The following is a 44,386-nucleotide window of genomic DNA, read 5'->3' on the forward strand; positions in this document are numbered from 1 at the left end:
AGGCGCTTGCGCAGCCCGTTGAGCAGCACCGGCGGCGCATCGGCGCGTGCCTCGGCCGGTCGGCCCGAGCGCAGCGCGACCTGATCCTGCGGCGACGCCATGACGGCGCGGATACGCACCGGAATGGTGCCGGGCTTGTCATAGCCGAGCTGGCGCGCGGCGCCGGGCGACAGATCGATCGCGTTGTCCGATCGGCCGGTGCCGGTGACAAGCACCAGGATCGTGCGCCCATTGTCGAGCGAGGTCACTTCGACATAGCTGTTCGCGGGCAAGGTCGGATGGATCGCGACCACCGCTTCGTCGCGCGGACCGCCGCCGGCGACGCTGCGCACGCCGGCATAGCCGACCTCGTCATAGCGATGCTCGTTCGGACCGGGTTGCGAGGAACCGCGCGGGCCGGTGGCGCCAGCCGCAGAGTCGTCATATCCCGCGCTGGGCACGAGACGGGGCGGTTCCGGAGCCGCCTGCGATGCGAGCGGTTCGGGGCGATAAGCGCTCCCCTGCCCTCCGCCGCATCCGGCGAGGAGGAAAAGGCTGGCGGCGGCGAGGCTAGCTTTCGACTTCATCGGCAAGCAGACCTACCGACAAAGCGTAAAAATTCGAGCAATTATAATCGAGGATCACGCGGTAATTGCCGGTGAGCAGATAGGCGGTCTTGCCGGGACCGTCCGGCTCCAGCAGCGTCGCCTGCACGCTGTCCCCCGGCCAGGCGCGCTTGAGCGGCACGATCCCCAGCGCGCGCCACTCCGCCATCGTCTTCCAGCGGGTGTGGCGCTCATGGACGCGCGGGCATCGGGGGCTGACTGCGCGGCTCCCGAGCGTGCCACGGTTGAGCCCCGCCGGCACGCTCACCGCGAATCCCCAGGGCTGGCCGGGGCGCCAGCCGGCGTTGGTGAAGTAATTGGCGATCGAAGCGAGCGTGTCCGCCTCGCTGCTCCAGATATCGGCTATGCCGTCGCCGTCGCCGTCCCGCGCAAGGCGGAGATAGATCGAAGGCAGGAATTGCGGGCCGCCGAACGCGCCCGCCCAGCTCCCGACCAGCTTCCCACGCGGAACGCCGCGGTCGATCATCTTGAGCGTGGCGATGAATTCGCTGGAGAACAGATCGCGCCGCCGCCCCTCATAAGCAAGCGTGGCCAGCGCGCGCGGCAGATCGAACCCGCCCATCACCTTGCCGTAACTGGTCTCGTGCCCCCAGATCGCGACCATGATCGATTCGGGCACCCCCGTCTCGCGCTCGATCGCGGCGAGGCGCGAGCGCTGGCGCTGATAGGCGGCACGGCCCTGGGCGATCAGCGCGGCGCTGAGATGCTGGCGCCGATAGGGCTCGAAGGCCGGAATCGGCGCGTTCGGCCGGGTCTCGGGCTGCTGCCGGTCGAGCTCGATCACGCGGGGGTTTAGCGTGAGCGTGGGAACTACCATATCGACCGTGCGGCGCGTCACGCCCTGCGCCAGCGCCTCGCGTCCAAGCGTGTCGAGATAGGTCCGGAAACCGGCTTCGTCCTGCGCCGCCGCCGGCGTGCCCCCGGGCACCGCCACGATCACCGCGCCCGCGATCATCGTCGCCTTGCCGAATACTCGATGCAAACCCCGCATTGCCGTTTTGTGGCACAGCCGGCGCGCCGCATGAAGCCCCGCCGCCTGCTTTCGCAAGGAATTTACATCGGTCCGTCGTACCGGCCTCCCGGCTGACCACCGAATGCAGTGCGAAAGTCCGGATTGATCCATCCGCAGACAGGCGATAGCGGGAACCGACGCGGAGAGGTGGCCGAGTGGTTTAAGGCAGCGGTCTTGAAAACCGCCGTGGGTGCAAGCTCACCGTGGGTTCGAATCCCACCCTCTCCGCCAATCGCCCCGGCTTTTGCGATTGAAACATGCATGTTTCGCCCTGAGAATTCTCCCATATCCGCGATGGAGGCGTGAATGGGGATGATTCGCATTGTCCGTGCGGCCGCCGCGCTGGCGCTGCTGGTACCGGTGAGCGCGCAGGCGCAAGGCATTTGCGAAGCCTATGCCCGCCAGTCGGCGGAGCTGAAGCCCGATTTCGACAAGGCGTTCCAGCTGATGCAAGCGCGCGACATCGCCGCGCTCAAGACGATGCTGCCCGCGTTGCAGGCACGTCTCGACAAGATCGCGCCAGCGCCGATCCCGACGCAGCGCTGTGGGGCGGAGGTGCGGGTATATGATGCCCATCAGTTCGCCACGATCATGGCGCTCCGCAAGGCCGGAAAGCCGGTGCCCGGCTTCGCGGCCGACGCCAATTTCGTCTCGACCGAGCTCAATTTTGGCAATCTCGCCTATGTCGTGGGCTGGATCCAGTATGAGTTGGGCGATTTCGAGGCCGCGCGGATCGCCTATGCCAAGGGGCTGGCGATCGCCCCTGACGAGCATAACCTCACCAAGGAATATGTCGCGGTCCTGCTCAACCAGAACAAATTCGCCGAGATCGTCGGCTTCCTCGATCGGTTCCTGGCGAGCGATACCGATCTGCAGGGCGGCGAACGCGCCGATCTGATCGCCATCAAGGGGCTGAGCCAGGCGGCTACGGGCGATCTGGCAGGCGCGCAGGCTGCCTCGGCGCAGGTCAAGGCCATCGACCCGAACAACCAATATATCGCGATGATCGATCAGGCGATCGCAAGGAAGCAGGCGAAGCCGTAACGGCGGCCTTCCGTCATCCCCTCTCCTAGCGGAGCGTTTGGGGAGTGCCTGCCCGCCACATCGCGCCCGCTACGCCGCCCCGCAGGCTGAGCGGCGGGCTCTCGTTGCGGCCGTCGATGCGGAGCACCAGCATCGCGTCGAGCGCGGAGCGCGGCGGCCCTACCCTGCGGTGATCGGCCAGCGTGTCGCCCACGGCATAGCGGGCGCCGGCGCGGGCGGTGATTTCGGAAGACCTGTCGGTGAGCTGCCACGCCGGCAGGGGCCGCGGCTCCGGAAGGGCGAAGGAAGATGCGGTCCCGGCTTCGGGACGCCCATAGCCGGCCGCGACGATCTGCGCAGTCGAGGACGGCGCACCGAGATCATAGGTCGCCCGATTGCGGGGCGGCAGGACGAAGGTGGTGATGGCACGGGCATTGACGGTGCGCGAATGCACGATTGCCGGCGCAGCCTTGCCCACAGGCACTTCACTCGCAGGAATGGAACGAACGGGAGCGACGCGCAACGGAACAGCGCGCGCCGGAATCGCCTTGATACCAGGCGGAACCACATTCCGCTCACCCGCCAGAGCGGGCACGGACGCTCCGCAGGCGACTGCGCAGCCAAGCACCATTCTCAACATCACCGTTCCCCAACCAGTGAAGCAACGAACATGCCGTAATAGGAGTTCCGGCGCAATCCGAATGATGTCATCCGGGCGCGCCACGCATTCATCGTGCCGCGAGCGCCTCCATGGCCTTGGCGCTGAGCGGCGTGCGGAACTCGATCCCGACCTCGTAATCGCGCGCCCAGACGACGCCCGGCAGCGCCAGCCAGATCATCGTGCCGCGCTGGAGTTCCGAATAGGTCTGGACGCGGGCGCCCCGCGTGGAAAAATCGAGGAAGCGGCAAAGCGCACGGCCGATGCCGGCGATGCCGAGCTCTGCGTCGAGTGCTGAAGGGGCACGCGGTTCGCGGCGGCGGCGCTGGCCGGCCGGTTCGAACTCCGCTGCGAACATGGCGCTCTCCCCTATAGGTGCAGGGAAAGGCTAGCAGCGCATGCCTAATGGCTGGTTAAACGCTTGATCCGAAAGGTGCCGGAGGCGCGGAGCGACAGCCCCGCGCCTCGAACGCTTACTTCTTGCCGAGCGAGAGGCCGCCGAAGCGCTTGTTGAAGCGCGCCACCTGGCCACCCTGATCGAGCATCTGACCGCGGCCGCCGATCCAGGCGGGGTGCGCCAGCGGATCGATTTCGAGCTGCATCAGATCGCCTTCCTTGCCCCAGGTGGAACGGGTCTCGTAGGTCGAGCCGTCCGTCATCTGCACCTTGATCATGTGGTAATCGGGGTGGGTATCTTTCTTCACGTCGAATTCCTTGCAAGTGCCGCTGGTTACCGACCAGCAGCGGACGGGCGCGCCTAGCAGAGACGCGCCCCGCGCGCAACTGGAGCGACGCTCCAGCCTCCTGATTACCGCATTTTCCGAGCCGCAGGCTGCCCCAGCCCACTCGAAAACGCTCTAGCGGCGGAGAAGCCACCAGCGCCGCGCAGCCACGAGCGACCAGATCGCCTCGACCACGCCGAACGGCCAGGCTCCCTGGAGGAAGCCATAGGCCGAACCGAGCAGGCAGGCGCCGGCAAAGGCGAGGATCCACCCGTGCGAGCGGCTCTCCAGCGCGTAGGTGACCAGCATCGCGGTCACCGCGAACAAGCCGAACCAGGTCAGCCCGTCCATCACCGCCTCACGCCTTGGGCGGATCGGCGATCATCGCGGTGAATTCGCACTCGGCGGCCAGCTCGCCGTCGATCGTCGCGCGACCGGCGAACTTGCAGACGCGGGCGCGCTTCTGGAGGAATTCCACTTCGAGGCGCAGCAGGATGCCGGGCTCGACCGGCTTCCTGAACTTCACCCCGTCGATCGCCATGAAATAGACGAGCTTGCCCGAGCCGGCGAGGCCCAGCGATTCGACCGCGAGCACGCCGGCGGCCTGCGCCAGCGCCTCGACGGTCAGCACGCCGGGCATGATCGGCCTGCCCGGGAAATGCCCCTGGAAGAACGCCTCGTTGATCGTCACCGCCTTGATCGCGACGATCGACTTGTCGAGGATCAGCTCCTCGACACGATCGACCAGCAGCATCGGATAGCGATGCGGCAACGCGGCCATGACCCGCCCGATATCGAGCGGGCCGATGTTCGTGCCGCCGGCTTCCTCGCTCACCGCGGCTCGGCGGGCTTCGCGAGCTTGGCGCCCGCAGGAGCCGGAGCGGCCGGACGGGCAGCACCGGCAGCCGCGGGGGCAGCGCCCTGCTGCTGCGCCTGGGCCTGCTGCTGATAGGCACGCATCTGGGCGAGCTGGACGAGCTGCTGCTGGATGTTCATCGTATCGCGCGACGGCTGCCAGTCGGCCGGCGGCTGGATCGACACGGTCGGCGTGGTCTTGTCGATCTCGGCAGTGATCGAGCTGCTGATGTCAGCCGAATCCGGTGCGTACATGAAGACTTCCGGCGACAGGACGACGTTGATCTTCTTGGCGGTGACGACGCGGAGCTGCGCCGCCTCATACTGGCGCAGGATCGATTCGATCGCGAACAGCTCGGCGCGCGCGGCGGGGTTGGTCAGCTTGGCGATGTCGGCGTCCGCCGCATCCTGCGCGGTCTTGATCTTGTCGAGGACCGGGTTCTTCGCAGCCTGCGCGGCTTTGATCTCGTCCTGGCTGATCTTGCCGTCCTTGTTGGTGTCGAGCTGCGTCAGCAGCGGCTCGGCTTCCTTCTGCGCGGCGGTGCGGCGTGCCTCGATCTGATCGAACGACGCCTTGTAGGTCGTCGCGATCTGCTGGCGCGCGGCGCCGAACGCCTTGGACCCGGCGACGACTGTGGTGGGGTTGGCATAGGCGATGCCCGCAACCTGGGCATTGGCCGGAGCAGCGAAGGCTAGCGCCGCCGGAGCAGCGAGAAGCGCCGCGAGAATCCTCGTCTTAGTCATCAGAACTGAGTCCCTACGTTGAATGTGATGAGTTTGGTGTCGTCGCCCTTTTCGTGGAGCAGCGCCTTGGCGACGTCGATGCGCAGCGGCCCGAAGGGCGAATTCCAGTTGACGCCGAAGCCGACCGAAATGCGCGGCCGGGCGGAATCGCCGACGAACTGCTCGAAGAAGGGCGGGGTCGGATTGTTGGCGATGGGGTTGATCGTGGTGCCGACGCAGGCGGTCGGCGTCGCGCCGGTACCGACCCGGCAGGGCGTGGCAGACTGTACCCCGGTCGACGGATCAGTGTAGAAATAGAGCTGGTTGCCGCTCGCATCCTTGAGGAAATTATCCTTGGGCAGCAGCGTGGGCGAGCCGTCGGCATTGAACAGCAGGGTGTCGCCATTCTTGGCCTGCTGGAACTCGATCGTCCTGCCGGGACTGGTGATGCCGAACAGGCCGCCCATCTGGACGAAGATCGAGGGGCGCAGACCCATCTCGGCGGCGCCCGCGCCCAGCGGGATCTCGAGCTCGGCCTTGGTCAGATAATAGGCCGTGGCGCCCAGCGCGTCGTCGATGATCTGGTCCTTGTCGGTGATCAGCAACTGCGTTCCGGCAAGCGGATCGCCGGTATAGCCGATCCGCTGGACGCGCGGACCGACACCGCGGATGTCGAAGCCGCGGAACTGCGGTTCACCCAGATAGAAGCGATCGGTGATGCGCACCGCGTCGACGCCCGGGCCGTTCGCCTTCTCCAGGCTCTTGATATAGCCGCCTTCGCCCGAGAGCGAGAAGATGAAGCCGCTGCCGACGTTCCAATATTTGTCGGCATTCACGCGTCCGCGCAGATAGCGGACGTCGCCGCCCAGGCCGGCGAAATCGCCGCCGACCGACAGCCGCGTGCCGCGCGTCGGCCGCAGGCGGCTGTTGAGGCTGTCATAGATCAGCGACAGGCCAAGCAGCGAGGTCAGGCGATTGCCCACCGCCTCGCAATAATAGCGGCCGGCCTTGAGCGGATCGCAGGTGTCGAGGGTGCCGTCGCCGTTGGTGTCCGAATAGAAGCTGCCCCGATCGAGCGAGACATCATCCTTGGACAATTGGTAGCGGCCCGACAGCGTCCAATATTCGGTGAGCGGCACGCCCATGACGAGCTGGAAGCCGGTCGAAATCTGGCTGTAGGTCGTCGAGCGATCGTCGCCGATATAGTTGAACGCGTTATAGTCGCGGCGGAAGATCGTGCCGCCCAGCGCGATGTTCTGGTCGAACAGATAGGGCTCGGTGAAGCCCAGCTCGACCGACTTGGAATAGCTCGAATAATCGACCGAGGCGCTGACCGTCTGGCCCTTGCCGCGGAAATTGCGCTGGCGGATCGACGCCTGGAGGATGAAGCGTTCGAGGCTGGAGAAACCCGCGGAGAGCGTCAGCTCGCCGTTCGGCTTTTCCTCGACGTTCGCGGCGAGCACGATGCGGTCCGGGGCCGAGCCGTCCTTGCGCTCGATCTCGAACTTGTCCTGGAAATAGCCGAGCGAATTGATGCGGTCCTGCGAACGCTTGACCAGAAAGGTGTTGAAGGCATCGCCCTCGGCCACGCGCATTTCGCGGCGGATGACCTTGTCCTGGGTCTGGCGGTTACCGGTGATGTCGATGCGCTCGATATAGGTGCGGTTCGCCTCGCCGATGTGGAAGTTCATCGACATGGTCAGCGCGTCCTTGTCGCGCTGGAACTCGGGGCGGACGTCGGCGAATGCGTAGCCGAACAGGCCGGCGGTCTCGCTCAACTGCTCGACCGTGTCCTCGACGGCCTTGGCGTTGTACCAGTCGCCCTTCTTGATCGAAAGATGCTCGGCCAGCTTCTTGTCGTCGAAGTCGCGGATCGCGCTGTCGACCGTGACGTCGCCGAACTTGTAGCGGGGCCCCTCCTCCACCACATAAGTGATGATGAAGTCCTTCTTGTCCGGCGTCAGCTCGGCGACGGCCGAGATCACGCGGAAATCGGCATAGCCGTTGGTCAAGTAGAATTGGCGCAGCTTCTGCTGGTCATAGGCCAGGCGATCCTGGTCGTAGCTCGTGTTCGAGCTCATCAGATGCGCCAGGCTGGCGGTCTTGGTCGCCATCTCGCCGCGCAGCTTGCCGTCGGGGAACACCTCGTTCCCGATGATGTTGATCTGGCGGACCTTGGACTTGGCGCCTTCGTGGATCTCGAAGATCACGTCGACGCGGTTCTGGTCGAGGCTGACCATCTTCGGCTCAACCGAGGCGGCGAAGCGGCCCTGGCGGCGATAGAGCTCGACGATGCGGCCGATATCGGCGCGGACCGCGGTGCGCGTGAAGATCTGGCGCGGCTTGAGCTTGATCTCCTTGTCGATCTTGTCCTGCTTCAGCCGCTTGTTGCCCTCGAAGACGACGCGGTTGATGACCGGGTTCTCGCGGATGCGGATGATGAGGTCGCCGGTCAGGCCGCCTTCGATCTGCACGTCGGCAAGCAGGTCCGAGGCGAGCAGATCCTTGATCGCCTGATCGAGAGTCTCGTTGGTATAGGAATCGCCGGAGCGCAGGCGGGTGTAGCTCAGCACCGTCTCCGGCTCGATGCGCTGCGAGCCCTCGACGCGCAGCGAGCGAATCGTGCGCGCCTGCTGCGGCGCCACGGCCGGCGCAGGCGTGTCCTGGGCTGCGGGCGCGGCCTGGGTGGCAGGCGCGGCCGGGGCAGCGGCCTGGGGCGCCGTCTGCGCGCTCGCGATCCCGGAAAGGACCGTTCCCGCGAGAAGCGTCGCAGAAGCACGCGCGCCGAATTTCGTTGCCTTGATCGCAGTCACCATCCCACCCCAGTCGGAATCCATAATAAGCCGGTCGGCACTTCGGCGTTCAACGCCCTGCCCGAACCGCATCAGCCGATCAACCCGGCCAGATTTCTCCACACGCCGAACGCGCCGAGATCGTTGAGCGTAACGAACAGCATCAGCGCCAATATCGCCAATAGCCCGCCGCGAAACGCCCATTCCATTACCTGCGGCTCGACCGGGCGACGCCGGACAGCCTCGACTGCGTAGAACAGCAGGTGTCCGCCATCCAGCACCGGGACTGGCAACAGGTTGATGAATCCGAGATTAATGGAAATCAGCGCGATCAGGCCGACGAAATCGATCGGCCCCATCGCCAGGCTCTCGCCCGAGATCTGCGCGATCTTGAGCGGCCCGCCCAGCTCGCTGACCGGGATGCGGCCCATGATGATCTGGCCGAGCCCATCGACCGTGGTCTCGACGATCTCCCAGGTCCGGCGCGCACCAACGAACGGCGCTTCCCAAAGGCTTACCGGCGTGAAGACCTGCGGTCCCGGCCCGATGCCGAGCACACCACGGCGCGACACGTTCCCGAAGCGATCCTTCTCCGCCAGGGTGCCGATCACGGCATCGGCCTGCATCGGACGTCCGGCGCGTTCGAAATCGATCTGCACCTGGGCGCCCGCGCGCATCACGGTGAAGGTCCGCAGATCGTTGAAATCGCCGATCGCGCGGCCGCCGAGCGCGGTGATCCTGTCGCCGGGCTGGAGGCCGGCGGCAGCGGCGGCGCTGGCCGGCTGGACGCTGCCGACCACTGCGGAAGTGGTATTCTGCCCATAGGCGAAGGCGAAGCCCGCCAGGATGACGATCGCGACGATGAAGTTCGAGACCGGCCCCGCCGCGACGATGATCGCGCGCTGCCACAGCGCCTTGGCCTGGAAGGTCTTCGCGCGCTCCTGCGCCGGCAGCGAGAGCCATTCGGGCGAAGGCTGGCTGGCCGGGTTCATGTCGCCGGCGAAGCGGACATAACCGCCCAGCGGCAGCCAGCCGAACTTCCAGCGCGTGCCGCGCCGATCGGTGAAGCCCGCCACCTCGCGGCCGAATCCGATCGAGAATTCCTCGGCCTTCACGCCGAACCAGCGTCCGGCGAGATAATGCCCAAGCTCATGGAGGAAGACGAGCGGCCCGATCACAAGCGCGAACGCCAATAGGGTGAGCAGGATGCCGGGGGTCTCGATCAAACGACGCAATCCTTCACACGCTCGACCGCATAGCGCCGTGCTTCCGCATCGATGGCCAGCACGGCGTCGAGCGAGTCCGGGGCGGCCGGGTCATAGCGTTCGAGCGTATCGGCAGAGATTGCGGCAATTTCAAGAAAGTTGAGGCGGCCCGAAAGGAAGGCGGCCACGGCAACCTCGTTCGCGGCGTTGAGAATCGCCGGGCGGGCGCCGCCGGCCTCCAGCGCATGGCGCGCCAAAGCGAGCGCCGGGAAGCGTTCGGGATCGGGTTCGGCGAAATCGAGCCGGCCCAGCGCGGCGAAATCGAGCGGCGCCATCGGCGTCTCCATCCGGTCCGGCCAAGCCAGCGTATGCGCGATCGGCACGCGCATGTCCGACGGACCGAGCTGCGCCAGGATCGATCCATCGACATATTCGACCATCGAGTGGATCACCGACTGGCGATGGACGATGATCTCCAACGCGGCCGGGGGCACGGGGAACAGCCGGGCGGCCTCGATCAGTTCGAGCCCCTTGTTCATCATCGTCGCCGAATCGACCGAGATCTTGGCGCCCATCGACCAATTGGGGTGCGCGACCGCCTGTTCGGGCGTGACGCCGCGCATCGCCGCCAGATCCCAGTCGCGAAATGGGCCGCCGCTGGCAGTGAGGATGACCCGCCGCACCCGCTCGGGCCGGGCGAAATCGAAGCATTGATAGATGGCGTTATGCTCGGAATCGGCGGGCAGCAGCGTCGCGCCGTGCCGCACGGCAGCGGCCAGGACGAGATCGCCGGCCGAGACCAGCGGCTCCTTGTTGGCGAGCACCACCATGCCGCCGCCTTCGAGCGCGGCCATGACGGGCGCCAGGCCCGCAAGCCCCACGATCGCCGCCATCGTCCAGTCGGCACCCATCCGGGCAGCCTCGCAGATCGCCTCGGCCCCTCCCCTCGCCTCGATGCCAGTCCCGGCGAGCGCATCGCGCAGATCGTCGAGGCAGGCGGCATCGGCCACCACCGCGCGCTTCGCATTGGTGCGGATCGCGGCGGCAGCGAGCTTGGCGACGTCGCAATTGGCGGTGAGCGCCAGCACTTCGAATCGTTCGGGCTCGCGCTCGATCAGGTCGAGCGTCGAACTGCCCACCGAACCGGTGGCGCCCAGGATCGTGACGGTCTTCATCGCGGCAGCGCCAGCACCAGCAAGGCAGCCGCCGGGGCGACCGCGACCAACCCGTCGAGCCGATCCATGATCCCGCCATGGCCGGGCAGCAGATTACCCGAATCCTTCACGCCGGCATGGCGCTTGAGATGGCTTTCGTAGAGGTCGCCGATCTGCGCCAGCACCGCCAGCAGGGGCGTGGCGAGCGCCAGCAGCACCGGAAGATCGAACAGCAGGACAAGCACGAAGGCAAAGGCGGCCGCCGCGAGCAGCCCGCCCAGGAACCCCGCCCAGGTCTTGTTGGGGCTGATCGACGGCGCCAGCTTCGGCCCGCCGATCGCACGGCCGGCAAAGAAGGCACCGCTGTCGCACGCCCAGACCAGCGCCATCGCCCAGAAGGTGAGCAGCAGCCCATGCTCCCGCTCGCGCAGCACGAGCAGCGCCAGCACTGGCAGGCCGACATAGAGCACGCCGCCGGCCAGCCGCGCGCTGCGCGTCACGGCGGCGGTGAAGAAGGCTGCCCCCGCGATCAGCCCGAGCGCCAGGAAACCCGGTCCCGCGGCCAGATGAGGCGCCATGATCGCGAGCGGCACGGAAAGCGCATATTGGGCGAGCCGCCGCTGCCGCGAGTCCACGCCCGCAAGCATCGCCCATTCGCCGATCATCAATATGCCCGCGACGCTGAGCACCAGCCAGAAGCCCAGCCCGCCCGCCCATAGCGCGACGAAGGCGAGGCCGATCAGCGCCAGGGCCACGACCAGCCGCTTTCCGAGGTCGGAATTCTTCTTCACAGGCCCCCGAAACGGCGCTGGCGGCGGCCGAACTGGCCGATCGCCTCGGCGAGCGTGTCCTCGTTGAAATCGGGCCACAAGGTGTCGACGAACAGCAATTCGGCATAGGCCGCCTGCCAGAGCAGGAAGTTCGACAGGCGCTGCTCGCCCGAGGTGCGGATCAGCAGGTCGAGCGGCGGCAGGTCTGCGGTCTCCAGCTCGGCCTCGAAGCGCGCCTCGTCGATCGATACGGGATCGAGCGTGCCGTCCCGCGCCTGCTCGGCAAGGCGGCGCGCGGCGGCGAGTATCTCGGCCTGGGCGCCGTAATTGAGCGCGATCACCAGCGTCGGGCCGGGATTGTCCACCGTCCGCGCGATCGCGGCGTCGATCATCGCGACCAGATCGCCGGAAAGCCCGCGCCAGTCGCCGATCACCCGCAGCTTCACGCCCTCGGACACCAATTCGTCGAGCTCGCTCGCCAGGAAATGGCGCAGCAGCCCCATCAGGTCGCGGACTTCCTCCTCGGGGCGGCGCCAATTCTCGGACGAGAAGGCATAGAGCGTCAGTACTTCGATGCCAAGCTTGCGGGCGGCGCGGCTGACCCGCCGCACGGCATCGACGCCCTGCTTGTGGCCGGCGATGCGCGGCAGGAAGCGCGCCTTCGCCCAGCGGCCGTTGCCGTCCATGATGATGGCGACATGGCGCGGTGGCGGGGAGCCGCCTCCACTCGGGGCGCGGGCGGGATTAGCAGCCATGACCTTGCCGCCCGAGAAGTGCCGGGCCGGAACAGCCTTGCCGTTCACCCGAGTTCCGGGCCGGCCAAGCCCCCGGCCTGGCCTGAAAAGCGCAGGCGCTTTTCCCCGTCACTTGCCCAGGATTTCCTTTTCCTTGGCCGAAGCGGCGGCATCGAGCTCGGCGATCGTCGCGTCGGTCAGCTTCTGCACCTCGGTTTCGTGACGCTTGCGCTCGTCCTCGGAAAGAACCCCCTTCTTCTCGTCGGTCTTCAGATTATCGTTGCCGTCGCGGCGGACGTTGCGAACGGCGATGCGCGCCTTTTCGGCATATTGGCCGGCGAGCTTGGCGAGTTCCTTGCGGCGCTCCTCGGTCAGGTCCGGGATCGGCAGGCGCAGCGTCTGGCCGTCGACGATCGGATTGAGGCCCAGGCCGGCCGAGCGGATCGCCTTGTCGGCGGGGCCGACGTTCGACTTGTCCCACACCTGCACCGACAGCATCCGCGGCTCGGGCGCCGAAACGGTAGCGATCGTGTTGAGCGGCATCTGCGCGCCATATACCTCGACCGTCACCGGATCGAGCAGCGTCACCGAAGCGCGGCCCGTGCGCAGGCCCTGGAGATCGTGCTTGAGCGCCTCGACCGCACCGGCCATGCGGCGCTCGAGATCTGCCTTGTCATATGCGGCCATTGCCGTTTCCTCTTATACGTATTGCTGTTCGGTCTGGACGATCGTCGAAGTGCCCTCGCCCCGCAGGACCGCGGTGAGATTGCCCTCGCCGCGAATGTTGAAGACGACGATCGGAATATTGTTGTCGCGGCACAAAGCCACCGCGGAGGCGTCCATCACCTTGAGATTGTCTGCAAGGACACGGTCGTAACTCAATGTATCGTAACGCTTCGCGGTCGGCACCTTCTTGGGATCGGCGTCATAGACGCCATCGACCGAAGTGCCCTTGAACAGCGCGTCGCAATCCATCTCGGCGGCACGCAGCGCGGCGGTGGTGTCGGTGGTGAAGAACGGCAGGCCGGTGCCTGCGGCGAAGATCACGACGCGGCCCTTCTCCATGTGCCGCTCGGCGCGGCGGCGGATATAGGGCTCGCAAACCGAGGCCATCGGGATCGCCGACTGGACGCGCGTATCGACGCCGACCTTTTCCAGCGCGTTCTGCATCGCCAGCGCGTTCATCACTGTGGCGAGCATGCCCATATAATCGGCCGAGGCGCGATCGAAGCCCTGGGCGGCGCCGGCCAGCCCGCGGAAGATGTTGCCGCCGCCGACGACCATGCAGATCTCGAGGCCGCTGTCCTTGGCCTCCTTCACTTCGAGCGCGACGCGCTCGCAGGTGGCGGGATCGATTCCGAACTGCCCCTGCCCCATCAGGACTTCGCCCGAGAGTTTCAACAGGATACGGCGGAAGCGGGAAACGGTCATGCGAACCTTTGGTTACGGCGGATACGGAAGCGGCGCGGACCTTAGAGGTGCCGCGCCGCTGGAACAAGCGGAGATGCCGGGGAGAAACCGTGCAGGTGGAACGCCCCGGCGCCTCGCCTTACTTGGTGAGGCCGGCGGTCGCAGCCACTTCGGCGGCGAAGTCGCTCTCTTCCTTCTCGATGCCTTCGCCGAGCTGGAAGCGGACATAGTCCTTCAGCACGATCGACGTGCCGGCATCCTTCGCCGCCTTGGCGACGACGTCGGCGATGGGGGTCTTGCCGTCCATCACGAAGAGCTGGCTGAGCAGTGCATTCTCCTTGGCGAACTTCTTGACCGCCCCTTCGACCATCTTGGCGATGATCTCGGCAGGCTTGCCGCTCTCGGCAGCCTTCTCGGTCGCGATCTGGCGCTCGCGCTCCAGCACGTCCTGGTCGAGGCCGCTATCGTCCAGCGCCAGCGGGAAGGCCGCCGCGATGTGCATCGCGAGCTGCTTGCCGAGTGGCTCGAGCACGTCGACGCCGGCATCCGATTCGAGCGCGACGAGCACGCCGATCTTGCCGAGGCCCTGGGCCGCCGCATTATGGACATAGGGGATCACCGCGCCCTGCGCGACTTCCACCTTCTTGGCGCGGCGGAGAACCTGGTTCTCGCCGATCGTCGAGATGTTCGCGGTCAGCACTTCCTCGATCGTGCCGCCCGGCAGCGGGGCCGCCTTCAGCGCATCGATATCGTCGCCGATCTCGAGCGCCATCGACGTGACGTCACGGACGAAGTTCTGGAAGATGTCGTTCTTGGCGACGAAGTCGGTCTGCGAATTGACCTCTACGGCAACGCCCTTGGTGCCGGCGACGGCAACGCCGACCAGGCCCTCCGCGGCGGTGCGGCTCGACTTCTTGGCGGCGGCGGCGAGGCCCTTGGCGCGCAGCCAGTCGGCGGCGGCTTCCATGTCGCCGTTCGTCTCGTTCAGCGCCTTCTTGCAATCCATCATGCCGGCGCCCGAGCGCTCGCGCAGTTCCTTGACAGAAGCGGCAGTGATCTCGGCCATTGTTCTTTTCCTCTAATCAAAAGTCGGGCGGAGCAGTGCGTATCGCCCTGCCCCGCCCCGATTACGTGTTCGTGACGGGCCGTCAGGCGTCGAGCTGGCGCTCGGCCTCGGCCGCCGCCTCGGGCTCCGCTGCGGGAGTCGCGAACTCCTCCGCCGTAATCGCGATATCGGCGGGCGTCGTATCTTCCGCAACCGAAGGCGATGCCTCGATGGTCAGCGCTTCCTCGACCGGTGGCCGCTCGGCCGCGCCGAAATCGAAGCCGCTGCGCTGCATCGCATCCTGGCCCCCACGGGTCGCGGCGATCGCCACGGCCTCGCAATAGAGACGGATCGCGCGGCTGGCGTCGTCGTTCGCCGGCACCGGGAAGGCGATGCCGTCCGGGCTGACGTTCGAATCGAGGATCGCGACAACGGGGATGCCCAGCGTATTGGCTTCCTTGATCGCCAGCTCTTCCTTGTTGGCATCGATCACGAACATGATGTCGGGCACGCCGCCCATGTCGCGGATGCCGCCGAGCGAAAGCTCGAGCTTGTCGCGCTCGCGGGTGAGCTGGAGCACTTCCTTCTTGGTGAGGCCGTGCGTGTCGCCCGAAAGCTGCTCTTCCAGGGTCTTGAGGCGCTTGATCGAGCCCGAGATGGTCTTCCAGTTGGTGAGCATGCCGCCCAGCCAGCGATGGTTGACGAAATGCTGGTTCGCGCGGCGCGCGGCCTCGGCGATCGGCTCCTGCGCCTGACGCTTGGTGCCGACGAACAGCACCTTGCCGCCGGCGGCGACGGTGGACGAGACGAATTCGAGCGCGCGCGCGAAGAGCGGTACGGTCTGCGAAAGGTCGATGATGTGGACGCCGTTGCGATCGCCGAAGATGTAGGGCTTCATCTTCGGGTTCCAGCGGTGGGTCTGGTGACCGAAGTGCGCGCCCGATTCGAGCAATTGCTGCATGGAGACGACAGGTGCCGCCATAGGGATAACTCCTTCCGGTTGAGCCTCTGGGAAGCGGGAACCGTGAAGTGTTCACGGCACCGGGTTATGATGCTTCCCATGCGGGGTTGAGGCGGCGCCCTTAATCGAAAGCGACGCGGGATGCAAGAGAACAAAAGAGAACAAACGTGCTTGACGATGGAACGTCAGAGGAACATAAAGGGATCAGAAAGCGGACTGGGAATGTCCGACGGCGCCAGTGCGGCGCATTTGGGGAGCCATATGATGAGTGGACTTGCTGTGATGCTGTTCGGCGCCGCGTTCCTGGCCGCAATCTGGACCCTGGTGGCGAGCGTCCGCCCACAATTGCCGCGGTTCGCGGCGCTGCTGCGCCCCGTCCCCGCTTCCACCCTGCCCGAGCTGCCGGCCCGGCTGAGCCGAGTCACGATAGGCGCGGTTCCGGCCCGCCTGCCGAAGCGGGCGTCGCTGCGCGCAGCCGCCTGATCCGGCGATAGCTGCGCACGCTGAATGGGATCGAGACGAGATAGAGCCCCGCGACCAGCGTGAGCGTCGGCCAGGGCGCGGATACCAGGGCCGCAACGAGCACGACGAGCACGGCGATCGCTTCGAAACGGACGTTGCGGCGCAGTCGGATGGTGGGCGCGAAGGTCGCGATGCTGGAGATCATCAGGGTGGCGATGAAGGCCGTCCAGCAGGCGATGCCGATGGGCGAGCGCAGGAACCATTCCTCGGTCCATAGCCAGAGATAGAGCGGCGCGAGCACCAGCGCCGCGCCGGCCGGGGCCGGAATCCCGGTGAGGAAGCCGGCGGATTTATGCGGCTGATGCTCCCGATCGATCTGCGCATTGAAGCGCGCGAGCCGCAGCGCGCAGAACAACGCATAGATCAGCGCGACGAGCCAGCCGAACCGCCCGAGCGCCTGAAGCGACCAGAGATAAAGGATGAGCGCGGGCGCGACCCCGAACGAGATCGCGTCGGACAGGCTGTCGAGCTCCGCGCCGAACCGGCTCTCCGCGCGGACCAGCCGGGCGATGCGCCCGTCGATTCCGTCGAGCACCGCGGCGGCGAGCACCATCAGCACCGCCGCCTCCCAATTCTCCAGGATAGCGAAACGAATCGCGGTGAGGCCCGAGCAGAGCGCCAGCGCCGTTACCGTGTTGGGAACGACGGCGCGCAATGGAATGCCCCGCTCGCGGCGCGGCCGAACGCTCATCGGCCCGACAAGCTCATTGCGCGACGCCGGCGACGTTGGGGACGCCCTTGCGTGCAAGGATCGTCTCGCCCGCGACCGAACGCTGGCCGAGCGCGACCACGCAGCCATAGTCTTCGGGCAGGAACACATCGAGGCGGCTACCGAACCGGATCAGGCCGACGCGCTGGCCCGCCACGATCATGTCGCCGGGCTTGACGAAGCTGACGATGCGCCGCGCGACGAGCCCGGCGATCTGGGTGAAGCCGATGCGCAGCCCGTTCCGGTCCTCGACCAGGATGTGCTGGCGCTCATTTTCCTCGCTTGCCTTGTCGAAATCGGCGTTCATGAACTTGCCGGAGATATAGATGACGTGGCGCACGGTGCCGGAGATCGGCGTGCGGTTCACATGCACGTCGAACACGCTCATGAAGATCGAGACGCGGATCATCGGCTGGTCGCCCAGCGCCTGCGGCCCCGAAAGCTCAGGCGGCAGCGGCACGCGCTCGATCATCGTGACGAGGCCGTCGGCGGGCGCGACGATCAGCCCCTCGCCCTGCGGCGTCACCCGCACCGGATCGCGGAAGAAGGCCGCGACGCCCAGCGTCAGGAACACCAGGGGCCAGGTGATGAAATCCCAGATGAACAGGCTGGCCAGCGCGATCGCGCCGGCGATCAGCACATATTTGCGCCCTTCGGGGTGGATGTCGGGGAAGCGCCATTTCACCGTCGAGGTGCCGAGCGGAGGCTTGTCGATCGATGCCATGCGCGCGGGTCTAGCCATGCCGCCCCGCCAACACAATCCAGCTTGGGAATTCCCGATCGTTCAGCGGAAGAAAGCCGCGCGCGCCGCGATGTGCATCACCGGTCCTTATATTGACGCGCGCTGCGATCCGGTCGTAGCCTCGTTCGGTAATCGCAGGCCGGTGCGCCGGAATCTGCGGAGGCCAGTAGCTGCGGCATTTTGCCGCGGAATTGGGGGCGACATGGTGACGTTGACCGTCAATGGGGCCGCACATGATGTCGATGTCCCCCCGGACATGCCGCTCCTCTGGGTGCTGCGCGACGTGATCGGGCTCACCGGCACCAAATTTGGCTGCGGCATCGCCCAGTGCGGGGCCTGCACGGTGCATGTCGATGGTCAGCCGCTGCGTTCCTGCCAGCTCGCCGTGGGCACGCTCGGCACGCGCGCGGTCACCACGATCGAGGCAATCGGCGCGACGACGGCGGGCGCGAAGGCGCAGCGCGCCTGGCTCGATCTCGAAGTCGTCCAATGCGGCTATTGCCAGTCCGGCCAGATCATGGCGGCCGCCGCGCTGCTCGCGACCACGCCCTCGCCCGACGATGCCGATATCGACGCCGCGATGGCGGGCAATATCTGCCGCTGCGGCACCTATGTCCGCATCCGCGAGGCGATCAAGAAAGCCGCCACAGCCGCCTGAACCTTCCTCAATTCGAGGTCCGTGCCATGTCCGTCACCACCGCCCCAGCCGGACCCGCCCTTTCCCGTCGGGCATTGCTCCAGATCGGCGCTGCCGTCGGCGGCGGGCTGCTGGTCGGGTTCGTCGTGCGGGCCGAGGCGGCGGAACAGGTCGTTTCCGGCTTCGCGCCCAATGCCTTTATCCGCATCAATCCAACCGGCGAGATCAAGCTGGTCATGCCGCAGGTCGAGATGGGCCAGGGCGTCTATACCTCGATCTGCATGATCCTGGCCGAGGAGCTCGACGCCGATTGGCACAAGGTGACGTTCGAACACGCCCCGCCGAGCGATGCACTCTACGGCAATCCGGTGTTCGGTCTCCAGGCGACCGGCAATTCCAATTCGATCCGCGCCTTCTGGACGCCGCTGCGCAAGGCCGGTGCGGGGACGCGCGCGATCCTGGTCCAGGCCGCCGCCAAGGGCTGGGGTGTCGATCCGGCAAGCTGCCGCACCGGATGGAGCGAAGTGATCCACGACGCCAGCGGCCGCCGCATCGGCTATGGCGCGCTCGCGGGGCGCGCGGCGGGGCTCAAGCCGCCCGCCGATCCGCTGCTCAAGGATCCGTCGAAATTCCGCCTGATCGGCAAGTCGCTGCGCCGGCTCGACACGCCGGACAAGGTCAACGGCACGGCCAAATACGGTATCGACGCGATGCCGCCGGGCGTGAAGTTCGCCACCTTCGCGCATGCGCCCGTGCAGGGCGGCAAGGTCGCGCATGTCGACGACGCGCGGGCGAAATCCGTGCCCGGATTCCGCCAGGTGGTGGTGCTCGACGATCTGGTCGCCGTGGTCGGCGATCATATGTGGGCGGCGCTCCAGGGCCTCGCCGCGCTGGACATCGAATGGGCGGACGGCGCCAATGCGGGCGTCGATACGGCGCAGGTCCGCGATCGGCTGGTCAAGGCGAGCAGCCGGCCCGGCGTTGTGGCGAAGACTGTCGGCGATGTCGGCAAGGCGCTTGGCGACGACGCGATCGAGGCCGCCTATGACGTGCCCTTCCTGGCGCACGCGACGATGGAGCCGATGAACTGCACCGTCCATGTCACCGCCGGCCGCTGTGAGATCTGGACCGGCATCCAGGTGATGACCCGCGCCCAGGCCGTGGCGGCGAAGGTCACCGGGCTCCCGCCCGAGCAGGTGATCGTCAACAATCACCTGCTCGGCGGCGGCTTCGGCCGGCGGCTGGAGGTCGATCAGGTCGAGACGGCGGTGCGGATCGCCCAGCATGTCACTTCGCCGGTGAAAGTGGTGTGGAGCCGCGAGGAGGATATCCGCCACGACGTCTATCGCCCCGCCTGGCACGATCGGCTGAGCGCCAGGCTCGACGGCGACAGGATCAGCGCGTGGCGGCACATCATCACCGGCTCTTCGGTGCTGGCCCGCTGGCTGCCGCCCGCCTTTGTCGACGGCAAAGATTTCGACGCGGTCGATTGCGCGGCCGACATGCCCTACGACATTCCCAACTTCGAGGTATCGCACGTCCGCGAGGAGCCGCCGGGCGTGACCACCGGCTTCTGGCGCGGGGTCGGGCCGGCGCACAATGTCTTCGTGATCGAGAGCTTCATCGACGAACTGGCGCACAGGGCCGGGATCGATCCGGTCCAGTTCCGGCTAGGCATGCTCGGCAAGGCGCCGCGGCTGCAGACGGCGCTCCGCTATGCCGCCGAGAAATCGGGCTGGGGCACGCCGCTGCCGGCCGATTGCGGGCGCGGCGTCTCGGTCCAGCCCGCCTTTGCGAGCTGGATCGCCAACGTCACCGAAGTCGAGGTCGATGGCGACGGCGAGGTCAAGCTGCGCCGTATCACCTGCGTCGTTGACACTGGTATCGCCGTCAATCCGAACACCGTGGCCGCGCAGATCCAGGGCGGACTGGTCTTCGGGCTGACCGCCGCCCTGTTCGGCGAGATCACGATCGACAAGGGCCGCGTGCAGCAGAGCAATTTCCACGACTATCGCATGCTGCGCCTGAACGAGACGCCGCCGATCGACGTCTATGTGCTCCAGAGCGGCGAGGCGCCGGGCGGGATCGGCGAGGCCGGGACGACCGCCGCCGCGCCGGCACTCGCCAATGCGATCTTCGCCGCCACCGGCAAGCGGCTGCGTCGCCTGCCGATCGATCGCGACGTGCTGGCCGGAAGGAAAGAAGCATGAGCCGCAGCCGCATCGTGCTGGGCATCGTCGCCGCGATCGTCGTGGCGGGTGCGGGCGTGTTCGCCTGGATCGCGTTCGGCCCCGGGCCGATGGATTTCGCCGGCGGCCGCGCCGTCCCGCTCGCCAAGTACAAGGCAGGATCGCCGACCGGCGTGCCGGCCGACTTCGCCTCCGCCGATCCGGTCGAGCGCGGCAAATATCTGACGATCGCCGCCGATTGCCAGGCCTGCCACACTGCCAAGGGCGGCACGCCCTTCGCCGGCGGGCTGGCGTTCAGGCTGCCCTTCGGCACGATCTGGTCGCCCAACATCACGCCCGACAAGGAAACCGGCATCGGCAACTGGACCGACGCACAGTTCCTGGCGGCGCTGCGCGAGGGCAAGGGGCCGAAAGGGCGCCTTTATCCGGCGATGCCCTATGCCTCCTACACCTATCTGACCGATGCCGACGCGCTGGCGATCCGCGCCTATCTCGCCACGCTCGCGCCGGTACGCCGGCAGACGCCCGCCCTCGCCTTTTCCTGGCCGTTCAACCAGCGCTGGCTGATGTCGATCTGGGGCGGGCTGTTCAATCCGAACCAGCGCTTCGAGCCGAACGCCGATCGCAGCCCGGCATGGAACCGCGGCGCCTATCTGGCCGAGGCGCTCGGCCATTGCGGCGAATGCCATACGCCGCGCAACCTGGCCCAGGCTCTCGACAACCGCAGCAAATATGCCGGCGCGGTCGCCGCCGGATGGCGCGCCTTCAACCTGACCGCCGACAAGGCGACCGGCGTGGGCGGCTGGAGCGATGCCGAGATCGCGCAATATCTGTCGCAGGGCCATGCGCCGGGCCGCGGCACCGCGGCGGGCCCGATGGGCGAGGCCGTGGATCTCAGCCTCAGCAAGCTCACCAAGTCCGATATCGCCGCGCTGGTGACTTATATCCGCACCGTTCCGGCCATCTCCACACCCGACCAGCCCCAGCCGAAGACTGCCCTCGCCCCGGCCACGCACGCCCTCGCCGCCGCCGATCAGCATGCACCGCTCGGCAAGAAGATCTTCGAGGGCGCCTGTATCGGCTGCCATGCCTGGAGCGGCAGCGGCACGCTGACCGGCCTGGCGACGCTGAACGGCACGCGCGCGGTCAACGATCCCGACGCGACCAATGTGGCTCAGGTCATCATCCAGGGCGCGAGCCGCAGCACGCCGCAGGGCCAGTCGGTCATGCCGGCGTTCGGGCACGCCTATAGCGACGCGGAGATCGCCGCGGTGGCGAACTATGTCACTGCACGGTTCGGCGCGAAGCCGTCGAGCGTGACAGCGGAACAGGTGGCGAAGCTGCGCAAGGCGAATTGACCCGCCGGCCGCTGGTAAAAGCCTCGGCCTAGAAGGTTCCGGAGACCGGACCTTCCATCCACATGTCCTTCATGCCGCCGCTTGCGCTGTTGCGGAAGGCCGTGACCCGATCGAGCGCGAAGGCCGGCGCCTTGGGCACGCGGATGCGCGTGAAATCGGCGTCCTGCACGTCCTCCAGCCGGAATGCCGGCCGCGGATCGGGGGCCGCCACGGCGATCTCGACATTGTTCATCTCGAGGTGGCGCGCATGGCGGACGAAGAAGCCGGTCGCGGGCAGATCGCCGAACATCGTCGCCTCGGGATAGCCGAGCTCGGCCTCGGGCGGACGGATCGCCGCCATTGCCGCCGGTGCGCCGCCGACATGGTGGAAATACACGTCCGAGATGCGCACATCCTCGATCGGATGATCGATCAGCCCGGCGATCACCGACGGCAGGAGCGTCGCGTTCGAGCTGACGATATTCTGGATCTGGATGCGCTTCATCGTGCCGATCGGGCGGCCCGCGGGCCCGCGCATCCGCTTGCCGAGCCGCAGGAACAGCGGCGCGTCGATGATTCCGCGCATCGTGATGTTGCTGACCGTGACGTCCTCGATCATCGCGCCGTCGACCGTCTCGAAAGCGAGGCCGCGGCTGTCCTCGAACACGCAATTGGTGATGGTGATGTTGCGGAAGCCGCCGTTCGTCTCGGTGCCGAACTTGATGCGGCCGTGGATCAGCGAGGCGAAATCGGGCGGCATCTTCTTCCAGGTGCCGTCGATCACCGATCCGATCTGGTAATTGCCGGTGACGAAGCAGTTCGCGATCATCACATTCTCCGTGACGCGCGGCTCGCCCAGCGCATAGCTGCTCTTCGGGCAGATCGCGTCGTCATAGGGCGAATTGACCGTGCAATTGGTCACGCGGACATTCTTGCAGCAATCGATGTCGAAGCCGTCGCGATTGGTATCGACCAGCAGGTTGTCGATCGTCAGATTGTCGACGCCGGTGGCGAGCAGCGCGAACCAGCCGCCCTCCAGGATCTTGAAGTCGCGCAGCGTCACGTTGCGGCAGCGCTTGAGCCCGATCGCCTTGTTGCCGGTGCCGGGACCGTTGGGATCCTTGAGCCAATTGTCCTTGCCGTCGCCGCGACCCAGCCCCTTGCCCCAGATCAGGCCCTGGCCGGTGATCGCGATGTCGTGAAGCCCCTCGCCCCAGATCAGGCTGTTCTTCCAATGGCTATGGCCATAATCCTGAAAGGCTTCATAGGCCGGGTCGATCGGCTCGGCCACGTCATAGCCGCCCGAAGCCGAAGGTGCAGCGGCGAGGATCACCGCGCCATTGTCGAGATGGAGCGTGATGTTGCTCTTCAGCCGGATCGTGTAGCAGGCATAGGTGCCGGCGGGGAAATAGACCGTCCCGCCGCCGCGCTCCGCCGCGTGATCGATCGCGCGATTGATCGCCGGGGTGTCGATCGCAACGCCGTCGCCCTTGGCGCCGAAATGGCGGACATTGACCCAATTGAAGTCTTCGGGGCCCGGCAATGCCGATGCGAAGCCGGGCGTGGAAGCGGCGAGGAAGGCGGCGCCGGCCGCACCTCCGAACAGGATCGAGCGGCGGTCGAGCGTCACGCGCTTCTCCAAAATCAGATGAAACGGATCGGGCGAGACGGGTCTCCCCGCCTCGCCCCTACCTATCAGAACTTCAGCGTGGCGCCGAAGAAGAACTCGGTGCCGAGCACGTCATAGGTCGCCGACCAGGTATTGGCGTTCGGCCCCTGGGTGGTGACCGGCGGCTCCTTGCCGGTGACGTTGTTGGCGCCGCCGAACAGTTCGACGCCCTTGCTCAGATCATAGTTGAACGAGACGTCGAAATAATTCTGCGCCGGCAGCTTCGGATAGGCGATGCTCGCCAGCGTCGGCACCGAAGCCGAACCCTGGCGCAGCGGCACGATATAGCGATCGGTGGTCACGCCGCCGAGATAGCGATGGCGCACGCTCAGGCTGAGATCGTCGAGGTTCCAGGTGACGCGCGTCGTGCCGCGCCAGGTCGGCAGCGGCTGGCCGCAGGTCGGGCCGAACGATCCGGCGCAATAGTTCTTGATGTCCGGCAGCGCTTCGACCGGAGTCGAAGTGAAGTCGTAGGTATAGGTGTAGTTGGTGCCGATATCGAACGAGCTGCGATCGGCGAGGCCCGGGAAACCGAAGCCCACATCGAAGTGATAGCGAGCCGCGAAGTCGACGCCCGAGGTCTGCAGCGCGCCGGAGTTCGCGTTGCGGATCTGCGCGACATAGGGATCGTTGATCTCGCCCGTGGTCGGGTTGCGGCGGATCGCCTGGCAGAACTCGCTGTTGGCGTCCTGGAGGATGTTATAGCACAGGTTGAGCGTGCCCTGCACGCCGCCGCCGAGCTGCGAGACCGCACCGTTCAGCTTGATGTTGAAATAATCGACGCTGACGTAGAGGCGCGGCGCGAAGCGCGGCGTGAACACCACGCCGGCGGTATAGGTGTTGGACTTTTCCGCACCGAGATTGGGGTTGCCGCCCAGATCCGCCGGGAAGATGTCGTTGGGCTGGACGTCGTGCTGGAACACCTGCGCGCCCGGAACGCCGGTCGCGATGCAGACGGCCCTCAGCGCATCCGAACGCTGCGCGAGCGGGGTACGATCCGAACACGGATCGACCGCGGCGCCGGTCTGGCGATTGGTGCCGCCGAACAGTTCGTTGACGTTCGGCGCACGGATCGCGCGCTGATATTGCGCGCGGAACGCGATATCCGGGCTCACGCGCCAGTCGACGCCGCCCAGATAGGTCCACTGGCCGCCGATGCCGTCCAGATTATAGTCCGAATAGCGGAAACCGCCATTGACGGTCAGGTCGTCGATGAAGCGCGTGTTGTGGATCAGCGGCACGCGGACTTCGCCGAAGAGCTCCTTCACCGTCACGCTGCCCTGGGTCGGCAGGCCGGGGTTGAAGCCGGCGACGTCGCCCGATGCCAGGAACGAATCCGGCGTGAAGGTCGCGCTGGTCTTGCGCCATTCGGTGCCGAACGAGAAGCCCACCGGGCCAGCCGGCAGCTTGAACAGGTCACCGGTGACGCTGGCCTGCGCCACTTCCTGCGTGGCGACCGTGCTGTTGGTCGCGCTGATCGAGATCGCCTTGACGCAGGCGTCCGAAATATTCTGGCCGAAGATGTTGCAGACCGGCGCGGCGCCGCCGACCGAGAGCAGGTTCGCCTGGAGGCGGCTGCGCGAGATCGCATTCTGCAGCAGCAGCGTGTCTTCGCTGCGCGAATAGGTGTAATAGGCGTCGAACTTCAGATTGCTCAGGAAGTTATCCGAAAGGCTGCCGATGTTGCCGCGCAGGCCCCAGGCGCCGCGGAACACGTTGCGGCGCTCGCTCGCCAGACGGGCACCGACCTCGACGTAGCGGCGGCCGGCGGTGATGACGGCCAGGCCGTCGCCCGGCGTGGTGGTGAGCGTGGAAGTGCCGGCGGTGACGGTGGTGGTGCCGACCTCGGCCAGATCGAGCTGGTTGAAGACCGACTGCATCTCCGGCGAGAGATAGGGGTTGTTCACATTGAACAGGGTCGGCGAGCCGACATTGGTCGGCGCCAGGCGCGCATCCACCGTGTTCCGGGAGAAGTGCAGCTCCATATAGCCGGTGATGTTGTCGGTGAAATCATAATGGCCGAAGCTGTTGATCATCCAGCGCTCCTGCGGCTGGATGAGGTAATTGTCGGGGCCGAGGTTGAAATCGTCCTGCGGCGTCAGTGCCGGGCGCGCCGTGTCGCCCGCATCGTTGAAGGTGAAGCCGCGCGATCCGAGCGAACCGAGGCCGGCCGCCGCATAGGCCGCGTTGAGCCCCGCGTTCGCGCCGCCGAAAGCCGGGATGCCCGAGAAACGGCCATTGGGAATGTCGCCGCTGCCGCTGGCGATGAAGCCGGGCTGGCCGCCGGCCTGGAGGCAGGTCTGGCCGCCGGGCACCGAAAAGGGCGTGCCGGCATGATCGGCGCTGCCCGAGCCGGGCACGACGCAGCCGTCGGACAACGAGTCGAAGGCATATTCGCCGCGCTGGCCGCGCGTGATCGAACCGCGCTTCAGATAGTTGCCCGAGACGACGATGTTGCCGCGGCCCTCGGAGAAGTTGCCGCCCATCGTGAGGTCGAAATTATAGACCGGCGTGCCGGTCGGCGCATCGATGTTCACCTGGCCGCGGGCTTCGACGCCCTCGAAATCGTCGCGCATGATGAAATTGACGACGCCGGTGATCGCATCCGAGCCATAGACCGCCGACGAACCGCCGGTAACGATCTCGGTGCGGGCGATCAGCGACGACGGGATCGTGTTGAGATCGACGACCTGCTCCGGGCCATAGATGGCGAAGCGGCGGCCATTGACCAGGACGAGGTTGCGGTTCGAGCCGAAGCCGCGAAGATTGACGTCCGCAAAGCCGCCCGGAACGGTGTTCGATGTGGCGGTGCCGAACTGCGAGCCGACCGCCTGGGGCAACTGCGCCAGCGTCTTCTCGATGTTGACGTTACCCGAGAGCTTGATGTCGTCCTGGCTGACGACGCTCACCGGCGTCGAGGCGTCGAAGCCGTTGCGCGCGATGCGCGAGCCGGTGACGATGATCTCGGTTTCGGGGAAATCCTGCGGCGCGGCATCGGCTGCCGGGGCGGACTGATCGACTGCCTGGTCGGCGGGCGCCGTTGCGGTGGTGTCCTGCTGCGGCGTCGCGGTCTGCGCGAATGCGGCCTGCGATGTCAGGCCCAGCGCCAGAAGCGTCGTTCCGCACAGAAAACGCGCACGATGACCTTTGATGAAATTCGCCATTTTGTCCCTCTCCCTATCACCGTCTTCCCCGCCGGCCCCGAAAGGCCAAGCCGGGCTATTGCGGCTTGAAAGCTTGTTACGACCCGGAATGTTAGCGCTACCATTTTTAAGCGCACTAAATCCCATATGATGGAAAGTGTCTATAATTAATGAGACACGTAACGTCAATCACAAATCGCCACACCCTCCGGTGACAACCGCGATCATAATTTATCCTTGATTATCTGTTGCTTATCGATTGCCCTTGGAAAGGCAGGGTGGCCGCAACCACCCAAATCGGCCATCTTTCGACGGCCCCAATCAGCATTTGACGTTCGCCGTCTCAGCTTATACCATTTACTCCCACAATGTGGGATATAGCGCAATGCGCCCCGGATTCGGTGGTAATTGGCGGCAACGGCCGCTGTAGGAGAGTGAATTGCAAGGCCCCATCCCCGAACAGGCCCGACAGGACTGTTACCGCTACCGCAACGGCATCGCCGATTACGGCGCGCACCCCGCAAATGCATTCCTGTCCGAGCGCGCGCCGCTCGACGCCCGTCCTGTTGAGGAGATGATCTCTTGACCGCCAATCCCCTTCTGGGTGTCGTCTTCCACTGGCTGGGCGGCCTCGCCTCGGCGAGCTTCTATGTTCCCTATCGCGGCGTGAAGCGCTGGTCGTGGGAGATATACTGGCTGACCGGCGGCATCTTCTCGTGGCTGCTGGCGCCGTGGTTCTTCGCCTCGATCCAGACCAACGACCTGCTCGGCGTGCTCTCGCGCGCGCCGACGCCGGCTTTGGTATGGCCGGTGATCTTCGGGATGCTCTGGGGTTTCGGCGGCCTCACCTACGGCCTCACCATGCGTTATCTCGGCCTGTCGCTCGGCATGGCGGTGGTGCTGGGGCTGTGCACCGTGTTCGGCACGCTGATTCCGCCGATCTTCCAGGGCGATTTCGCCGCCAAGCTGCTCGACAATCCCAGCGGCAACATCGTCCTGCTGGGCCTGGCCATCACGTTGCTGGGCATCATCGTCGTCGCGCTGGCGGGCGCGCGCAAGGATGCCGCGCTTTCTCCCGAGCAGAAGGCGGCAGCCGTCGCCGAGTTCAATTTCCGCAAGGGCGTCGCCGTCGCGGTCTTCTCCGGCATCATGTCGTCCTGCTTCGCCTTCGGCCTTGCCGCCGGCGAGCCGATCAAGGCGATCTCCGCCGCTGCGGGCACGGGCCCGCTCTGGACCGGCCTGCCGATCCTGTGCCTCGTCATGTTCGGCGGGCTCGTCACCAACGCGCTGTGGTGCACCTGGCTGATCCTCAAGAACCGCAGCGCCGGCCAATGGCTCGGCCGCAGCGCCCCGAGCGTCGACTTGCCCGCGGGGCGCCCGCCCATGCTGGTCAATTACCTGCTCTGCGCGGTGGCCGGCACCGCCTGGTATTTCCAGTTCTTCTTCTACACGATGGGCGAAAGCCAGATGGGCAAATTCGGCTTCTCCTCCTGGACGCTGCACATGGCCTCGATCATCATCTTCGGCACGCTCTGGGGCTTCGCCTTCCGCGAGTGGAAGGATGCCGCGACGCGGGTGCGGGCGATGGTCTGGGCGGGCGTGGGCCTGCTCGTGGTCGCCACCGTGGTCATCGGCTACGGCAACATGCTGGCGGCATGATGCGCGGCCCGATCCTCCTCGCCGCTGCCCTTGTGCTGGCCGGACCGGCCGCCGCGCAGCAGACCTATACCAATCCGATCCTGTACGCGGATTATTCGGACCCCGACATCATCCGTGTCGGGCAGGATTATTACCTCGTCGCGTCGAGCTTCCATCTGTCGCCGGGCATCCCGGTGCTGCATTCGCGCGACCTGATCCATTGGAGCATCGTCGGCCACGTCCTGCCCAGGCTGCCCTTCGCTCCCGAATATGACATGCCGGGGCCGCACACGCTGACCGATGCGATCTCCAAGCCGATCGGCGGCACCAAATATGGCAGCGGCGTCTGGGCGCCCAGCATCCGTTTCCATGACGGGCTGTTCTACGTCTATTTCCCGACGCCCGACGAAGGCATCTTCGTCTCCACCGCCAAGCGGCCCGAAGGCCCGTGGAGCGCGCCGGTCCAGCTCATCGCCGGGCCGGGGCTGGAAGACCCCTGCCCCTTCTGGGACGAGGATGGCACCGCCTGGCTGGTCCATTCCAAGCTCGGCGCGGGGCCGCTGATCCTGCACCGCATGTCGCCGAACGGGATGAAGCTGCTCGACGAAGGCAAGCTGATCGTCGAGGACAAGATCAACCTGCCGGTGCTGGAAGGGCCGAAATTCTACAAGCGCAACGGCTGGTATTACATCTTCGCGCCGATCGGCGGCGTCGAGCGCGGCAGCCAGGCCGTCGGCCGGGCGCGGAAGATCACCGGCCCCTATGAGTGGCGTACCGTGCTCGAACAGGGCGGCACGCCGATCCAGGGGCCGCACCAGGGCGGCTGGGTCGAGACGCCCTCGGGCCAGGGCTGGTTCGCGCATTTCAATTCGACCGGCGCGTTCGGGCGGATCGTCCATCTCCAGCCGGTGGTCTGGCAGGACGACTGGCCGATCATGGGCCGCCAGATGCCGGACCGCTTTGCAGGGCAACCGGTGCTCACGCATGCGATGCCCGACACGGGAAGCGTGCCCATCAATGAGCGGCTCCAGGATTCGGACGAGTTCTCGGGCGGGCAGCTCGGCCTGCAATGGTCGTGGAACCACAACCCGGACGACAGCGCCTGGAGCCTGACCGCCCGGCCCGGCTGGATGCGCCTCGATGCCCTGCCTGCCCGATATCTCGTCACCGCCCGCAACACGCTGACCCAGATCCTCCAGGGTCCGCATGCCCGCTTCACCGCGCGGATCGATGCGAGCCGCATGGCCGAGGGGCAGCGTGCCGGTCTCACCTTGTTCGGCGTCCGGCCGAGCTGGATCGGGCTGGTGCGTGCCGAGGGCAAGACCCGCGTGACCTTCGCCAATGAAGGCGTGGAGACGCCCGGCCCCGAGCTGGCCGGCACGACGATCGATCTGCGCGCCGATGTCGACGAGGACCAGACTGTGCGCTACGCCTACAGCTTCGACGGCGGGCGCAGCTTTAGGCCGCTGGGCGAGCCGATGTGGCTGGCGCGCTTCTCGTGGTGGAAGGGCTCGCGCCCTGCCCTGTTCTCCTACAATCGCGACGGGAAAGGCGGGTCGATCGACGTGGACTGGTTCCATGTCGATCGCTCCGAGGGCGCGCGCTGATGGACCGCCGCGCCTTCCTTGCGGGCACCGCCGCCACGCTCGCCACCCTCCCCGCCGCGCAGCGTGCGCTGGCCGAAGCGGCGGCGGACAGCGCGCCTGTCTTCACCACCGGCAATGCCGGCTGGCAGGCCGCCTATGACAAGGCGCTCGCGGTGCTCGCCGGGAACGTGCAGGTCATGCCCTATGTCAGCAAGCCGGTGCTGATCGAGGGATCGGTCTACAAGGGCATCTGGCAGGAATGCGGCCCGCATGAATCGCTGGTCTATCGGAAGTTCCGGCCCGACGTGGCGCGGGGCAGCCATCTGACCTTCTTCGAGCTGCAACGTGCCGACGGGCAGCTTCCGGCCAACAACAAGATCGCCGAGACCAGCTTCGGCCAGATCCAGATGGTGGTGCCGATCGCCGCCACTGCCTGGGAACTCGCGCTCGCCACCGGCGACGGCGAGCTGCTCCAGGCCGCCTATCGCGCCTGCTCGGCCTGGGACGGTTGGCTGATGCGCTATCGCAACACGCGCGGCACCGGGCTGATCGAAGGTTTCTGCACCTATGACACGGGGCACGACAATTCCCCGCGCTGGGCGGGCATGCCCAACCAGTGCCCCAACAAGGATGCGCGCACGCATCACCCGGTCGCGTCGCTGCCGCGGCTCTGCCCCGATCTCTCGGCGACCGTCTATGGTGCCCGCCGCGCGCTGGCCGAGATGGCGACGGCGCTGGGGAAGCGCGTGGAAGCTGATCGCTGGACCGAACAGGCCGAGCAGATCCGCGCGCTGATCCTGAACAAGCTCTGGGTCGGTGAGGACGCCGCCTTCTACGATCTCGACGCGCAGGGCCAGTTCGTCCGCGTCCGCTCCGACATATTGAGCCGGGTATGCGGCGAGCATGTCGTCGACCGGAAGCTGTTCGAGGCAATGTGGACGCGCCAGCTCCACAATCCCAAGGCGTTCTGGGGGAAATACCCGCTCAGTTCGATCGCGATGGACGATCCGACGTTCGTCCGGCCGATCCCCGCCAATAGCTGGGGCGGCGCATCGCAGGCGCTGACCGCGCTGCGTGCGGGCCGCTGGATGGACCATTATGGCCGCGCGGCGGAATTCTCGGTGATGATGAACCGCTGGTGCGAGGCGATCCAGGCCGACATGACCTTCCGCCAGCAGATGGATCCGCAGACCGGCGTCTTCACCGCAGGCGAGGATCATCCCGACTATTCGCCCACCGCGCTGGTGATGGTGGATTACACCTGGCGCCTGATGGGCGCGTGCGAGGAAGCCGATGCGCTGCACTGGAACGCGCGGCCGCGCCACACCGCCGCGGCCGGCGCCCGCTTCACGGCAAGCACCGATGCGGGCCGGGGCATGGAAATGGCCTATTCCGGCACCGGCGTCGATCTGCGCCTGAGCGGCAAGCCGATCGGGCGGATCGAAGGCGGCGCGGCCCGACTGGTCACCGACAAGGCCGGCGCCCCCTCCTATCTGGTCGGGATCGAGCCCGGCACCCAGCGCGTCACACTGCGCCTGGAAGGACGCAAGCCCCGCCGCATCACCCTCTCAGCCAATGAGCGGGTGCTGGTCTAGCGCAGCGACACATCCGCCGTCACCGAGAGCCCGGCGCGCAGGCGCCGGGCGAGCGGCTGGTCCGGGTCGATGCGGATGCGCACGCCCACGCGCTGGACGATCTTGGTGAAATTGCCCGAGCCCGGCTCGAACGGCAGCAGCGCGAACTCGGCGCCCGATGCCGGCGCGAAGCTCTCGACATGGCCGCGCAGCGTCTCGCCGTCGAGCGCATCGACATGCACACGCGCCGCTTGGCCGGGCACCATCCTGCGCGTCTGAGTTTCCTTGAAATTGGCGACGACATAGAGGCCGCTCACCGGCACCAGGGTCAGCAGCCGCGTGCCGGGCTGGACATAGTCTCCCATCTGCACCTGGCGATTGCCGACGATGCCGTCGATCGGCGCGAGGATCACCGTATGGTCGCGATCCTGCCGCGCGAGATCGAGCGCCGCGCGGGCACGCGCTTCGGCCGCCTGCGCCTTGGCAAGCTGCGCCTCCAGCACGGGCCGCCGTGCCAGCGTCACTTCCACCTGCCGAGTCGCCGTGTCGCGATCGGCACGCGTGCGATCGAGCGACGAGGCCGCGCCGACCGCGGTCGCGCGCATCCGCTCGACATCGCGGCGGGTGGCGAAGCCCTGCGCCAGCAGCGCCTCGTAGCGCGCGCGATCGGCATCGGCGCGGGCATATTCGGCATCGGCGGAACGGATATTGGTCTGCACCGCACGCACGCCGGCGACGGCAAGCTGGCGGTCGGCGCCGAGCGCTTCGAGCGCCGCCCGCGCATCCGCCACGCCCGCAACCGCATCGGCCAGATCGGCCTCCGCGGCGGCGACGCGCGCGTTGAAATCGCGCATGTCGATCCGCACCAGCGGCTGGCCGGCATGGACGACCTGATTGTCCTGCACCAGCACATCGGTCACCAGCCCGCCCACCTTGGGTGCCACGGTGCTGCTGTCGGCCTTCACATAGGCGTTGTCGGTCGACTCGCTGGAGCGCGGGGAGAGCAGCCAGGCGATGCCGGCCAAGGCCACCAGCAGGGCGATCACGCCCACGATCAGCGGGTTGCGCGAGATGCGGAGGCGCCGCTTCGGCACGGCGTCGGTCTGGATCATGGCGGGAGCGTTCACTGGGCAAACACCAACAGGGTCGACGTGGCCGAGGCGATCAGCCGGTCCTGGGAATCGAGGATCCTGGCTTCGGCGAAAGCGACGCGGCGGCCGAAGGACAGGACGGTGCCGATCGCACGGACCTTGCCTGTCCCGGGTGTCATCGCGCGGTGATAGGCGACCTTCAATTCGAGCGTGGTATAGCTCTGCCCCGCCGCCAGCCGCGAATGCACGGCGATGCCGCAGGCGGAATCGAGCATGGTCGCGGCATAACCGCCATGGATGGTGCCGAGCGGATTGAGACTGCGCTCGTCCGGCACGCCCTCGAACACCGCGCGCCCCTCCTCCACCTCGACCAGCGAGACGCCGAAGGTGCGGCCGATCGGCGGCTGCGCGTCGGTTTCCAGCATGTGGCGGAGTTGCTCGATCCCGCTGAGCGGCGTTTCCCGGTCGCTCATGCCGCGTCTCCCAGGCCGAAGCGCTCGCATGCCGATGCATGCGCGTTCGCCAATATCGCGTCCGACTGCTCGGGATCAGCGACGGCACGGGCCAGTGCGACCGCGCCGACCAGCTCGGCGACCAGCGACGCGGCGCCCCGCTCGGGTTCGGCATGGCCGATCAGCCGCAGCTTCTCCGCCATGCGCGCGGTGAGCCCTGCCAGCCCCTGGCCGAAGCGGACGCGTGCATCGGCATCACTCCGCGCCAGATCGCCGGAAAGCGCGGGCAACGGACAGCCGCGATCGCGCGCGTCGCGATGCGCCGAAGACAGATAGAAATCGATATAGCTGCGCAGCGCCACACGCGGATCGGCATCGGCCGCCGTCCGCTCCAACCGTGCCCGCGCATCGTCGAACATCGAATCGAGCGCCGCCGCGACCAGCGCGTCCTTCGATTTGAAATGGGCATAGAAGCCGCCATGCGTCAGCCCGGCGCGCGCCATGATCCCGGCGACGCCGATCCCGCCCGGCCCCTTGGCGCGGATCTCGCGCGCGGCTTCCTTCAGCACCCGCGCCCGCGTCTGCTCCTTGTGCTCGCTGCCATAGCGCATGGGCTTGTGAACTCCGTTTATATGACGCACATAATATAAAGAATGACGGAGTCGAATTGCAATGGCTGAATCCGCGGCTTCGGCGTCATCGCCCTCGCCGATCGATCCGATGGCGCTGCCCGATCGCCTGAAATTCCTGATCTTCGGGATCATGGCGTTCGGCCAGTTCATGGCGCTGATCGACATCCAGATCGTCGCCGCATCGCTCAACGAAGTGCAGGCCGGCCTCTCCACCGGGCCGGACGAGATCTCCTGGGTGCAGACCGCCTATCTGATGGCGGAGCTGGTGATGATCCCCTTCTCCGCCTTCCTGGCGCAGGCGCTGTCGACACGCTGGCTGTTCGCGCTCTCGGCGGGGCTGTTCACGGTTTCGAGCGCGCTGTGCGGCCTCGCCTGGAACATCGAATCGATGATCCTCTTCCGGGCGATCCAGGGGTTCGTCGGCGGCGCGATGGTGCCGACCGTGTTCGCCACGGGCTTCGCGATGTTCTCGGGCAAACAGCGCGCGATGATCCCGGCGATCCTGGGCATGGTATCGGTGCTGGCGCCGACGCTGGGGCCGACGGTGGGCGGCTGGATCACCGATGCCTGGAACTGGCGCTGGGTATTCTACATCAACGTCGCGCCGGGTGCGGCGGTGACGCTGCTCGCGATCTTCGTGATCCGCGTCGATCGGCCCAATCTCGGGATGCTCAAGCGGATCGACTGGGTGCATCTGGGCGCCATGGCGGTGTTCCTGGGCGGGCTCGAATATGTGCTGGAAGAAGGGCCGAAGAACGATTGGTTCAGCGACAGCGGCATTGCGATCGGCGCCTGGGTGTCGCTGGTGGCGTTCGTGCTGTTCCTCGAGCGCTCGTTCCGCTCGTCCTCGCCGATCGTCCGGCTGAGCCCCTTCGCCAAGCCGACCTTCGCCTTCGCCTGCATCTTCAACCTGGTGATCGGCTTCGGCCTCTATGCCGGCACCTATCTCGTGCCGCTCTTCCTGGGGCGCGTGCGCGGCTATAATGCCAGCGAGATCGGCACGACCGTCTTCATCGCCGGTATCGCGCAGCTCATGGGCGTGCCGATCGCGGCGGCGCTGTCGCAGCGGGTGGACCAGCGCATCGTCATCACCGTGGGGCTGGCCCTGTTCGCCTTCGGCCTGTGGCTGTTCTCGGCGATGACGCCCGAATGGGGCTTCCAGGCGTTGCTCTGGCCGCAACTGGTGCGCAGCTTCGCAATCATGCTGTGCATCGTGCCCAGCGTCGGGCTGGCGCTGAACGGCTTTGCCGGCGCGGAGCTGCGCTATGCCTCGGGCCTGTTCAACCTGATGCGCAACCTGGGCGGGGCGATCGGCATCGCCGTCACCACGACCTGGCTACAGGACATGAGCCGGCTGCACACGCTCCGCCTGGCCGAGGCACTGGGCAATGCGCCCCGCGCCGCGACAGACACGGTCGCCAGCCTTGCCCAACAGATCGGCGCGGTCACCCCCGATCCTGCCCGCGCGCTGCTGACCGCGCAGGCGCTGATGGGCCGGATCGTCGGACGCGAGGCGCTCACCCTCGCCTTCGACGATGTGTTCCGGCTGATGGCCTGGCTGTTCGTCGGGGCGCTGGTGCTAGTGCCGCTATGCCGCCCGCCAAGGCAGGCGGCATCGGGGCCGATCGAGGCGCATTGAGGTTGACGACCCCGGGCCGCTTTTATCGTCATCCCGCCACATCGGCCGGAGTGACGGAATGGAGGAGGCCGACCGACCTCCCCCGAACCCGCCGCTCAGCGCAGCTTGCGCCCTTCCGCGTCCCACACCTCGACCGTGCCGAAGTTGAGCGCGCGGATCTTCGCTTCGGTCTTGGCGAGATCGCCCACCACGACCCAGGTCATCGCATCGGGATGCAGCAGCGTGTTGGCGGTCGTCGTGATCGTCTCCGGGCGCAGGCCGGCATATTGGGCCGGCAGCGTCGTGATGTAGTCATACGGCTTCCCGAACCGGTTCACGTACTGGAGATAGCCGACCATCGCCTGGTTGGTCTCGAACTGGCCGGGCAGCGCCAGCACCTGGCCCTTGGCGAGCAGTTCCAGCTCGGCCTGGCTCGCCGGCCTGGTCTTCTGGATCGCGTGGAGCTCCTTGCTGATCTCCGCCAGCGATTCCGCGGTCTTGTCGGTCTGGACGCTGGTCGCGACGCCGAATGCCTGCGGCCCGCGCGCATCGGCGATGAAGCTGTTGACGCCGTAGGACCAACCCTTGTCCTCACGCAGGTTCATGTTGAGGCGCGAGGTGAAGGCCCCCCCGAGCACATCGTTCAGCGCGCCCAGATCGAAATCATGCGCGTCGAGCCCCGACGGCATGATCTCGCCCACCCGGATCATCGACTGGATCGCGCCGGGTTTGTCGATCAGGATGATCCGGGCCGCCTTTTGCGGGGCGATCGGATCGAGCGTCTTCACGCCCTTGGGCCGCGCGGGCGCCTTCCAGTCGCCAAAGCCCTTTTCGAGCGCCGCGACCAGCACCGGCAGCGTGGTATCGCCCGAGGCGTAGATCACCGCGTTGTCCGGCCGGATCCAGCTCTCGTGGAACGCGACCAGATCGTCGCGCGTGATCGACTTTAGCGTCTCCGCCCGGCCCGCCAGCGCGGAACCGTATGCATGGTCCTTGCCGTAGAGCAGGTTGTTGAAGGTGCGCTGCGCCATCTCTCCCGGATTGACCAGCGACTGGGACAGCGTCGAGAGGTTCAGCGCGCGGTCGCGCTCCAGATCCTCCTGCCGGAAGCCCGGATTGCGGACATAGTCCGCCCAGAGCGCCACGGACTCGGGCAGCGAGCGGGTGAGCGCCGACAACGCGAAGTCGGTCGTGTCGCTGTCGCCATAGGCATAGATGCGCGTGCCGACCATCGCCTGGCGCTCGGCGAATGCCTGGGCGTTCAGCGTGCGCGTGCCTTCGTCCATCATCCCGAGCGTGAAGCCCTGGAGCCCCTTCTTCATGTGCTGCTCGGCCGCCTGGCCGGCATCGAACACCATCGCCATCTCGACGGTCGGCGTGCCCGGCCGTTCGGAAAGCACCACGCGGATGCCGTTCGAAAGCTTCGCCTCGCGCACCGTCGGCAGCGTCAGCGAGGGCGACGCGCCCAATGCCGGGATATTGCCGCGATCGGCGGTGTCGACGCTCACCTTGTGGCTGCCGAAGGGCAGCACGGTCAGATGATAGGAGCCCTTGGTCAGCCAGTTGGCCGTGGCGCCGCGCACATCGGCGTTGGTGACCGCGCCGAAGCGGCGTTCGTCCTCGGCATATTGGCCGGGATTGTCGTCGAACATCGTGCCGGCGGTCAGCGCCATCGCCTTGACGAAGATCGACTCCATCGAACGGGCATTGTCGCCATAGGAGCTGATCTTGGAGCGCTTCAGCTCATCCTCGGTCGGGCCGGTCTTGAGGAAATCGCGGAGCACGCCGGCGATCGCCGCCTCCGCCTTGGCGCGATCGGCGCCGTCCTTAAGCCGCACGTCGATCGAGAAGGTGCCCGCGATCGCGAAGCTGTCATAGCTGGCGGTCGCGGAGCTCGCGATCTGCTGGTCCTGGACCAGCGCCTTGTAGAGCCGCGAGGTCTTGCCGCGGCCGAGCACATAGGCCGCCATGCGCAGCGCCGGCGCTTCCGCCGTGCCGCTGCCCGGCACCGGCCAGTTCCAGGCGATCGCGGTCTGCGGGACGTCGTCCTGCATCACTTCGGCCTTGTCGACCGGGAGCGTCGGCACCCAGGCCTTGATCCGGCCGGTGGGCGGACCCGAGGGGATGCTGCCGAAATATTTCTCCATCAGCGTCCTGGCCTGCGCGATGGTGACGTCGCCGCTCAGCGTGACGACCGCATTGGCCGCGCCGTAATATTTGCGGAACCAGTCCTTCACGTCCTCCAGCGAGGCGGCGTTCAGGTCCGCCATCGATCCGATGGTCGAGTGGTAATAGGGATGGTTGACCGGGAAGATGCCCTCCGCCTCGCGATCGTTCATCGCGGCATAGGGCTGGTTCTCGCGGGTGCGCTTTTCGTTCTGGACGACGGCGCGCTGCTCGTCGAGCTTGGCCTGGGTGATCGCGCCGAGCAGATAGCCCATGCGATCCGATTCCAGCCATAAAACCCGTTCGAGGCCGCCGGTGGGGACGATCTCGTAATAATAGGTCTGGTCGAGCGAGGTGGCGCCGTTGACGCCCGACGTGCCGATCTCCTGGAGCGGCGGCATATATTCCTTGTCGTGATGTTCGGAGCCGTTGAACATCAGATGCTCATAGAGATGCGCGAAGCCGGATTTGCCAGCCGGCTCGTTCATCGATCCCACATGATACCAGACGGTGAAGGCCACCTTCGGCGTCTTGTGATCCTCATGCACGACGACGCGCAGGCCGTTGCCGAGCGTGAATTGCTCGTAAGGCACCGCCTCCTGCGCACGCACGGGTTGCGTGGCGGCAATGGCGATGGCCGCCGACGCGAGGAGCAGCTTCATAGGCTTCATGGGAAAATTCTTCCTTGGAGGTAAAAGGCCGGTTCCCCTGGGAGCAGGGGGAACCGGCCGGAACGCGACCGCCGGATCGGCCGCCTTAGAAAATGGTGGAAATGCCGATCTTGAACTTGCGCCCGCCCAGATAGGTGGCGCGGGTGTAATAGCCGGCGATCAACTGCTGCACGTCGGGCGTATCGGTGCTCTTGAGCAGGTCCGACGCCTCGACATAGATACGCACCTTGCGGGTCGTCGGATCGAGATAATATTCGCCGTGGAAGTCCAGCGTCTGGACGCCCTTGTCATAGACGCTGAGCCCGCGCGGCGCGAAATTGTTCAGCGTCCTCGACTGGAAGCTGTAGGCCAGCGTCGCATCGAAACCGTATTTGTTGTAGGTCAGCGAGGCCGTGCCCGAATGCTTGGGCTGCTGGTTGAACGGCAGGCCCGAGAATTCGTAGATGTCCTGGCCCGCCGGCGCGAAGGGCCAGCTGTAGCGCTGCCAGCGGCTGCTGTGCGTGTAGGTATAGTTGGCATAGATGCCCAGGCCGCTCAGCGCGCCGGGCAGGAAGTCGAACTGGCGCTCGAACTGCCCTTCGATGCCCCAGATAGTGGCCGGATGGCTGCTGTTGATCGGCGCGAAACCGATGATCTGGTAATTCTCCGGATGCGCCGGATCGAAATAGGGCGCCCCCTGGAAATAGGGGTGATCGGGCAGCGTGAGATTGGCCAGGTTGGCCGGTCCGTCGCTCTGGTTGGACTGGAGCAGATTGTTGATCCGCTTATAGAACCCACCGATCTTGATGATGCCGATCTTGTGATAATATTCGGCGCTCAGATCGAAATTATGCGTCGTCGCCTGCTTCAGGTTCGGGTTGCCCGAGCTGATCTGGAGGATCGGCTGGGGGCCGTTGGGCCCAGGGATCGGGAAGTTGATGAAGGCGATCCGGGTCTGCGCCGAAAGCTCGCCGATCTGCGGGCGGGCGACCGACATGAAATAGCCGCCGCGGAAGATCAGATTGTCGGTCTGGCGATAATTGAACAGCACGCGCGGCAGGAAATCCTCCGACGAGACCTTTTCGGAGACAAGCTTAGTGAACTGGTTCTGGAAGGGAAGATCGTTGCCGAGACCCGATCCGTCGAGCAGCGGTCCGGTATAGGTGGGGAAGACGAGATTGTTCGCCGCCAGATCGGTGCGGTTATAGCGCACGCCGCCGATCACCTCGAGCTTGCCGAACTCCAGCCGCGCCTGGAGATAGGCAGCGTAATTGTCCTCCCGCGTCGATTGCTTGTCCTGCCCCTCGGCCGGTGGGATCGGCGCCAGCTGGAGGTCGGGGTTCGCCGCCATGTACTGACCGATATTGTCGAGGAAGTGGATCAGCGTCGCTTCACTCATCGCAGTGAAGTTCGCGCCGCTGACACCGACCCGGCCGAGATCGGTCGGCTCGAACGGCAGCCCCAGTTGCTGGATGCTCGCGTTGCCGGCGAATTGAGTACGCAGTAGATTGTTCTTGAAGGTGGCGCGCTCGTAGCGGGCACCGACCTCGATATATTTCAGGAATCCCCAGTTCATGTCCCAGCGCGTGCTGAGATCGGCGGTGTAGCGGTCGTTCTTGCCGGTGGTGACGTCGATCTGGCCGGTGCCCGCCGTGATCGTGTATTTCGACGGATCGTTGATGAGCGCCCAGCCAGCATTGCTGAGCAGCGGGATCGGGATAGCGCTGCCGCTGCGCGGCGCGAACGGCGAGACGATATAGCCGAGCGTGGGATCGATCGCCTCGGGCAGAAAATAATCCGCCGTCGCCGCAGTCGCCGGTGGGCGAAGATCGAGCGTGGTGTTGCGCCCGTGATCCTCGCTGCCATGGGCATAGCCGAGCAGATATTTGAAGGTGAATTTGCCGAAGCTGGACTTGCCGTTGAAGCTGTAGGTGTCGGTGACCGTCTTGGCGTCGGGATCGTAGCGATACTGCTGTTCGCGCTGCAGCCCCGCATTATCATCGGCCAGATCGACGTGCAGCGCGGAACGCACCTCGCCGCCCGGCACGTCCGAATATTTCATCGGGGCCGAGAAGATGTCGGTCAGCGAATAGGTGGTGCGCTTGGCTTCCGAGTGCTGGAAGTCGAACTTCAGGTTGGTGTGCTCGCCGACCTGCCACTCGCCGGAGACCGTCGCCGCCAGCGTGGTCTGCTTCACATGGTTGAAGCCGGTCTCAATCTGGCTGACATAGGCGCCGTCGTCGCCCGGCGCGAACGGAAAGATCGCGAGTGGATCGACCGCATCGGCCGAAGTCGGCAGGCTGCCGTCGGCGTTGTTCGGCAGGAACGCGCCGAACTTGGTCACCGTGTTGTACGAGATGTTGCGCACCGAGTTGCGGCGATACTGGACCGACGCGCTGAGGCCGAGATTGTCCTGCGCGCCGAAACGGCCCGCAACCGTGCCCGAAACCAGCAGGTCGCGGCTGAAATCCTTGCCGCTCAGGCCCGTCTCGGCCTGGAGATTGGCATAGCGATGCGGCCGGTTGAGCGGCGACATCGTCTCGATCTCGACCAGGCCGCCGGTGCCGGCGCTGTCCTGGCTGGGGAGCAGGCTCTTGCTGATCGTGATCTTGGCGACCGAATCCGCCAGCAGGTTGCTCAGGTCCGCCGAACGGCCGGTGCCGTTGCCGACCGGAAGCTGGAGCCCGTTGAGCTTGACGTTGTTCATGTCCGGATCGAGGCCGCGGACGACGACGTTGGTGCCGTCGCCGGTCAGCGAGTCGCGCTGGAACGAGACGCCGGGCGCGCGGCGCAGCGCGTCGGAAAAGGTGGTGCCGGTGAAATTGCCGAGATCGTCGGCGGAGATCACGTCGGAATTATTCTCGGCGGTGCGCTGGAGGTTGAGCGCATTGGCGCGGGCGCTGCGCGAGCCATAGACGACGATGTCGGATCCCGGTCCGCCCGGCTGGGCCATCGTCAGGTCGATGCTGGCGTCCTCGCCGCCCGTCAGTTCGACCGTCTGGGTGATCGTCTCGAAGCCCAGGAACGAGATTTCGAGCGTGTACTGGCCCGCGCGCAGGTCCGGGAAGCGGAAATTGCCCGAATCGTCGGCGGATGTGGTCTGGCCAGTCTCGACGATGCGCACCAGCGCGCCGGCGATGTTGCGGCCGCCGTCCGCCTGGGCGACATGGCCGAAGATCGAGCCCGATCCGGCCGTCACCGCCGCCGTGGTCTGGGTGCCGCCGGACTGCGGCGTGCCGACAATATAGGAGCCGCCGCTCGTCACGCTGAGCGAAAGCCCGCTGCCCTGGAGCAGCCTGCGATAGGCGTCCACCGTGCTGAAATCGCCATGCAGCGCGGGCGCCGTCTTGCCGCGCACCGCAGCGTCGGAGAACACGATGTTCGAGCTGGTCTGTGCCGCCACGGCACGCAGCGATCTTTCAAGCGCCTGCGCGGGAAGGTCGAACGTGAAACTGGCTTGCGCATGTGCCGCAAGCGGAGCCGCGATTGCGCAGCTCGCGAGCGCATAGGCCGTCAACGAAACTTTCGAAACCATCGATTTCCCCCCTGGGGATCGCGCGCATCGCGACCCTCACAGCATCAGACGATGCTGCACCGCAAAACCGACATCAGGAGGCAATAAAAATGTAATTACCGGTAAAGGATGGGTTTTATCTCAAAGCCGATGTTCGCCCTCGCGTAATTTTATAACATTGCTACCGCACGATCCGCAGTTCGCTGCCCGATTGCTGCACGCGCAGGCCGTGCAGCGAAGCGATCGCGGAGGCGAATTCGGCAGTGTCGTTGGTCGCGAACACCCCCGAGACCCGAAGCGACGCCAGCCGCGGATCACCGATCGCGATGCGCGGCCCGCCATAGCGATTGAGTTCGGCAACGGCGGCCGACAGCGGCGTATCGGTGAACACCGCCTGCCCGCGCCGCCATGCCGTGGCCGCCTCCATCGAAGGCTGATCGATCAGCGAGGGCGCATCGACAGTCGCGGTCAGCCGCTCGCCCGCGCGCAGTAGCGTGGGCGCATCCTTCGCCTCGGGCCGCGACGCGCCGATCTGGTTGATCGCGACCTTGCCCTCGATCAGCGTCACGACGACGCCCCGCTCCGTCCGGCGCACGATGAAGCTCGTCCCCACCGCGCGCACCGTCCGGTCGCCGGCGGTGACGATGAAGGGTCGGCGCGGATTGGGTGCGACTTCGAACATCGCCTCGCCGCGATCGAGCCGCACGCGGCGCACATCCTCCTCATAATCGATCGCGAGCTGCGTATCGGTGTTGAGCGCGATGCGCGTGCCGTCCTTGAGCGTGGCGACCTTCTGCTCGCCCAGCTGCGTCGAATAGCCGAGCGAACGGCCCATCAGCCACCAGCCCGCTCCGCCGCCGATGACGACCAGCAACAGGCACGCCGCAAGCGCCAGTCCCCAGGCAGGCGAAGGCCGCTCGGTGCGGCCCGGACGTGCCGCCGTCCGCGTAACGGGCGTCCCCGCCCCGTTCGCCGCGACCAAGGCGGCGCCGGGCAGGATACCCCAGATCTCCGTGGCGCGCTCGAACGCTTCCTCATGCGCGCCGTCCGCGTAGAGCCAGGCGCGCAGCGCATCGTCGGTCGCGTCGCAGCGATCGGACGATTGCAGCCGCGCGATCCAGGCCGCGGCTTCGGCGTCGATTCGCCTTTGCTGGGGGGAACGGAAGCTCACCACTCCGCCATCCATTGCATCAATTGCAGCGTCGCCCGCGCGACCTGCTTCTCCACCGCGGCCACCGACATGTTCTCGGATGCCGCGATCTCCGCATAGCTGAGATCCTCGAGCCGGCGCTTGAGCAGGATGCGGCGCGTGCGCTCGGGGAGTTGGGCCAGCCCTTCGGCGGCATGCCGCAGCCGCGCCTGCTCCTCGACGATCTGCGCCGGATCGGGCGTGCGATCGGCGATCGCATGGATGTCGCTCAAGTCGACGAACGGCGCGCGCGTCTTTCGGCGGGCGCGATCGATCGACAGGTTGATCGCCGCGGTCACCAGCAAAGCCTCCTTGGAGCGCGCGGTGTGGACGCGCTCATATTGTTCTATCTTCAGGAAAGCGTCCTGCACGAGTTCGTCCGCATCCTCTTCGGAGACGCCGCGCCGGAGAACGGCCCGTCTGGCTTTTGCCAGCATCTCAGCCAAGCTCGGCATCGCGCGTTCCGATCTCCTTCAGTTCCCTAGACGCCTATATCGGCGAAACCTGACATCGCAGCCGCTTTTTAGGGGCCGGACTCCAATAATCGTGCCCAAAGCCGACCCGGAAAGGACGCGAAATCCCAAGTCGAGCGAATAGTTACTTACGTTACTATTTGACGGAAGCCGGGGCGCCGCCCGTCAGAGATCGATGCCGAGCCGGTAGATGCGGTTGGCATTGCCCGCGAACAGCGCGCGCTGCTCGGGCAGGGTCAGGTCGGATATGATCGTGCGATAGGCCAGGAGGTGGCGATCGAAGCTGCCGAACAGCTTGTCGGTCGGCACGTCGCTGGCGAACATCGCCCGGTGGGCTCCGAATATGTCGATCGTCTCGCGCACATAGCTGCGCGCCTCTTCGAGGTTCCACGGGCGATAGGCGAACCCGATACCCGATATCTTGACCGAGACATTGGCGCAGGACGCCAGCGCCGCCATTCCCGCGCGCCATTCGCCGCGCCCGTCGGGATCGCCCGGCACCATCATGCCGCAATGATTGACGATCACCGGCACTTCGGGATGCCGCTCGATCAGCCGGGCCAGCGCCGGGAACTGCGCCGGATAGGCCTGGAGGTCGAAGCTCAGCCCGTATTTGCCCAGCAACGCGAAGCCGCGCTGCCAGGCTTCGTCCTGCGTCACGTCGCGCGGCGTATAGGTCCGGTTCGGGTCGGCATGCCAGTTGACGATATGGCGGATGCCGCGGACGTTGCGCCGCTGGGCATGCGCCTGGAGCAGCATCTCGACGCCCGGATGGTCGAGCGCGGCGAACGCCACGATCGCGCTGGGCAGGCCGCCGTCGTCCGCCATGTCCTGCAGCCAGTCGGTCTCGTCGAGCGCCGCCTCGGGGACCGCGCCGGCATCGATATGGACGATGCCGCGCACGTCCCAGCCGCTCGCATCGGCGAAATAGTCGGGCAGCATATAAGTGCGCGCGATCGCCTCGACGCTGCCGTTCGGCCCGTCATGGCCGAAGGGCGGCATCAGCCAGGGATAGCGGATGCGCTCCAGATCCCACAGATGCACATGGGCGTCGATGAACGGCAGGTCACGCATGGGCGGTGCTCAATAGGTAGTCCTGCCGCCGGAGGTATCGAAGGTATGTGCGGTGGTGAAGGAGCATTCGTGTGATGCCATGAACGCGACCATGGCGGCGGATTCGTGGACT

The 44,386-nt window shown here is 66.4% G+C and carries 39 protein-coding genes, 1 tRNA gene and 1 pseudogene; 11 read left to right on the top strand and 30 right to left on the bottom strand.

Going from position 1 to position 44,386, the window contains the following annotated elements:
• Together HB724_RS14865 and HB724_RS14870 are read right to left on the bottom strand one after the other, a co-directional pair.
• Positions 1 to 440: septal ring lytic transglycosylase RlpA family protein (locus tag HB724_RS14865; protein WP_218625210.1), on the bottom strand; the 440-nt coding region annotated here is incomplete at its 3' end.
• 109 nt (positions 441 to 549) lie between these two features.
• Positions 550 to 1,560, bottom strand: coding sequence for a lytic murein transglycosylase (locus tag HB724_RS14870; RefSeq protein ID WP_213981763.1), 1,011 nt, complete (start codon positions 1,558 to 1,560; stop codon positions 550 to 552).
• Positions 1,561 to 1,758: 198 nt separating this feature from the next.
• Here HB724_RS14870 and HB724_RS14875 point away from each other — a divergent pair.
• A tRNA-Ser gene (locus HB724_RS14875) sits at positions 1,759 to 1,848 on the top strand.
• Between the two features lie 75 nt (positions 1,849 to 1,923).
• A complete protein-coding gene (locus HB724_RS14880) occupies positions 1,924 to 2,661 on the top strand; it encodes a hypothetical protein (protein WP_213981727.1) in 738 nt (245 codons plus the stop codon).
• A gap of 25 nt (positions 2,662 to 2,686) precedes the next feature.
• Here HB724_RS14880 and HB724_RS14885 read toward each other — a convergent pair whose 3' ends face one another.
• From HB724_RS14885 to rpsB, 15 genes are all read right to left on the bottom strand, one after another.
• On the bottom strand, positions 2,687 to 3,118 hold the full coding sequence (locus HB724_RS14885; protein WP_213981728.1) for a hypothetical protein: 432 nt from the start codon (positions 3,116 to 3,118) through the stop codon (positions 2,687 to 2,689).
• Between the two features lie 250 nt (positions 3,119 to 3,368).
• Positions 3,369 to 3,656 (bottom strand): PilZ domain-containing protein, encoded by a 288-nt coding sequence (locus HB724_RS14890; protein WP_213981729.1) that lies wholly within the window; start codon positions 3,654 to 3,656, stop codon positions 3,369 to 3,371.
• A 115-nt stretch (positions 3,657 to 3,771) separates the two neighbouring features.
• Entirely contained in the window at positions 3,772 to 4,002 is a 231-nt protein-coding gene (gene rpmE, locus HB724_RS14895) for a 50S ribosomal protein L31 (RefSeq protein WP_213981730.1), read from the bottom strand.
• A gap of 153 nt (positions 4,003 to 4,155) precedes the next feature.
• Entirely contained in the window at positions 4,156 to 4,371 is a 216-nt protein-coding gene (locus HB724_RS14900; RefSeq protein ID WP_213981731.1) for a hypothetical protein, read from the bottom strand.
• 7 nt (positions 4,372 to 4,378) lie between these two features.
• Entirely contained in the window at positions 4,379 to 4,855 is a 477-nt protein-coding gene (fabZ, locus tag HB724_RS14905) for a 3-hydroxyacyl-ACP dehydratase FabZ (protein WP_213981732.1), read from the bottom strand.
• On the bottom strand, positions 4,852 to 5,619 hold the full coding sequence (locus HB724_RS14910) for an OmpH family outer membrane protein (protein WP_213981733.1): 768 nt from the start codon (positions 5,617 to 5,619) through the stop codon (positions 4,852 to 4,854). Before HB724_RS14910 ends, fabZ begins: the two co-directional genes overlap by 4 nt.
• Positions 5,619 to 8,414, bottom strand: coding sequence for an outer membrane protein assembly factor BamA (gene bamA, locus HB724_RS14915; protein ID WP_213981734.1), 2,796 nt, complete (start codon positions 8,412 to 8,414; stop codon positions 5,619 to 5,621). Before bamA ends, HB724_RS14910 begins: the two co-directional genes overlap by 1 nt.
• Before the next feature lie 68 nt (positions 8,415 to 8,482).
• On the bottom strand, positions 8,483 to 9,616 hold the full coding sequence (locus HB724_RS14920; protein WP_213981735.1) for a M50 family metallopeptidase: 1,134 nt from the start codon (positions 9,614 to 9,616) through the stop codon (positions 8,483 to 8,485).
• Complete coding sequence (dxr, locus tag HB724_RS14925; protein WP_213981736.1) at positions 9,613 to 10,770, bottom strand: 1-deoxy-D-xylulose-5-phosphate reductoisomerase; 1,158 nt, start codon at positions 10,768 to 10,770, stop codon at positions 9,613 to 9,615. The genes HB724_RS14920 and dxr overlap by 4 nt, the downstream gene beginning before the upstream one ends.
• Positions 10,767 to 11,540: a phosphatidate cytidylyltransferase gene (locus HB724_RS14930; protein WP_213981737.1), complete on the bottom strand. Its 774-nt coding sequence runs from the start codon at positions 11,538 to 11,540 to the stop codon at positions 10,767 to 10,769. The genes dxr and HB724_RS14930 overlap by 4 nt, the downstream gene beginning before the upstream one ends.
• On the bottom strand, positions 11,537 to 12,274 hold the full coding sequence (locus HB724_RS14935; RefSeq protein WP_213981764.1) for an isoprenyl transferase: 738 nt from the start codon (positions 12,272 to 12,274) through the stop codon (positions 11,537 to 11,539). The genes HB724_RS14930 and HB724_RS14935 overlap by 4 nt, the downstream gene beginning before the upstream one ends.
• A 108-nt stretch (positions 12,275 to 12,382) precedes the next feature.
• The gene (frr, locus tag HB724_RS14940) at positions 12,383 to 12,940 is read right to left on the bottom strand and encodes a ribosome recycling factor (RefSeq protein WP_213981738.1); all 558 of its coding nucleotides are present in this window, start codon (positions 12,938 to 12,940) and stop codon (positions 12,383 to 12,385) included.
• Between the two features lie 12 nt (positions 12,941 to 12,952).
• On the bottom strand, positions 12,953 to 13,684 hold the full coding sequence (gene pyrH, locus HB724_RS14945; protein WP_213981739.1) for a UMP kinase: 732 nt from the start codon (positions 13,682 to 13,684) through the stop codon (positions 12,953 to 12,955).
• A gap of 118 nt (positions 13,685 to 13,802) precedes the next feature.
• Positions 13,803 to 14,729 carry a translation elongation factor Ts gene (tsf, locus tag HB724_RS14950; RefSeq protein ID WP_213981740.1) on the bottom strand — a complete coding sequence of 309 codons (927 nt, stop codon included), beginning with the start codon at positions 14,727 to 14,729 and terminating at the stop codon, positions 13,803 to 13,805.
• Positions 14,730 to 14,811: 82 nt separating this feature from the next.
• The gene (rpsB, locus tag HB724_RS14955; protein WP_213981741.1) at positions 14,812 to 15,690 is read right to left on the bottom strand and encodes a 30S ribosomal protein S2; all 879 of its coding nucleotides are present in this window, start codon (positions 15,688 to 15,690) and stop codon (positions 14,812 to 14,814) included.
• Between the two features lie 243 nt (positions 15,691 to 15,933).
• Here rpsB and HB724_RS14960 point away from each other — a divergent pair, with 243 nt between their 5' ends.
• Positions 15,934 to 16,152 carry a hypothetical protein gene (locus tag HB724_RS14960; RefSeq protein WP_213981742.1) on the top strand — a complete coding sequence of 73 codons (219 nt, stop codon included), beginning with the start codon at positions 15,934 to 15,936 and terminating at the stop codon, positions 16,150 to 16,152.
• Here the strand turns inward: HB724_RS14960 and pssA are convergent.
• Positions 16,091 to 16,882 carry a CDP-diacylglycerol--serine O-phosphatidyltransferase gene (gene pssA / locus HB724_RS14965; protein WP_213981743.1) on the bottom strand — a complete coding sequence of 264 codons (792 nt, stop codon included), beginning with the start codon at positions 16,880 to 16,882 and terminating at the stop codon, positions 16,091 to 16,093. The genes HB724_RS14960 and pssA overlap by 62 nt on opposite strands.
• Positions 16,883 to 16,895: 13 nt before the next feature.
• The gene (locus tag HB724_RS14970; RefSeq protein WP_213981744.1) at positions 16,896 to 17,624 is read right to left on the bottom strand and encodes a phosphatidylserine decarboxylase; all 729 of its coding nucleotides are present in this window, start codon (positions 17,622 to 17,624) and stop codon (positions 16,896 to 16,898) included.
• A gap of 220 nt (positions 17,625 to 17,844) precedes the next feature.
• Here HB724_RS14970 and HB724_RS14975 point away from each other — a divergent pair, with 220 nt between their 5' ends.
• The 3 genes from HB724_RS14975 to HB724_RS14985 are packed head-to-tail and all read left to right on the top strand — an operon-like array spanning position 17,845 to position 21,826.
• Positions 17,845 to 18,300 carry a (2Fe-2S)-binding protein gene (locus tag HB724_RS14975; RefSeq protein ID WP_213981745.1) on the top strand — a complete coding sequence of 152 codons (456 nt, stop codon included), beginning with the start codon at positions 17,845 to 17,847 and terminating at the stop codon, positions 18,298 to 18,300.
• Between the two features lie 26 nt (positions 18,301 to 18,326).
• Positions 18,327 to 20,489 carry a molybdopterin cofactor-binding domain-containing protein gene (locus tag HB724_RS14980; RefSeq protein WP_213981746.1) on the top strand — a complete coding sequence of 721 codons (2,163 nt, stop codon included), beginning with the start codon at positions 18,327 to 18,329 and terminating at the stop codon, positions 20,487 to 20,489.
• On the top strand, positions 20,486 to 21,826 hold the full coding sequence (locus HB724_RS14985; protein WP_213981747.1) for a c-type cytochrome: 1,341 nt from the start codon (positions 20,486 to 20,488) through the stop codon (positions 21,824 to 21,826). The genes HB724_RS14980 and HB724_RS14985 overlap by 4 nt, the downstream gene beginning before the upstream one ends.
• A gap of 28 nt (positions 21,827 to 21,854) precedes the next feature.
• On the opposite strand, the gene HB724_RS14990 is transcribed toward HB724_RS14985, so the two are convergent.
• Positions 21,855 to 23,435 (bottom strand): glycosyl hydrolase family 28-related protein, encoded by a 1,581-nt coding sequence (locus HB724_RS14990; protein ID WP_213981748.1) that lies wholly within the window; start codon positions 23,433 to 23,435, stop codon positions 21,855 to 21,857.
• 65 nt (positions 23,436 to 23,500) lie between these two features.
• Positions 23,501 to 26,638, bottom strand: coding sequence for a TonB-dependent receptor (locus HB724_RS14995; protein ID WP_213981749.1), 3,138 nt, complete (start codon positions 26,636 to 26,638; stop codon positions 23,501 to 23,503).
• A 418-nt stretch (positions 26,639 to 27,056) separates the two neighbouring features.
• On the opposite strand from HB724_RS14995, the gene HB724_RS15000 reads away from it, so the two are divergent.
• From HB724_RS15000 to HB724_RS15015, 4 genes are read left to right on the top strand one after another with little or no spacing between them, the layout of a single operon-like run.
• Complete coding sequence (locus tag HB724_RS15000; RefSeq protein WP_213981750.1) at positions 27,057 to 27,203, top strand: hypothetical protein; 147 nt, start codon at positions 27,057 to 27,059, stop codon at positions 27,201 to 27,203.
• Complete coding sequence (rhaT, locus tag HB724_RS15005; protein ID WP_213981751.1) at positions 27,200 to 28,276, top strand: L-rhamnose/proton symporter RhaT; 1,077 nt, start codon at positions 27,200 to 27,202, stop codon at positions 28,274 to 28,276. The genes HB724_RS15000 and rhaT overlap by 4 nt, the downstream gene beginning before the upstream one ends.
• Positions 28,276 to 29,862 carry a glycoside hydrolase 43 family protein gene (locus HB724_RS15010; protein WP_256731538.1) on the top strand — a complete coding sequence of 529 codons (1,587 nt, stop codon included), beginning with the start codon at positions 28,276 to 28,278 and terminating at the stop codon, positions 29,860 to 29,862. The genes rhaT and HB724_RS15010 overlap by 1 nt, the downstream gene beginning before the upstream one ends.
• Entirely contained in the window at positions 29,862 to 31,436 is a 1,575-nt protein-coding gene (locus tag HB724_RS15015) for an alpha-L-rhamnosidase (protein WP_213981753.1), read from the top strand. The genes HB724_RS15010 and HB724_RS15015 overlap by 1 nt, the downstream gene beginning before the upstream one ends.
• Here HB724_RS15015 and HB724_RS15020 read toward each other — a convergent pair.
• The 3 genes from HB724_RS15020 to HB724_RS15030 are packed head-to-tail and all read right to left on the bottom strand — an operon-like array spanning position 31,433 to position 33,569.
• Positions 31,433 to 32,527 carry an HlyD family secretion protein gene (locus tag HB724_RS15020; RefSeq protein WP_213981754.1) on the bottom strand — a complete coding sequence of 365 codons (1,095 nt, stop codon included), beginning with the start codon at positions 32,525 to 32,527 and terminating at the stop codon, positions 31,433 to 31,435. The genes HB724_RS15015 and HB724_RS15020 overlap by 4 nt on opposite strands.
• A gap of 11 nt (positions 32,528 to 32,538) precedes the next feature.
• Positions 32,539 to 32,979, bottom strand: coding sequence for a PaaI family thioesterase (locus HB724_RS15025; protein WP_213981755.1), 441 nt, complete (start codon positions 32,977 to 32,979; stop codon positions 32,539 to 32,541).
• The gene (locus HB724_RS15030; protein WP_213981756.1) at positions 32,976 to 33,569 is read right to left on the bottom strand and encodes a TetR/AcrR family transcriptional regulator; all 594 of its coding nucleotides are present in this window, start codon (positions 33,567 to 33,569) and stop codon (positions 32,976 to 32,978) included. Before HB724_RS15030 ends, HB724_RS15025 begins: the two co-directional genes overlap by 4 nt.
• Before the next feature lie 61 nt (positions 33,570 to 33,630).
• Between HB724_RS15030 and HB724_RS15035 the strand changes: the two genes are divergently transcribed.
• Complete coding sequence (locus HB724_RS15035) at positions 33,631 to 35,229, top strand: DHA2 family efflux MFS transporter permease subunit (RefSeq protein ID WP_213981757.1); 1,599 nt, start codon at positions 33,631 to 33,633, stop codon at positions 35,227 to 35,229.
• 95 nt (positions 35,230 to 35,324) lie between these two features.
• Here HB724_RS15035 and HB724_RS15040 read toward each other — a convergent pair whose 3' ends face one another.
• The 6 genes and pseudogenes from HB724_RS15040 to HB724_RS20525 all read right to left on the bottom strand — a co-directional run.
• On the bottom strand, positions 35,325 to 38,045 hold the full coding sequence (locus HB724_RS15040) for a pitrilysin family protein (protein WP_213981758.1): 2,721 nt from the start codon (positions 38,043 to 38,045) through the stop codon (positions 35,325 to 35,327).
• Positions 38,046 to 38,130: 85 nt separating this feature from the next.
• The gene (locus tag HB724_RS15045; protein ID WP_213981759.1) at positions 38,131 to 41,559 is read right to left on the bottom strand and encodes a TonB-dependent receptor; all 3,429 of its coding nucleotides are present in this window, start codon (positions 41,557 to 41,559) and stop codon (positions 38,131 to 38,133) included.
• A 160-nt stretch (positions 41,560 to 41,719) separates the two neighbouring features.
• A complete protein-coding gene (locus HB724_RS15050) occupies positions 41,720 to 42,709 on the bottom strand; it encodes a FecR family protein (RefSeq protein WP_213981760.1) in 990 nt (329 codons plus the stop codon).
• Positions 42,706 to 43,182 carry a sigma-70 family RNA polymerase sigma factor gene (locus HB724_RS15055; protein WP_213981761.1) on the bottom strand — a complete coding sequence of 159 codons (477 nt, stop codon included), beginning with the start codon at positions 43,180 to 43,182 and terminating at the stop codon, positions 42,706 to 42,708. Before HB724_RS15055 ends, HB724_RS15050 begins: the two co-directional genes overlap by 4 nt.
• A gap of 183 nt (positions 43,183 to 43,365) precedes the next feature.
• Complete coding sequence (locus HB724_RS15060; protein ID WP_213981762.1) at positions 43,366 to 44,274, bottom strand: amidohydrolase family protein; 909 nt, start codon at positions 44,272 to 44,274, stop codon at positions 43,366 to 43,368.
• A gap of 9 nt (positions 44,275 to 44,283) precedes the next feature.
• Positions 44,284 to 44,386: pseudogene (locus tag HB724_RS20525) on the bottom strand (3-oxoacyl-ACP reductase); the annotation flags it as partial.

The organism is Sphingomonas sp. dw_22, from assembly GCF_018449795.1.
Taxonomy (GTDB): domain Bacteria; phylum Pseudomonadota; class Alphaproteobacteria; order Sphingomonadales; family Sphingomonadaceae; genus Sphingomonas.

Excerpts from the sequence above, each read along its gene's own strand:
- HB724_RS14870 (WP_213981763.1), bottom strand. The coding sequence starts at position 1,560 with ATGATCGCGGGCGCGGTGATCGTGGCGGTGCCCGGGGGCACGCCGGCG.
- HB724_RS14880 (WP_213981727.1), top strand. The coding sequence starts at position 1,924 with ATGGGGATGATTCGCATTGTCCGTGCGGCCGCCGCGCTGGCGCTGCTG.
- HB724_RS14890 (WP_213981729.1), bottom strand. The coding sequence starts at position 3,656 with ATGTTCGCAGCGGAGTTCGAACCGGCCGGCCAGCGCCGCCGCCGCGAA.
- HB724_RS14900 (WP_213981731.1), bottom strand. The coding sequence starts at position 4,371 with ATGGACGGGCTGACCTGGTTCGGCTTGTTCGCGGTGACCGCGATGCTG.
- HB724_RS14910 (WP_213981733.1), bottom strand. The coding sequence starts at position 5,619 with ATGACTAAGACGAGGATTCTCGCGGCGCTTCTCGCTGCTCCGGCGGCG.
- bamA (WP_213981734.1), bottom strand. The coding sequence starts at position 8,414 with ATGGTGACTGCGATCAAGGCAACGAAATTCGGCGCGCGTGCTTCTGCG.
- dxr (WP_213981736.1), bottom strand. The coding sequence starts at position 10,770 with ATGAAGACCGTCACGATCCTGGGCGCCACCGGTTCGGTGGGCAGTTCG.
- HB724_RS14935 (WP_213981764.1), bottom strand. The coding sequence starts at position 12,274 with ATGGCTGCTAATCCCGCCCGCGCCCCGAGTGGAGGCGGCTCCCCGCCA.
- frr (WP_213981738.1), bottom strand. The coding sequence starts at position 12,940 with ATGGCCGCATATGACAAGGCAGATCTCGAGCGCCGCATGGCCGGTGCG.
- pyrH (WP_213981739.1), bottom strand. The coding sequence starts at position 13,684 with ATGACCGTTTCCCGCTTCCGCCGTATCCTGTTGAAACTCTCGGGCGAA.
- tsf (WP_213981740.1), bottom strand. The coding sequence starts at position 14,729 with ATGGCCGAGATCACTGCCGCTTCTGTCAAGGAACTGCGCGAGCGCTCG.
- rpsB (WP_213981741.1), bottom strand. The coding sequence starts at position 15,690 with ATGGCGGCACCTGTCGTCTCCATGCAGCAATTGCTCGAATCGGGCGCG.
- HB724_RS14960 (WP_213981742.1), top strand. The coding sequence starts at position 15,934 with ATGAGTGGACTTGCTGTGATGCTGTTCGGCGCCGCGTTCCTGGCCGCA.
- pssA (WP_213981743.1), bottom strand. The coding sequence starts at position 16,882 with ATGAGCGTTCGGCCGCGCCGCGAGCGGGGCATTCCATTGCGCGCCGTC.
- HB724_RS14970 (WP_213981744.1), bottom strand. The coding sequence starts at position 17,624 with ATGGCATCGATCGACAAGCCTCCGCTCGGCACCTCGACGGTGAAATGG.
- HB724_RS14975 (WP_213981745.1), top strand. The coding sequence starts at position 17,845 with ATGGTGACGTTGACCGTCAATGGGGCCGCACATGATGTCGATGTCCCC.
- HB724_RS14980 (WP_213981746.1), top strand. The coding sequence starts at position 18,327 with ATGTCCGTCACCACCGCCCCAGCCGGACCCGCCCTTTCCCGTCGGGCA.
- HB724_RS14985 (WP_213981747.1), top strand. The coding sequence starts at position 20,486 with ATGAGCCGCAGCCGCATCGTGCTGGGCATCGTCGCCGCGATCGTCGTG.
- HB724_RS14995 (WP_213981749.1), bottom strand. The coding sequence starts at position 26,638 with ATGGCGAATTTCATCAAAGGTCATCGTGCGCGTTTTCTGTGCGGAACG.
- HB724_RS15010 (WP_256731538.1), top strand. The coding sequence starts at position 28,276 with ATGCGCGGCCCGATCCTCCTCGCCGCTGCCCTTGTGCTGGCCGGACCG.
- HB724_RS15015 (WP_213981753.1), top strand. The coding sequence starts at position 29,862 with ATGGACCGCCGCGCCTTCCTTGCGGGCACCGCCGCCACGCTCGCCACC.
- HB724_RS15020 (WP_213981754.1), bottom strand. The coding sequence starts at position 32,527 with ATGATCCAGACCGACGCCGTGCCGAAGCGGCGCCTCCGCATCTCGCGC.
- HB724_RS15025 (WP_213981755.1), bottom strand. The coding sequence starts at position 32,979 with ATGAGCGACCGGGAAACGCCGCTCAGCGGGATCGAGCAACTCCGCCAC.
- HB724_RS15030 (WP_213981756.1), bottom strand. The coding sequence starts at position 33,569 with ATGCGCTATGGCAGCGAGCACAAGGAGCAGACGCGGGCGCGGGTGCTG.
- HB724_RS15035 (WP_213981757.1), top strand. The coding sequence starts at position 33,631 with ATGGCTGAATCCGCGGCTTCGGCGTCATCGCCCTCGCCGATCGATCCG.
- HB724_RS15040 (WP_213981758.1), bottom strand. The coding sequence starts at position 38,045 with ATGAAGCCTATGAAGCTGCTCCTCGCGTCGGCGGCCATCGCCATTGCC.
- HB724_RS15045 (WP_213981759.1), bottom strand. The coding sequence starts at position 41,559 with ATGGTTTCGAAAGTTTCGTTGACGGCCTATGCGCTCGCGAGCTGCGCA.
- HB724_RS15055 (WP_213981761.1), bottom strand. The coding sequence starts at position 43,182 with ATGCCGAGCTTGGCTGAGATGCTGGCAAAAGCCAGACGGGCCGTTCTC.
- HB724_RS15060 (WP_213981762.1), bottom strand. The coding sequence starts at position 44,274 with ATGCGTGACCTGCCGTTCATCGACGCCCATGTGCATCTGTGGGATCTG.